Genomic DNA, 56,769 nt, shown 5'->3' on the forward strand with positions numbered 1-56,769 from the left:
GGGCGAGCCCTTCCAGTGCCTCCGCAAGACGCTCGAAGCCGAGCCGATGGAGGTGTTCCATTATCACAAGGCGATCGTGAACACGAACTATAAGCTGTGGCACGACACCAACTGCGAATTCTACCACGACTTCATGCACTATCATAACCGCGTGACAGGCTTTAACGACGCCTACTTCGCGCGGAAGAACGAATCCTTCGAGCACGGCCACATCGTGGTGGGGACCTTCGAGGTCAACTACGACAATTACGAAGGCTTCGAGAGCCGGGCGGGCCTGTCCTTCCCGCATCTGCCGCCGAACCAGTGGTACATGATCGACCTGTTCCCCGGCATGAACTTCAACCTGCGCGGCTCGGCGCTGCGTTGCGACGTCGTCACGCCGCTCGGTCCCGACAAGGTGATGATCGAGTTCCGCGGCCTCGGCCTCAAGCGCGACACGCCGGAGGAGCGCCAGACCCGCATCAACCACCACAATTCGATCTGGGGTCCGTTCGGCCGCAACCTTCACGAGGATCTGATCGGCGTCCAGGGCCAGGGCACCACGATGCGGCCGGGCTCCGAAGCCCGGCGCGTGCTGCATGGCCGCCAGGAGAACCAGACGATCCACGACGAGAACGGGATGCGGCACTACTACGCCGAATGGGGCAAGTGGATGAACCGCCTGCCGAGCAACCCCGAAATGCCTTACGCGGAGCCGGCGCTCGCCGCCGAATGACCGCCTGAGGGACGGCGCGGCGGCATCTCCCTCTTCGCCGCGCCGCTTTTTCATCAAGAAGGACCCGCCCCCGCGCCGGCGCGGGACGCGCAGAAGGTCCTGGCGCCCTGGGAAACGAAAGAGCCTAAGCCATGAACATTCAGACCGAAGTCGCATCGCCTCCGATGAGCGGCGGCGTCGATCCGATGCAGGCGCGGGAAGCCGCCGACGCGGTCCGCGACGCGATCTGCCGCGCGACCATCTTCCTCGACGCCCAGCAGTGGATGGAGTGGCTCGGGCTCTGCGACGAAAGCTTCGTCTACGACATCAAGTCGTGGAGCCCCGAGATCAACTACGACATGACCTATCTGCACGCGTCGCGGAAGGACATGGAAAGCCTGATCCGCCTGCTACCGAAGCACAACACCGACCATTCGCCGCTGACGCGCCACACGACCGTCTACACGGTCGACGTCGCCGACGACGGAGCGACCGCGAAAGCGGTGAGCGCCTTCATCGTGTTCCAGCACATGCTGGATGGCGCCAACAGCCATATCGACGCCGGCGAGAGCCGGCTGTTCCTTGTCGGCAAGTATCACGACACGTTCCGCATCGAGGACGGCCGGGCGCTGTTCACGAGCCGCGAGACGCGGCTCGAGAACCGACGTTTGGACAAGGGGTCGCATTGGCCGATCTGAGCCAGCGGAGCCGCCGTTCCCGGATGACGGCCCCGCGCGCCGGCGTCGGCCGTTCGCCCCGGCCGACGCCGAACAATCAATAAGACCATAAGGCTCCTCCATGGGTTGGACCTATCTCTGCGACGCCTCCGACGTCGCTCCCGACACCCTCAAGCTCGTCGACGCCGACGGCGTGCGCATCGTGGTGGCCAATTACGGCCAGGGTTTTCGCGCGATGCCGCCGATCTGCCCGCATATGGAGGAGCCGCTCGAGGAGTCGGGCGTCATCGCCAACTGCGTGCTGACCTGCACCAAGCATCTCTGGGCCTGGAATCTCGGCACGATGGAAATGGACGGCGGCGAGACCGAAAAGCCGCTCAAGACCTATGACCTGAAGGAAGAGGACGGCCGACTCCTGGCGCTGGTCGAGGAGGAGCTGACCTACGACTTCGACGAAGAAGACGACATGGACGATGACTTCTTTAGCAAGAGCTGACGACCTCGCGGAGCTCATCGCGCCGGCCCCCGACCGCTGCGCCGTCACGGTCGATGCGCGGTCCGGAACCTTCGCGTTCGACTGCGCGCCCGGCGAGACGCTGCTTTACGCCGGCCTCGCCCATGGGCTGACCCTGCCCCACGAATGCGCGACCGGCACCTGCGGCACGTGCCGCGCCCGCGTCATGTCCGGCGAGGTCGACGTCGCCTGGGAGGAGGCGCCGGGCGCAGCCAAGCTCAAGCGCGACAAGGGCGACGTCCTGCTGTGCCAGACCCGCGCGCTCGGCGACTGTGTGCTGCGGGTCCCCTCCGACGTCCTGGAGAAGCCCGTCCGCCACCAGATCCCGGCGGCGCGGCACGGCGTGATCGAGAACCTGCGCCGCCTGACCTCCGACGTGACGCATTTCGAGATAGCGCTCGCCGAGCCGATGGATTTCGACGCCGGCCAGTTCGTGGTGGTCGAGGCGCCGGGCCTTCAGGGCGCGCGCGCCTATTCGATGGTGAACCACGGAAGCGGCCTCGACCGCATCGAGCTCGTGGTGAAGCGCAAGCCCGGAGGCGGCTTCGGCGACTGGATCGCCGGGCCCACGGCCGAGGGCGCCAAGGTGGAGGTCTTCGGGCCGCTCGGCCGGGCGACCTTCCATCCGGACGAGGATCGCGACCTGCTGATGATCGCCGGCGGTTCGGGGATCGCCGGGATGATGTCGATCCTCGCCCGCGCCGGCGAGGAGGACTATTTCCGGACCCATAAGGGCTATGTGTTCTTCGGCGTGAGGACGCTCGCCGACGGCTTCTATCTCGAGCAGTTCGCCCGCAGCGTCGACCGCGGCCACGGCAATCTCGAGGTCACGCTCGCGCTTTCGCACGAGAATCTCGGCGACGTTCGCCATCCGGAACATGGTGGCGTCAAGCTCGCCTACGGCTTCGTCCACGAGGTCGCCGCGGCCGCAATGGCCGGGCGCTATGACGGCGTTATGGCCTATGTGGCCGGCCCGCCGCCGATGGTCGACGGCGCGATCCGCTCGCTCATAATCGGCGGGGTCGGCCGCGCGGCGATCCGCTACGACAAGTTCGGCTGACCAACGTCCCGACGTCCGAAGCGGGCGGTTCCTTTCGATCCCTGAGCCTCAGACGAACTGCCGGAAGCCGAGCCGCGCGAGCACCAGCCAGCCGACGGACAGCAGCACGCCTGCCGCGACCGTCTCGAGCGTCCGGCGCGGCAATGCATGCGCGACCTTCGCGCCGAACCAGGTTCCGAGCGCAAGCCCGATCCCGAGCGCGACGCCCTGGCTGACGTCCGGGTCGCCATAGGCGAAGTTGCCGATCGTCGCGAGCGTCGCGATCGGGATCTGGGCGGCCTGGCTCAGCCCCACCGCGGTCAGCGTCGGAAGCTTCAGGCAGATCAGGATCGGCACCAGCACCAGCGGCCCGCCGGTCCCGGTGATCGCCGACAACACGCCGGTGACGAGCCCGACCAGGACGAGCTCCGCCGCCCGCAGAGACCTCGGCTCGGCGGCCGAGGGCTTGCGCCGGCCGAAAAGGCTGTTGAGCCCGGACGCGAGCGCCAGGGCGCCGACGCCGAACTCGAGGAGGCGCGGCTCGACGCCGCTGATCGCCCAGGCGCCGAAAAGCGCCCCGGGCGCCGCGCCGAGCGAGATCCAGCCGGCGAGCTCCCATCGGATGCTGCGGGCGCGCGCATAGACCGTCGTGCCGATCACGCCCGTCAGGATGTAGCCCATCATGGCGCAGGCGATGGCGTCCTGGACGTCCATGCCGAGGCCGTAGACGAGCGCCGGCACGACGATGACGCCCCCGACCCCGACGCAGCCGATCATGCCGCCGGCCACGACGCCAATCGCGCCGACCACGAAAGCGAGGACGATCAGGCTCACGACGCGGCCCGCCGGACTGCGCGGGCGCCGCCGAATACTTGTAAACCTATCGCGTTATTTTCACACTGAGCTTTTGATTGAAAAAGTCGAACAAAATCATCGACCACGTCGATGATAGTCACGGTCAATCGACTTGCGGTTTTCCAAGGTCCGATTAAAATAATTTCAAGAAGCCGATTACGGCCGGCCGACCATCGCGATGGCGACAGGCGGCGAACGTCGGGATGGACAACGTCATGTTTCTTCGTCAGTTCAAGTACTTGGTCGCCGTGGTCGAGGAACGTCACTTCGGCCGCGCGGCGCAGAAGTGCAACGTCACGCAGCCGAGCCTCTCCTGCGGAATCAAGCAGCTCGAGCTCGAGATCGGCGTGCCGATCTTCCTGCGCGGGCGCGGCCAGCGGTTCTGCGGCCTGACGCCCGAGGGCGACCGGGTCGCCAAATGGGCGCGCAACGTCATCGCGAATTGCGAGGCGATGCGCGACGAGGTCTCCGCCATGCAGAAGAACCTGCACGGCCGTCTCCGGATGGGCGCGATGCCCTCGATGTCGCCGGTCCTGCCGCTGCTGCTTCAGATGGTCCGCGAGCAACACCCGAACGTGGCGATGGACGTGCAGTTCATCGGCAACGACGCGATGAAGACCGGCCTCAACAATTTCTCGCTGGACGTGGCGCTGACCTATTTCGACCGCGCCGAGCTCGGCCGTCGCAACACGCTCAAGATCTACACCGAGGAGCTCAGCCTCCTGGTGCCCGACACGCCGGAGTTCGCCGGCCGCACCGACATTTCCTGGAAGGAGGCGGCGGATCTGCCGCTCGCCATGCTGCGCTCGGGCATCCACGAGCGGCGCTTCGTCGACCAGGTCTTCGAGAGCGTCGATCGGGCCCCGATGCCCAAGGTCGAATCGGAGTCGATCCTGCACCTCATGTTCCAGGTGCAGTTCGCGGGGCTCTGCACCATCATCCCCTCGCACTTCACGGTCATGCCGGGGCTGCACAAGGGCACCCGCGCGCTGCGGCTGGTCGACCCGATCGTGAGCCAGGACGTCTGCCTGTTCTGGGCCGAGGGCGAGATCATGACGCCGATGGCCGCGACGCTGGTCGCGGCGGTCAAGAAGCTGAACAAGCTCGGGGGGCTCGACGCCCGGCTGAACGAACTCGCCCAGGGGGATGGCCGCCCGTCGCTGCAGCCGGTCGCCGGACCGACGCCCTTGACGGCCATCTATCGGCCCCAGCCGGTCGCGGCCTCCGCATGAAGAGGCGCGCGCCGTCCGACGGGAAGGCGCCTGCGCAGGAGACATCGCAAGCTCAGTGCCGGGTCGGCGCGGCGTTGGAGGCATAGAAGGCGTCGATCGCGCCGACGCAGTCCCCGGGCGGGAGCTGCGAGGCGAGCAGGATCGCGGTCGGGCTCTCGCCCGGCTCCCGCGCGGCGCCCTCGCCCCTCGCATAGAAGAACGGCTCGGCGATCGCCGCGTCGCCGAGCGAGAAGCCGATCGTGCGGCCGCCCGCCACCGCCTCGACGCCGAGGTCGCGCGGCGAAATCCGCAAAGCGGGCTCGCCGCCCGCGTCCGACGCCGCGCGCCCGATCGCCGAGACCGCGGCCTGGAACAGCTCCGCGAGCGCGCGCAGCTCCGCCTCGTATTCGCAGGGCGAGAATTCGACCCCGTCGCCGCTGAGCAGCGCCGAGGTGTCGTAAGGCAGATCCTTTGAGAAGCGGTCCCGGTCCAGCCCGCGATGCAGCAGCTCGATCAGGATCCAGGCCTCGACATGGGCGGGCGAGCGCTCCTCGACGTCGATCTCGTGGTCGGACGGCCGCCCGGCCTCGGTGAACTGCATCACCAGGCCGTCGATCCTGAGCTCGAGGCCGACGTCGTCGCCGAGGTCGTGGGTCGCGATCACGTTGCGGTCGCCGCGCCAGCGCAGGCTCAGCTCCCTGCCGGGCGCGCGCGCCGCGAAGCTGCGCTCGACGCGCGCGAGCCATTGCGCGACGCTGACGAGCTGCTGCCTGGCCTCGGCCATGCGCGCAGAATCCCGAACGCCGGTCGGGCTTGGTTCGACTCCCGCCATCTCGTCCTCCCATGCGCCGGTTCTTGAACCGCCGGCGATGATCGAACGTGGCCCCGGGTCCCGGGCGTGTAAATTAGTTTCGCCCTATCCTGAGATTGCGGGCGCATTGCAAAAGCAAGCTGCGGGCGCGGGCTCAGTTTCGCTGCGCGGAATAAGCCTGCTCTATCAAACAATGCAGAAAATCGAATGGCCCTATGCCGGCGAAGACGCGGATAGTCGCGTGAGGTCGGCCTGGCGGCGGACCGGACGGGGGGCCGGAAGCCGGACGCGCGGCGCAAGAACGGTCCGCTTCGACCCGCGCCGCAAAAGAAGCCGACATTCTCTTAGGAGCGAAATCGATGTCCGAGACCTATCCGGCGACGCCGATCGTCGACATGCGCAGCCGTCCGTCCTTCCTGCACGCCTTCTTCGGCGCCGAACCCGGCACGCCGAGCTATGACGTCGTCAAATGGCTGAACAAGCGCGTCGGCTCGCGTGACCTCGAGCATTTCACGCGCGCCAAGGATCCCGAAGGCGTCGTCGCCGAGATGGACGAGGCCGGCATCAGCGTCGCCGTGATGGTCGCGAGGAGCGTGCCCGGCGTGCGGGTCTCGAACGACGACCTCGCCGCCGTCGCGGCGCGCGGCTCCGGCCGGCTCGTGCCGATCGCCTCGGTCGACCCGATCGAGCTCGGCCGCGACGCCGCGGTCGAGGAGGCGACGCGCGCGATCAAGACGCTCGGCATGAAGGCGCTCAATCTCGACGCCGGCTTCTATGCGGAAGGCATGAAGGCGAATGACGACCGGCTGATGCCGCTCTACGAGGTCTGCTCGCAGCTCGGCGTCCCGGCCTTCGTGATGTCCGGCCCGACGACCCCGGACCTGACGCTCAACGACGCCTACGCGGTCGAGACCGTCGCCAAGACCTTTCCCAAGATGCCGATCGTGTGCTGCCACGGCTTCTACCCGAACGTCCGGGAGATCGTGACGGTCGCGTTCCGCAACGAGAACGTCTACGTCTCGCCCGACATGTACACGTTCTGTCCGGGCGGCGGCGGCTATGTGGAGGCTGCGAACCACTTCATGGCCGACCAGTTCCTGTTCGGCTCCTCCTACCCGTTCCGGCCGATGAAACAGGGCGTCGAGGACTTCAAGCGGCTCGGTCTCAGCCAGGAGGCCTATGAGAAGGCGAGCTGGCGAAACGCCGATCGCATCCTCGGCCTCGGCCTCGCGGATCAGGCCCGCAAGGCCGCGTGAAGACCCGCGCTCGCTGACGCCGGGTCAACGCCATTGCAAGAAGGGTGGGCGTGAAGCGCCCGCCCTTCTTCGCGTCCGAGGCAGATCCCATCAGCGATAAGCCGAGCGGACCCGGGAGTTCTCTTCGTCGCCTGGATGTCTGATGAGATGACGTTCACCCTCCTGAACGCACGATAAATCATATTTTCCAATATCGTTCATCTACGACGCGATACCGTCCCGACGACTGAGAGGGGTTGCTTGCTTCACGACGTGAGCGACCCGAACAGAACGAGGGACGATAATCATGACTGATGCTGGCAAGCAGACCGCTCTTTTCTTCGGGTTCCTGACTGCCGCCATGACCTATGCGTCCGCTCAGGCTGCGCCTGCTCAGCTGCAGCCGGCCGACGCCCGCGCGGCGCAGGAGTCCTTCCTCCAGAAGGCCGACAAGGATCGGAGGCTCGCCGTCCGGATCAAGGGCGAACCGGACGCGAGCGGCTCGAAGCGCTGAGGTGGACCGGGCCACAACCTTGGGCCGCCCCGATCAAGTCTCTCCATCGGACGGCCCGGCCCACGGCGTCTTGCGCGAGATCGTCTTCTGTCTGCTCCGACGGGTACGCACGACTACGGATTTGTCCCCGCTCTGCTAATCGGTATGTAGACCTCGTCTTCGGCGGGGAGGTCGGTCTTGGCTGTCTATGACAATGGTGCTGGGCCGGACGTCATACAGGGGCCAGACGAAAGCAACCGCTTCTACAGCAGTCTCGACGATTACGGGGGCCGCGGGGTCGCGGACTCCGACAGCCTGACCGGCGGCTCACTGTTCGACTATTTCGAGATCACGCCCGGGGCGGACACGATCGATGGCGGGGCCGGCCAGGACGAATTCTCGGCGGTCGCCGCCCGGATCAGCTTCCTCGGGCTCGATCCGGACGAGCCCGACGAGACCACGCCGGGCGACGCGCTCAACCTCCGCGTCGATCTCGCCGCGGGGACCTATGAGGTCGACTGGTTCACGGTGGATCTCAGGGGAACCGGGGCGACCGACCTCATCGTCAAGTCGTCGGGCGTGCTGCGCAACATCGAAATCGTGCTCGGCACCGACGGCGACGACACGCTGCTCGGAAGCGGCGCGGAGTTCGAGGTGTTTTCGGGAAGCATCGGCAGCGACGTGCTCGACGGCCGCGGCGGCATCGATCAGCTCGACCTGTTCGCGCCCTATACGGCGGACGGCTCGAAGGATCCTGTCGGCGTCGTCGTGGACGGCAAGACCCACACCTTCAAGGACCATTACGGCTTCACCGACAAATACAGCAATATCGAGCAGTTCCAGCTGTCCTATCTCGACGACGTCTTCAAGGGCGGGAAGGACGACGAACTCGTCTACCAGTCCGGGGGCTCCGACACGCTCGACGGCGGCGACGGACGGGACACCCTGACGCTCGCCTATTCGGAGACGGGCGTCCTGGTCAATTTCGCGACCGGCCGGATCGTGAAGGGCGAGCAAGGGACCGACACCTTCCGAAACTTCGAGAACATCCAGGCCACGGGCGGCGCCGACACCGTGATCGGCGACGGCGAGGACAATTCCTTCCAGGGCTATGACGGCGCGGACTCGCTCGCAGGGGGCGACGGGAAGGACACGCTGACCGGCGGCACCGGCGACGACACGCTCGACGGCGGCTCCGGCGACGACAGCCTGAACGGCAACGCCGGCAAGGACGTGATGTATGGCGGCGCCGGCGTCGATACGGTGACGTTCGCCACGACGACGGGCTCGGTCGAGGTCTCGCTCGAGGACAAGCTGGCGGTGACGGTCGACGGCGCCGAGACGGTCGCCGAGTTCGAGATCGTGATTGGTAGCAACTACAACGACGTCCTCGAAGGCGCGAAAGGGGCCGACACGCTGCGCGGCGGAGACGGCGACGACACGCTCGCGGGCGGCGGCGGCAAGAACCTGCTTGACGGCGGCGACGGGATCGACAGCGTCGACTATGAAGGGCTCGAGGAGAAAGGAGCGAAGATCGGCCTGATCCTGGATCTGGAGACAGGCGATGCGAAGCTCGGCTCGATTCAGGACCGGTTGATCGGCGTCGAGAAGGTCGGCGGCACGAAGCTCGCTGACCGCATGGCCGGCGACGGGTCGGACAACGAGCTCACCGGCCGCGCCGGCGCGGACACGATGTCGGGCGGCGCGGGCGACGACACGCTCGACGGCGGAGACGGCCGCGACCTCGTGACCTTCGAGAAATCCACGACAGGCGTCGTCGCCTCGCTGAAGACAGGATCGTCCGCCGGCGAGGGCCAAGACCGCCTGGTCGGCTTCGAGGATCTGACCGGCTCCGATCTCGGCGACGAACTGACCGGGACCGACAAGGCGAACCTTCTCGACGGACGCGGCGGCCATGACAGCATCGTGGGCCTGGGCGGCGACGACACCGTAAAGGCCGGCGGAGGAAACGACACGCTCGACGGCGGCGACGGCAAGGACACCCTCGAAGGCGGCGAAGGCGACGACGTCCTGACGGACAAGGCCGGCGAGAACCGCCTGGAGGGCGAGGACGGCGACGACAGGCTGACGGGCGGAGCCGAAGACGACACGCTGGACGGCGGCGACGACAATGACAGCCTCGTGGCCGGCGCCGGGGATGACGACCTCTATGGCGGCGACGGCAAGGACACGCTCGAGGGCGGCGCCGGCGACGACGAGATCCTGGGCGGCGACGGCGACGACGTCATGGACGCCGGCGACGGCCGCGACGAGCTCGACGGCGAGGAGGGCGACGACAAGCTCTCGGGCGGCAAGGGCGACAAGGACTTCCAGGGCGACGAAGGCGACGACACGCTGAAGGGCGGCGCCGGACGGGACGAGCTCGACGGTGGCGACGACGACGACCTCATCACCACGGGCGGAGGCGTCGCCAACGGCGTGCTGGGCAATGCGGGCGACGATACGATGACGGGCGGGTCGGGTTCGGACTTCTTCGAATTCTACGGGCTCCAGAGCCTGAGCGGAGAACCGACGGGCTCCATCACGGGCGACTGTTCGGGAAACGACGTCATCGACGGCGGCGGCGGCGACGATCAGGTCGCCTATCTCACCGCGACGGCGGCGGTCTTGGTCGACCTGTCGAAGGGCGTCGCGACCGGCGGCGGCGGCGAGGACAGTTTGAAGTCGATCGAAGCCGTGCTCGCCTCGGACTTCAACGACACGTTGGTCGGCTCCGGCCGGAGCGAAGCTTTCGCTGGCCTCAAGGGGAACGACAGCATCTCGGCCGGCGGCGGCAATGACACGATCAATGGCACCGCGGGCCGCGACACGATCGACGGCGGAGCCGGCGTCGACACGCTGATCTTCGACTCGGCGCTGCGCGTAAAGATCAAGGCGGGCGACGAAGACAACGCGTACAAATTCATCGACGCCGACAACGCCACGCAGGCTGACACGGTCATCTCGATCGAGAAGTTCGAAGGCTCGGCGGACGACGACAGCATCACTGGCGACAAGAAGGACAAGGACGGGCTGAAACTGGACGGCGGCGCCGGCGACGACCTGATCAAGGGGTCGGGCGGCGCCGACACGGTCGGCGGCGGAGACGGCCGTGACACGATCGACGGCGGCGCCGGACGCGACCGGCTGACCGGCGGGGCCGGTTCGGACCAACTGACGGGCGGGGTCGGCGGCGACGTGTTCGTGTTCGACGACGCCAGAGGCGCCGACGTCGTCACGGATTTCGACCAGGGCGACATGATCGAGGTGAAGGCCGCGGCCTTCGATCTCGACCTGCCGGGAGGAGATCTGGACGACAGTGCCTTCGTCGCGGCCAAGAACCCGGCGGCCGCGGGCACGAAGCCCCAGTTCCTCTACGACCTGGACGACGGCTTGCTGCTTCTCGATCTCGATGGGAAAGCAGGCGATGACCCGATCTTAGTCGCAACCATCAACGGCGCGCCCGATCTGTCCGCCGATGACATCAGAATCGTCTGACACGGGCGCTGAAGCCGAGCTGGGATCAGAAGTTGGATCCCCCGCGCCGCTTCCCAAGCGTGCTCAAAAAGACGAAAGCCGTGGAGGGCCGCGGCCTGTCGGCCGCCGCGGCCACACCTGAAGCAGACGTTCAAGAGGGCGGCTAACGGTCAGCTATCTTCGAAAGCGCTGCGGGCGCTTGGTTAGCGTCAGGCTCCATTGAAGCGACGCAACGGCGGGGAGAACTGTCGCCGAACGGCCACGGCTCGCAAATCCGGCCCGTCGCAGATTGCCGAAAGATAACTTTGCGGCAAAGACGGCCAGCGCATGGTGCCTGGACGGGCCTGGGACGGCCCCCGGGCGCGAAAGGCCGAAGCACATGACGGTTTCCCTTCCGGAGGAAGACGCAAGACTCGCGATGGCCGCTTTCCTGATCGACCAGCTCGACTTCATCTTTTTCTTCTATGGCTTAGCGTTCCTGCTGCTGGGCGCGACGTGCTGGGCGATCGCTCGGCGCCGGCGCAATGAGCGCTCCTGGGCGATGCTCGCCGCCTTTGGGCTGATCCATGGCGCGGGCGAGTGGCTCGACCTCAGCGCGCTGATCCTTGGCGACTCCCCTGTCTTTTCGTCCATTCGTCTCAGCGTGATGACCGCGTCGTTCGTGTTCCTGGCGGAGTTCGGCCGGATTCAGATGAGCGACCGCCGCTGGACGCCGGGCCGGTGGATCTATCCCCTGATCCTCGGGCTGGTCGTCCTGATCGCCTATGCGGCGGGTCTGACGGAGGCGGGGATCGCCGCCCGTTACGCGCTCGGCTTGGTCGGCGCGCTGGCCTCCAGCCTTGCTCTCCTCGGCCGCGCCCGGAGCCTTTCGGGACCTGGGCGATCCTACGCCCGCTCCGCCGCGATCGCCTTCGCTCTCTATGGGATCGCGGCCGGCTTCATCGTTCCGGCGGCTCCGTTCTGGCCCGCGAGCATCGTGAACGACGCAGCCTTCGCGGGCCTGACAGGCGTTCCTATCCAACTCATCCGCGGCCTGCTCGCGTGCTGGATCGCGCTCGCGGTCTGGGCGATCTGGGGGGAGCAACTCGCCTCCGAAGTCTCGTCCGGAAGCTTCTCGGCCTATCTGCGCGAGCAGTTCCTGTGGACCGCCGGACTCATGTCGCTGATCCTGATGCTGGGCTGGGCGCTGACCGAGCGGCTGGGCGAAATCTACCGCCACAACGTCGAGACCGAGGCGAGCGGAGACATCGATCTGGTCGCCAGCCGCGTCAGCAAGGAACTCGACACCGCCGACGCGCTGACCGAGACGCTGGCCGGCAGTCCGTCGACCAAGGACGCGCTGGCGCAGGGCGGCGACGCCGCTCTGGCGCGCGCGAAGGCCGTGCTCGACCTCCATGTCGGCGCGGGCCGCGCGGAAGGCGGATACCTCCTCGACGCGGAGGGCGGCGCCGTCGCGGCCTCAGGCGCTCTCGCCCAGCGGCGCGCGGCCGATCTGCTGGGAAGCGTCCGCGAGCGGAGCGGCTCCCCAGAGCGCCGCGCCGGCTTCGTCTTCGACGCCGCCACGCGGGCGACCGTCTACCATACGAGCCGGGACGTGACCGACGCCGAGAACCGGGTCGTCGGCGCCGCGGCGCTCATCGTGTCCGTCGAGGCCTTCGCCAAGGACCTCGAAGGCCTCAACCGCCCCTATTATTTCGTCGATCCGCACGGCGTCGTGGTCTTGTCCAACCTGCCGGACGCCGACCATCGGACGCTGTGGCCGCTCGACACTGCGGCGGTCAGCGAGCTGGCGGGGCGGTTCGACGGCGTCGACGTCCGGCCGATCGCTCGCGCCGAGATCAGGGACGCGGCGTGGATGCAGATCGACGGCGCGCGAGAATATGTCCGCCGACGCTTCATAGCCGGCACGGACTGGTCGCTCATCATCCTCAAGCCGACGCGCCAAATCTTCGCGACGCGCTTTGTCGGCATCGTCATCACGCTGCTCGTGACGATCGTCGCGCTGATGTACCTGCTCGGCAAGGAACGCTGGATGCACGAAGACGCTCAGCGGAAGGCTCAGTCAAAGCTTCAGGATCTCGCGCGAGACCTGAACATCAAGGCCACCACAGACCCTCTCACCGGGCTCTACAACCGGCTGAGGCTCAACGACATCCTGCCTCATGAGATGGCGCGGTCGGATCGCGTTGGAAGCCCGCTTTCGGTCGTGATGTACGACATCGATCAGTTCAAGGGCGTGAACGACAGGTTCGGCCATGCGGTCGGCGATAAGGTGCTGGCCACGCTGTCCGGCACGGTTTCGGCATCTCTGCGGGCGACGGACAATCTTGTTCGGTGGGGCGGTGAGGAGTTCCTCCTCATCCTGCCGGACACCGATCCGGAGAGTGCGCGGCACGTCGCCGAGAAGCTTCGGGCGGCGGTGGCGGCCCAGCCCTTCGATGAGGTCGGGCAGGTCACGAGCAGCTTCGGGGTGGCGGGCTATGCGGCCGGAGAGCCCATGGCGGACCTGATCGCGCGCGCCGACAAGGCGCTCTATCGCGCCAAGGCGAACGGCCGCAACCAGGTCGCGGTCGCGCCGCCGCCCCTCAGCCGCCGCACCGCGCAGGCTTAGAGCCGCGTCGCCGACCTCTCTGGTTCTGGTCCGGCGTGCGGCGTGCCGGAGCGGAGGAACGGGTGCGCCGGCTCCTGCCGCCGGCGTCGCAACCGGCATCAGCATCTGGATCACGCATTTCGCCGACACGGCGGCGGAGGGCATCGAGACCGACGAGCAGGCGCCGCAGTTCGCCGACCAGGGCTGCGACGCCGGCCAGGGCCATCTCCTCGACCGCGCCGTCGAGACCTCCCGAACCGAGCCGCTTCTGCGCCGAACGGAGAGCAACCTGTCCTCAACGCTCCGGTGACGGCCGTGGAGCGCGTCCGTTGACCCGCTCAAGTCGATGTCGCGAAAGGCGGAGCGGGCCTCCATCTCCCTTCGTGGCGAATGGGCTGGCGTCTCGAGGAGCAATTCGAACAGGTTCGATACGAAAGGGCAGCGCTGCTGTCGAAAAGCAGATGCTGCCCGAAACGACGAAAGCCGCGGATGATCCGCGGCTTTTCGGCATTCTCGCGACTGGAGCGGGCGAAGGGATTCGAACCCTCGACCCCAACCTTGGCAATCGAGGATTTGCAGTGTCTCTGCAGTTGTTCGGATTGAACAAAATTAGGTTCAGTACAGCGCCTTATCGTCGATGGACACTATGTGTCGGGCAAGCGACGATCACCCGCACTCGACCGCCGGTGTTAGCGTAGCATGCGCCGCGACCTCCGCGATCAGCGCGTCGCTCTCCCCGAACGGTTACGGGTGTAAGGCTACCTTTGAGGGTCGCCTCCAGGAGGAGGCTGTGCGCCAGCCCGACTTGTTCCGCTTACCTCAAAAGCCATGGAACGCGCCGAAGGCGCGGCGGATCGGAGGGACGATCGCTGCAGACCAAAGGGTTCGGCTGCGTAAAGGTTGGCTGAGCGTCTGTCCGTCAGCGCGGCCTCCGGCGACGAGCCTGAGGTTTGTCAGATTGGATCCACGGATCGCCTCGGCGAATGCTCGCGGTCCGCAATCTGATCCTGGCCGCCGGGGTGTGTTGTGCTAGACTTCGAAGACGGTAGTTTCGTCCTCGATGCGGCGGACATATGCTCTACCAGAGTGGCTTGAGATACAGTTTGTCCCTAGCATCTGTCGAATATTGAGTTGGGCGGAAGCACGCCAATGATTGCTTCTAAAGTTTGGCTCTTTTTCGCCATGTCGGCGATTACGTCGGTGACTGGCCGCCCAGCGGTGGCGGCCGAAGCCGGCTCGGTTATCGCCACTCAGGGAAACGGCCGCGGGGCGGTAGCCTGCAAGGCGTGTCATGGAGAGGCCGGCGCCGGAATCCCCGCTGTGGGTTTCCCGCGGCTCGCCGGCATGTCCAAGGAATATATTGTCCGCCAGCTCGACGCCTTCGCTGACGGAGGCCGAGCCCATACGATGATGTCGCCCGTCGCGAAGGCCCTTTCGCCAGACGAACGTGCCGCCGTGGCGGCTTATTTCGAGGCTGCCCGGGCGCCCGCGACGCCCGGCCTGGCGCCCGTCGACGAAGCGACGCTCGCGCGCGGCGCTGTTCTCGCAAGGGATGGCGCGTGGTCGAAAGGTCTGCCCGCCTGCGGCCAGTGCCACGGACCCGACGGAGGCGGGATCGCGCCGGCGTTTCCTCCGCTCGCCGGCCAGTCCGAGAAATATCTCAAGGCGCAGCTCGACGCCTGGCGACAGGGCAAGCGAACCGGCGACCCGCTGCAATTGATGACGGTGGTGGCGAGTAAGCTGGACGACGCGGAGGTCGCCGCGGTGGCGGCCTATTACGCCCGGCTTCCGCCCGAGGCGAAGGGTGAAGAACGATGACCGCGGCCAAACGGGCGCATTCCATCCTGTTCGCGGCCGTCGCTTCCCTCAGCGTCGCCGGCCTCGCCGTGGCCGGCGCGGCTTGGGCGGACCCGTCGGGCGAACAGTCCGCCTTCACGCCGCCGAGCGGAGCCGAAATTCCCAAGGGCGGCTTCGGCGAGATGGTGGCGCTCGGGCGAGACATCTTCACCGACACGTCCAAACATGCCGGCGCCTTCGTCGGCAACGACCTAAATTGCTCCAACTGTCATCTCGACAAGGGCCGTCTGGCCGGTGCGGCCCCGCTATGGGCGGCCTACGTGGCCTATCCGGCCTTTCGGAAAAAGAACCAGCGCGTCAACACGTTCGAAGAGCGGCTGCAGGGTTGCTTCCGATACAGCATGAACGGGAAGGCGCCGCCGCTCGGCGATACGACTTTGATCGCGCTTCAGGCCTACGCCTATTGGCTCGCCAAAGGGGCGCCGACCGGCGTCGACATGAACGGTAGGGGATATCCGGCTCCCAAGAAGCCGGAGCGCCTCGACCTCGCCCGGGGAGGCGAAATCTACGCGCAGAAATGCGCCCTCTGCCACGGCGCGGATGGCGCGGGCCTAAAGGCCGCCGACGGTTCTGTCGCTTTTCCTCCGCTTTGGGGGCCGCGCTCCTACAATTGGGGCGCCGGAATGAGCGTGATCACCAACGCGGCCGGCTTCATCAAGGCGAACATGCCGCTCGGCCTCGGCGGGACGCTGAGCGACGAGGATGCATGGAACGTGGCCGCCTTCGTCGACAGCCACGAGCGGCCGCAAGATCCAAGGTTCGAAGGTTCGGTGGCCGAGACGCGCAAGGCGCATCACGACAATCCTCTTGACCTTTATGGAACGGAAATCGGCGGCGTGACGCTCGGCGAGAACTCGCCGCCCTCCGGTCCGCAGCCGAAGTAGCGCGTCGTCTGCGCGCTCTACGCCAAGGCTGAGATGCTGCGCCAGATCATGTAGCCGGCGACGGCGAAGATCATGACGGCGAAAGCGACGTTCAGGGCGCCTTTTGCGGTCGCGAGCCGGCTGGCGACCTTCGCGCCGATCCACCCCCCGAGGACCCCTCCGGCGACGAAAATGAGCGCCAGAGGCCAATCGACGAAGCCGGAAGCAGCGTAGTTCAAAGAGGTCGCCAGGCCGAAGGCGGCGACCGCGACCAGCGAGGAGCCGATCGCCATCAGCGTCGGCATCCCGGTCGAGGCGATGAGGCCGGGCACAATGAGAAAGCCGCCCCCGATGCCGAAGAAGCCGGAGAACATTCCGGTGGCCGCGCCGTAACCCAGCACCTTGGGCGCCTTCTCGATCGTGCATTGCGAATTGGCGTCGCCGAGATGGCCGCGCCCCCTCAGCATCAGTACGCCGACCGCCACCATCAGCAACGCAAAGAACAGCAGGAGCTTCTGACCATCGATCGACTTGCCGATCGTCGACCCGAGCAGCGCGCCAAAGATGCCGGCGACGCCGAACATCGCTGCGCAACGCCATTTGACGTTTCCTCTGCGAGCATGGGCGACCAGGCTCGATCCGGCGTTCGCCGCCACTGCGAAGGCGCTGGTGCCGATGGCCATGTGCGGGCTGGGCACGCCCACGAGATAAACCATGAGCGGCACGGCGAGGATCGAGCCCCCGCCGCCGAACAGGCCGAGGGTCAGCCCTACTAAGCCGCCTGAGAGGCCGCCGAGCGCATATTGGAGTGGTTCAAGCGTCATCAGCCGCGCGCTATTCAGCCGCCTCGAGCACCTCGCGCCCTGGCTTCGCCATGGGCTCGCGGCCCTTCAGCATGGCTTTCCAGTAGATCGCCGGGAGCACGCGCTCCTTCAAAAGCCAAGCCGCTTTCGAAGGCTTGAGGTCGTCGATGAACCACTTGGGAAAGCTCGGGATACGCCTTCCGCCATAGCCGAATTCGGCGAGGATCACTTTGCCGCGCTCGACTGTGAGCGGGCACGATCCGTAGCCGTCGTAGACGGCGGCGCGCGGCTCGTCGAGCACGCCAAGGTCACGAAGCAGGTTCTCGGCGACGACCGGCGCCATCTTGCGGGCCGCGGCCGCGGTCTTGGCGTTCGTCGTGCCGCTTGCGTCTCCCAGACCGTAGATGTCCGGGAACTTGACGTGCCGCAGCGTCGCCGGGTCGAGGTCGAGCCATCCGGCCTCGTTGGCGAGCGGCGAGGCCTTCACCACGTCGGGCGGACTCTGCAGCGGCGTCACATGCATCATGTCGAACGCGCGCTCGACGATCGTGCTCTCGCCGTCCTTGCCCGAGACCTTGAACCAGGCGCGTTTCGCCGGGCCGTCGACGCGGATGAGATTGTGGCCGAAGGACAGGTCGATGCCGTACCTCTTCACATATTCCATCAGCGGCGGCACATAGTCCGCGACACCGAAGAGGACCGGCCCGGCGTTCAGGAACTCGACCCTGACATCGTTCAGGACGCCCTGCCTCAGCCAGTGATCGCAGGAGAGGTACATCGCTTTCTGTGGCGCGCCCGCGCATTTGATCGGCATCGGCGGCTGGGTGAACAGCGCCGTCCCGCGCCGGAAGTTCTTCACGAGCTCCCAGGTGTAGGGCGCGAGGTCGTAGCGGTAGTTCGACGTGACGCCGTTCTTGCCGAGCGTCTCCTCGAGACCTTCGACGCCCGCCCAGTTCAGCTTGAGGCCAGGCGCGACGACCAGCTTCTCGTACGTGACGGGACGGCAGCCCTCGAGGATGACGGCCTTGTTCTGCGGGTCGAATCCCGCGACCGCGGCCTTGATCCACCGCACGCCGTGCGGGATGAGCGAACTCATCTGCTTGCGGGTGTCGCCCGCCTGGAAGACGCCGCCGCCGACGAGCGTCCAGCCGGGCTGGTAGTAGTGGACGTCGGCCGGCTCGACGATCGCGATGTCGAGGCCGGACTTGCGGGCGAGCATGCTGGCCGCGACCGCGATTCCGCCGGCGCCGCCGCCCACGATTATGACGTCATGATGCTCGGCGGAGCGGTCCACCGGCACGCCGCCCGTCTCGATGCGCTTCGCGACGCCGGACAGGTCGTAGCCTGCGGCGCTCGCTCGCCGGACGATCTCATCCAGCGGGCGCTTTCCGGCCTGCGACAGCGCCCACAGCGTCGCGGTGCGCGTTCCGGACCGGCAGAAGCCGAGCGCCGGCTTGGGCAACGTCGCCAGCAGAGCGCCGAAGGCGGCGGCGTCCTCGTCGCTGACCTTTCCCGTCTCGACCGGCAGATAACGCGCCTCAAGTCCCGCCTGCCGCGCCGCGGCCTCGATCTCCGTGAACGTCGGCTGGTCGGCGCCTTCGCCATCCGGACGGTTCACGATGACCGAACGGAACCCGGCCGCTTTCGCCTCCGCCATTTCGGGCACAGTGAGTTGTGCGCTCACGGACAGTTCGTCCGTCAGTCTCTTCGCCTGCATCGGATGTCTCCCGTGAACCGCCGGCGTTCCGCCGGTCTCGGCGCAATCAGAGCCCGTCGATCGGGACCTTGAGGTATCGCTTGCCGTTGCTCTCCGGCTCGGGCAGTTCGCCGGCCTTCATGTTCACCTGGAGCGACGGGATGATGAGGTTCGGCATGGCGAGGGTGGCGTCGCGCGCGGTGCGCATCGCGACGAACTCGTCCTCGGTCACGCCGTCGCGCACGTGGATGTTGTGGGCGCGCTCGTCGGCGACCGTGGTCTCGCTGCGGATCTCACGCCCGTTCGGCCCATAGTCGTGGCACATGAAGAGCCGCGTCTCGGGCGGCAGCGCGAGGACCTTTTTGATCGAGCGGAACAGCACTCGGGCGTCCCCGCCCGGAAAGTCCGCGCGCGCGGTGCCGCCGTCCGGCATGAACAGCGTGTCGCCGACGAACGCGGCGTCGCCGATCACATAGGTGAGGCAGGCGGGCGTGTGGCCGGGCGTGTGCATCACGCGCCCCTCGAGTCCGCCGATGCCGAACGTGTCGCCATCCTCGAACAGGCGATCGAACTGCGAGCCGTCCCGCTGGAATTCGCTGCCTTCGTTGAAGACCTTGCCGAAAGTCTCCTGAACGACGCGGATGTTCGCCCCGATGGCGAGCTTTCCGCCGACCGCCTGCTGGATGTAGGGGGCGGCCGACAGATGATCGGCATGGACATGCGTCTCGAGCAGCCACTCGACCTTCAGACCGTGGCTGCGGACGTGCTCGATCACGGCGTCCGCGGATGCGTGGCTGACGCGCCCCGACGGGTAGTCGAAGTCGAGCACGCTGTCGACGATAGCGCAGGCGTTGCTCGAAGGATCCTTCACCACGTACGAGAACGTGTTGGTTGCCGGATCGAAGAACGTCGTGACGTCCGGGTGGCCGGTCATGATCTCCTCCTTCAGCCGCGGATTGGCTGATCACGATGGAAAAAGCGGATGGTGGCGCGGTCGTGGATCGCCATTCCGGCCAGCATCGCAGCCAGGAACAGCAACGTCGCCGGAACCCCGAGCGTGATCGAAGCGACGGCGGGCCCGGGGCAGAGCCCGGCCATTCCCCAGCCGACGCCGAAGATCGCGGCCCCGGCCACCAGCTTCCCGTCGATCGTACGGCTCTTTGGCAAGTGGAAGCTCTGGTCGAAGGCCGGGCGCGGCAACCGACGCGACAGCCAGACGCCGATCGAAGCGGCCGCGACCGCGCCGCCCAGCACGAAGGCGAGGCTCGGGTCCCAGGCGCCGAAAACGTCGAGGAAGCCGCGCACGCGCGCCGGGTCCAGCATCCCTGAGAGCGCGAGCCCGAAGCCGAATATCAGGCCGCTCAGCCCAGCCACGACAATCTGCGCGCCGTTCATGACGCCCCCGCAAAACGCATGATTGCGACGGTCCCGATCGCTGTGGCGAGGAAGACCGCAACGGCCACGATCGAGCGAGGCGACAGGCGGGCGAGGCCGACCACGCCATGTCCGCTGGTGCAGCCGGATCCCAGACGCGTGCCGTAGCCGACGAGCAGGCCGGCGATCACCAGCATTGGCGTCGAGGCCACGACGCTGATCTCGGGCAGCCGGCCGTAGACGAGCGCATAGAGGCTCGGCCCGAGCACGAGGCCGATCACGAAAGCGACGTTCGCCGCCGGACCCGCCTCGGTGCGGCGCCAGAGCCCGCTGAGGATGCCGCTCACGCCGGCGACGCGGCCGTTCAGGACCATCATCAGGCTCGCGGCGAGACCGATGGCTATCCCGCCGAAAAGCGAGGGCAGATAAGGTGCGAGAGTCATGCACGACCTCCAGCGTCCGGGAACGGCAGGATGCGGGCGAAACGCGACGCGCCATGACCCGGCTCAGGCGCTGCTGTCCCTGCGGGGCGCCTGTTGCGTGGTTGCGGGTCGGCGGCCAACCCATAGACGTGCGAGAGCACGCCGACGATCCGCGCGGCCTTCTCGTCGGCGAGCCGGTAGAAGACCTGCTTGGCGTCGCGCCGGGTCGCCACCAGCCCTGCCTCGCGCAGACCGGCGAGCTGCTGGGAGAGCGTCGGCTGGCGGATGCCGAGTTCGGACTCAAGGTCCCCGACCGACGCCTCGCCGCGGCTCAGCCTGGCCGCGATCATCAGCCGGTTGGGGTTGGAGAGCCCCTTGAGGAACTCCGCCGCCGCTTCGGTCTCGGCGCGTGTGGCGTTTACGGGCATCGCAATCTCACTGACGCTTCAGGCGGTAGTACCAGTCGGGTGCGTCCGCGGTCGGCGCATGGCTCGCGACGTCGTCGGCCGAGATCGGCGATGCATCGATCACCGGGTCGCCCGTGCGCCATCCCTCCGGGGTCGAGACGTCGCCCGCATGCGCGGTCTGGAGCGCCTCGACGAGCCTGAGGATTTCAGCGACCGAGCGGCCGACGCTCATCGGGTACCAGGTGATTGCGCGCACGATCCCCTCGGGATCGATCACGAAGGTCCCGCGCACGGTCGAGCTGTCCGCCGCGCCCGGCTGCAGCATGCCGTAGGCGCGGGCGATCGCCATGGAGGGATCTTCGGCAATCGGGAAAGGCACCCGGACGCCGAACCTGTCCTCGATCGATCGCGCCCAGGCGATATGCGAATGCAGGCTATCGACCGACATGCCGAGCAGGTCGCACCCGATCGCCGCGAACGCCTCGAAGTCACGCGAGAAGGCGATGAACTCGCTGGTGCAGACCGGCGTGAAGTCAGCCGGATGCGAAAAGAACACGAGCCAGCGCCCTTGATAGTCCGAGAGCTCGCGCTCACCCATCGTCGTGCGCGCGACGAACAGCGGCGCCCGATCGCCTATGACGAGGGGCGCCAGGGCGTTCGGCTCATTCTGGATGGCAAGGGCTTCGGACATTCACGATCTCGCATTCTTGATCGATATATGATTGCATATAAAACATATTCATTTTTTTGCAACTAAAAATGCGGGCGCTACGGACGTCGTGCGCTATCGGGCTGAGGGAGACAGGCAGCATGCATGAGCACCGCGACGTCGCTGGCGTCATCGCCCCGCCGCCTGTTCTGTTTCTTGGCTTCTTGACCGTCGGCATCGCTATCGACCGACTGATGTGGCGTCTGCCGATCGGCCTGTCCGCCACGTTGGCATGGCCCGCCGCCGCGGCGCTGTTCGTCGCGGGCCTGGCGCTCATCGTCGGCGCCGGGATCCGCTTCCGCAGAGACGGCACGCCGCCCGCGCCGTGGAAGCCGACCAGCGCGATCGTCGCGGCCGGACCTTACCGGTTCACCCGCAATCCGATGTATCTCGGCATGGCGGCGATCTACCTGGCGATCGCTCTGGCGCTCGACAGCCTGCCGGCGCTGCTGCTGTTCGTCCCGCTCATGGTCGTGGTCGACCTCTTCGTCGTCCGCCGCGAAGAGCGCTACCTCGAGGCGAGGTTCGGCGATGGCTACCGCACGTACAAATCCGAGGCGCGGCGCTGGCTGTGAGCCGCGTCACAGCACCACGACCTTCGAGCCACGCGGGACGCGGCCATAAAGGTCGATGACGTCCTGGTTCAGCATGCGGATGCAGCCCGACGAGACCGCCTTGCCGATGCTCTGCGGCTCGTTGGTGCCATGGATGCGGTAGAGCGTGTCCTTCCCGTCTTTGAACAGATAGAGCGCCCGCGCGCCGAGCGGGTTTTCCGCGCCCCCGTCCATTCCGGCCTTCCAGTGGGCGTAGCGGTCCGGCTCGCGGCCGATCATGTCGGGGGTGGGCGTCCAGCGCGGCCATTCCCGCTTCATCTGGATCGAGGCCGAGCCCTGGAATTCGAGACCGGCCTTGCCGACCCCGACACCGTAGCGGAGCGCCTTGCCGTTCTCTTGGACGAGATAGAGAAAGCGGGAATGCGGATCGACCACGATGGTCCCGGGGGGCTGGTCCGTCGGGAAGTCGACCTCCTGCTTGAGGTTCTTCGGGTTCATCTTCCTAAGATCGACCGGTTGAACTTCAAAAGGCTCGCCGGGCTTCGCGCCGTAACGGGCGGCTTCAAACGGATCGACGGGCGGCGGCGGCGCGGCGATCTGGGGTGGCGGAGGCATGCTGGCGCAGGCGCCGAGCAGCATCGGCAGGGCGACGATCACCGCCCTGCGGGAACACGCGGAAACAGACATGGCTTTGGGATTCCGCGGTCAGGACGGCTTGGCGGCGCGCTTGCGCGCCTCGGCCACGGCTTCCTTGAATTGCGCGTAGTCGGGAGCGGCGGCGACCAGCAGCGGCCCGATCAGGTAGACGGGCGTCCCCTGCAGGCCGAGGCCCTTGGCCTGGGCGTCGTTGCGCTTGAGCAGCGCCGTGATCTCCGCTGCATGCGCCTTGGCGTCGGCGTCGAGCCGAGCCATGTCGACTCCCGACGCTTTGATCGCCGCAAGCATCTGGGACTCCGGGATCTTGCGGCCGGAAATCGACATCAGCGCCTTATGGACCTCGTCGTACTTGCCCTGGTACTTCGCGGCGAGCGCGAGTTTTGCGCCATAGACCGAAGCTTCGGTCAGGATCGGCCAGTCCTTGTAGACCACCCGGACGCTGCCGTCCGACTTGACCAGCTTCTCGAGCTCCGGCGCCGACGTCTTGCAGTAGGGGCAGTTGTAGTCGAGATAGGCCACGATCGTGACGTCGCCCTTCGGATTGCCGGCCTTCGGAGCCGCCGGATCGTTGACGATCATCTCACGGGTGACGTCGGCGTCGCCGGCTGAGGCGATCGACGGCAGAACGGCCGGCAGGGCGAGGACGAGCGCGAAGGCGAGACGTCTGACGACGGGCGTGTAGGACATGAAGTTCGATCTCCGGCGGTTGCTCTGGACGCGGGCCAGAATCCTGCGCCGCCTTAAGCCAGGCTTAAGCGTCGGAGCGCACCGGGCTCGGCGATAGGGGCTTCAACGGGAGCAATCACGATGAGAGTGCTGGTCGTCGAGGACGATCCCCTGCTGCTCGACGGCCTCAGGGTCGGCCTCGGCTTGGCCGGTGCGACCTGCGACGTCGTCTCGTCCTGCGGCGACGCTGAGGCCGCGCTTGCGACGAGCACTTTTGACGCCGTGGTGCTCGACAGGATGCTGCCGGACGGCTCGGGCCTCGACGTGCTGAAGCGTCTGAGGGCCGGCGGCGACCTGACGCCGATCCTGCTGCTCACCGCGCTCGACGAGACGTCGGACCGGATCGACGGCCTCGACGCCGGCGCGGACGATTATCTCGGCAAGCCATTCGATCTCGAAGAACTTGCCGCCCGCATCCGGGCGATCGCCCGACGCGGCGCGGGCCGGGCGAGCGCGACGCTCGCCTGGCGCGACGTGACGCTCGATCCAGCGACTATGACGGCGGCGCGCGGCGGCGCGCCGCTCCCTCTCTCCCGGCGGGAGTTTGCGGTCCTGTCGGCGCTGATGGAGCGGCGCGGCGCAATCGCCTCGCGCGCCCAGATCGAGGACCGGCTCTACGGCTGGCAGGAGGAGATCGAAAGCAACGCTGTCGAGGTGCACGTCCACCACCTCAGGGCGAAGCTCGGCCGCGAGGCGATCGAGACGGTGCGGGGCCTGGGCTACAGGATGGGAGACGGGGCGTGAGATCGCTGCGCGTCCGCCTGTTCGCCACCCTCATCGCGGCGACCGGCGCGCTCTGGCTGATCGCCGCCGCGTGGATCTATGTGGGCGCGCGCCAGGAGGTCGAGCATGTGCTCGACACCCGTCTGCAGGAGGCGGCCCGGATGGTCGCGTCGCTCGTCGCGAGCGGCGACATGCCGGCGAAGCCGAAGGCCGGCGCGCCCGCGACGCTTCCCGCTCTCGGCGGCTATGAGCGGCAGCTGTCCTGCCAGATCTGGTCGTTCGACGACCGTCTCGTGGCACGGTCGAGCGGCGCGCCGGACCAGAAGTTGACCGACGGCGGATCCGGCTTCTCCGAACGCGTCGTCAACGGCGAGCCCTGGCGCGTCTTCGCCGTCGAGGACGAGGCCAAGGGGATTCGGGTGCTGGTCGGCGACAGGCTCGGCCTGCGCGAACAGCTCGTGGCCGACCTCATCAAGGGGCTGCTCTGGCCGGCGGCGCTCATTCTTCCGCTGCTCGGGCTGCTGATCTGGATCAGCGTCGGTCGTGGATTGAAGCCGCTCGACCGGATCGCGCGCGAGCTCGGCCGGCGCGACGCGGAAGACATGCGCCCGGTCGATCCGGGGACCGCGCCCTCGGAGATCCGGCCTCTGACGGTCGCTCTGAACGATCTGTTCCACAAGGTCGAACGGGCGCGTCGTCACGAGCGCGACGTCACGGCCTTCGCCGCGCACGAGCTGCGTACGCCGCTCGCGGGCCTGAAGACGCAGGCGCAGATCGCGGCGGCCGCGAAGGAGCCCGCGATCCGCGACAGGGCGCTGAAGCAGATCCTGTCGGCCGTCGACCGGACGAGCCGGCTGGTGAGCCAGCTTCTCGCGCTCGCCCGGCTGGACGCCGAGGCGAGCCGCGCGGCGCCAGAGACGATAACTCTCCGCGCCGCGATTCAGGACGCGCTCGAGCTTTCGAGGCCAGCGGGGTCGGCGCGGGTCGAGCTCACGGCGGACGCGCGCGTGGCGACGCTCCGCGCGCCCCGCGAGCCCCTCCTGCTGATGTTGCGCAACCTGCTCGAAAACGCCCTCGAACACACGCCGCCGCAGGGCGTCGTCACCTGCCGTATCGGCTCCGGCGGCGCCGCGCTGGAGCTTGTGGACGAAGGGCCGGGCGCGCCGGAGGAAGAGCTTCATCGGCTTACGCAGCGCTTCTTTCGCGGATCCGCCAAGGTCGCGACCGGCGAAGGCGCGGGGCTCGGCCTCGCGATCGCGGCGGCGGCGGCGGAACGATGCGGCGCCCGGCTCGTCTTCGAGAACCGGACGGATCGACCCGGCCTCCTCGCGCGCATCGTCTTCGACCCCGGACAGATCGTCATGGAGCCCGCGGCGGCGGCCTGACGCGGTCGCCTGAAGAGGGGCTCAGCCTCCAGATGTCCGCCGAAGGCTCTCATGGAAAATCTCGACGTCGATCGTGCCGATCGAGCGGAGATCGGACAGTTCCGTCCCCTTCCGGTCATAGAATAGAGCCGTCGGCGGGCCGAAAACCTTGTGGTCCGCCATGATGGCCTTGGCGTCCGAATCGTTGTCGGTGACGTCGACCTTGATCACAGCGAAGTCTTGCAGTGTCGCCTGAACCGCATCGCTTGCCTTCATTGCGGCTTCGTTCTCCGCGCATGTCACGCACCAGTCTGCGGTGAACAGGACGAGGCTGGGGCGCCCGGACGAGCGCGCATCGGTCAAGCGGGCCGCCAGTCCATCGGCGTTGTCGACGGTGACGCTGGTCGAGCGCGCCTCGGCTTGCGCCTGCGCCACAGCGAGACGCGACAGCGGGCGCAGCGCGTCGTCGGCGCCGGAGGCCGCTCCGACGACCAGCGTCGCGCCATAGACAACCGCGGCGACGCCGGCCGCCTTCGAAAGGCGCCGCCCGGCGGCGTCTCGTCGGACGGCGTCGAACGCGCCGAGGAACACGCCGAGCCCGATCGCAAGCAGGGCCCAGAGCGCCAGGGTCGCTGCCGGCGGCGCGACGCGTCCAATCAGCGCGATGGCGACGCCAAGGAACACGATGCCGAAGCCGTGTTTGACCCCAGTCAACCACCGGCCAGACTTCGGCAGGATCTTCGCGCCGAAGACTCCGACGGCCACGAGCGGAGCGCCCATCCCGAGCCCTAGGGCGAAAAGCGCGGAAGACCCCCGCACGACGTCCCCTGTCTGCGCGACATAGACGAGCGCCGCAGCGAGCGGCGGCGTCACGCAAGGGCCAACCATCAGCGCCGAAACGAAGCCGAGCGACGCGGCGCCGAGCACGGAGCCCCGCGCCCACGACGTGAGCGGCGCGATCCGCGACGCGATCGCCGCCGGCGCCTGCAGCTGGAATATGTCGAACATCGACAGCGCGAGCCCGACGAAGACGAGGCTCGCCACGGTCAGCGCCGCAGGCGTCTGCAGGGCGGTCTGCAAGTTTTGCCCCGTCAAGGCCGCAGCCACGCCCAGCGCGCCGTACGCCGCCGCCATCGCCGCCACGTAGGAGAGCGAGAGCGCCAGCCCCCTGCGCGGCGACAGCGCTTCGCCCGAACGTGCCAGAACGCCGACGAGAATCGGGATCATTGGATAGACGCAGGGCGTCAGCGCCAGCAGCAAGCCGAGACCGAAGAATGTCGCCAGCACGACCGTGAGATCGCCTGCGAGATTGGGCGCGATGCTCAACGTGGACGAGGGGGTCGCGGTCGGCGGCGAGGGTTTGGCCTCAGCGACCTCTCGGAGGTCGGCGGCGGCCTGCGCCGGGCGCGACGTCACGACAGTCCGCGCGCCAAGCTGCTCAATTCCGGCGAGATCGATCTGCTGCGTGACCGGCGGATAGCAGATCCCTTGCTCCGCGCAGCCCTGATAGGTCACCTCGAGCGGCAGGGACGCATCGACCGAACGGGCCTTGATCAACCCGCTGAAGCTCGCGTCGTAGATCTCCACGACGCCGAAGGTTGGATCGTCTTTTGATTTCCCCAACGGCGTGTCCACCGGGACCGGCCGGCCGCCCGACGCCGCCGCGATCTTGTCGCGGTAGAGATACACGCCGGGCGCAAGCGCCCAGGAAAGTTCGATCGTCCCGTCCGACGTCCGGCTCGCGGTCAGCGAGATCGCCTCCTCGGCGGGCGACGGCGCAGGTGGTGCGCCTTGAACCGACGTTGACGTAAAGATGCTCAGAGCCATGGCGGCCGCCACGACAAACCGATCGAAAGACATAGCGGAGCTCCCCGACCAAAGAGCGCCGCGTGTCGACGTCGAAGCTTATGGCGATCTTAAAGCCGGCGACGAGGCTGGCGTGAGGGAGCCTTGCAGGCGGATACGCGAGTTGGGCGGTTTCGATGTGAGCCGCGACGCCGGCGCAGAGCTTCCTGCGCCTGCAAGCGGTTGGACGAGAAAGTGTGTCCAGCGCCTGAGAGGCGCTGCTGCGCTTCCGATCAGCCGGGGGCGTCCTGTGCTCTCAAGGACCGGATGTGGGAAGTCGCAAGACCGCTTCGAAGCCGGAGCCTCGTCCCGGGCGGGGAGACGTCAGAACAAGCTCGCCGCCGATGCGGTCGGCGATCGCGGCGACGATGGCGAGCCCCAGTCCGCTGCCGTCCGCGCCGCCTCCGGCGCGTTCGAACCTCTCGGCCAGCCGCGCCAGCTTTTCGGGGGGGACCACCGGTCCGTCGTTCGCCACCGTCAACGTGCCGCCACCGGTCAGCGACACCTCCACCCGCCCGGTTTCGGAGCCGTGACGCAGCGCATTCTCGGCGAGGTTGCGGCAAACGATCCCGAACGCGTCAGGATCGAGATCCGACGGTACGGGCCGTTCCGGGAGCGTCAACGCGATGCGGCCGGGCGGCTGCGACCTCGCGATATCTTCTATGACAAGCCGCGCGGGGATTCGCAGGTCCGTAAGTCTCTCGAGCCGAAGCCGGCCGCCTTCGGCCCTGGCCAGCTGCATGAGGCGTTCCGACAGGCGGGTGAGCCGCTTGAGCGTCGCCTCGATGTCGGACGCTCGCGCCGCGGCTGCGGGATCGTTGGTCTCCGACCGAAGACGCTGCGCCTGCGCGATTGCGCCGGCGAGCGGCGTTCGAAGCTCATGCGCGGCGTTGGCGGCGAAGCTGCGCTCGGCCTCGAAAGCTCCCTTGAGCCGCTCCAGAAGCGCGTTGAGCGTTGCCGCCACAGGAGCGAGCTCCGTCGGCAGGTCGGCGGACGGCGTCGGTGTAAGGTCTCGCGCGTTGCGCGACTCGATCGTCTCGCGGAACCGCCGCAGCGGCGCGGCGACAGTCCTGACGGCGAGGACGATCGCCAGCAACGCGGCCGGGATCACGACGAGAATGGGCAGTCCGAGGCCCATCTGGATCTCGCGCGCGATGGCGTCGCGGTGGCTGAGCGGTTCGGCGACCGAGATCCGGATGGTCCCCTGGACGGCTTCGTCGTTGTAGATCCTGTGCGTCGCGGTCTGGCGAAAGCCCGGTCCGGCATACGCCGGAAACGCCGCCGGGTCCGCCGCGTGCGACTGCAGCAGGATGCGTCCCTGCGCGTCCCGGACAAGGTAGGTGAAAAACTCGTCGTGCTGGCGGAGCGTTCCGAGCCGCTGGGTGACGCCGTCGTTCTCGCGCCCGACGATATCCACCACGGCGAGCGGCAGGAGGCGCTGCGCGGTCTCCTCGAGCGCGGAGTCGAAGACTTCGTCCATCTCGTGCCGAAGGATCACGGCGGTCACGGACGCGGCGGCGATCCAAAGCAGCGTCAGCAGAAGGCCGAGCAAAATCGCGAGCCGTCCCTGGAGGCTGCGCGGGAGGGTCATGGGGATCCGAGCCTGTAGCCGAGACCGCGCTCGGTGTGGATCACGCCGGGACCGAGCTTCTTGCGCAGCCTGCTGACATGGACCTCGATCGTGTTGCTCTCGATCTCGCGGTCGAAGGCGTAGAGCTTTTCTTCGAGCTGCGATTTGGACAGAAGCTGGCCGGGGCGCGTCAGAAGCGCTTCGAAGAGCGCCCATTCGCGGGCGGTCAGCTGGACCGGCTCGCCGTCGCGGCAGACGCTGCGGGACGCCAGATCGACGTCCAGCGCCCCGTGAGTGATGATTGGGTTGGGATTGCCGGCGTAGCGTCGCGCCACCGAGCCGATCCGCGCCGACAGCTCGGCGAGGTCGAACGGCTTCACGAGGTAGTCGTCGGCGCCCGAATTGAGGCCCTCGATCCGGTCCGACACCTGGTCGAGCGCGGTCAGGATCATGACCGGCGTCACGTCGCCCCGGGCGCGCATCGTCCTCAGGAAACCGACGCCGCGGCCATCCGGCAACATCAGGTCGAGCAGGATCAGGTCGTAAGCGGCGGCCTTCATCGCAGCTGCGGCCGTATCGAGGCGTGGGACCCAATCCACGGAATGACCGTCCGCGGCGATCTGGTCCCGCACCGCCGCGCCCAGGACCGTGTCGTCCTCGATCAGCAGGATCCGCATGACTGTCCGATCTCCTTCGCGACCGCTCTCCATGACGGTTGAGGCTGACGCAAAGCTGACGCTCACAAGCCGCGAGCTTCAGGATATCGTCAGCTTCGCCGCGCAAGTGGGATCAAGCCGGTGTCGCGGCAGGGAGGCTGGCTCATGCAGAGGGCGCTGACAATTCTGGCCCTTCTTGTGGGCCTTTCCGCCGGAGCGGCGCTCGCCGACGATGATTGCTTCGTTCCCATGGCGGACTGGCGGCCGCGGGAGGCGGTGGCGCGCCTCGCGGCGGAGAACGGCTGGACAGTGCGTCGCATCAAGATCGACGACGGCTGCTACGAGATCGAGGGCGACGACGCCGACGGGCGCCGGATCGAGGCGACGGTTCATCCCGCGACGCTTCGGGTGATAGAGTTCCACTATAAGGACGGCGACGGCCCGCGCCGGCCGGATCGGGAGGAGAAAAGCGAGGATCGAGGCCGTCCGCGAGATCAGGACGAGAGGTGACGCGCCGACAATATCCAGGTGTCGTCAAGCTCGCTGAGCCCCGTTCCGGCCGATCCTCTCTTCGCCCTCAAAGGCCCCGCCCTCCCGGCGGGGCCTTTTTCGTTCCTGACGGCAAGCTGAAGCGGAAAGCGATCCGCCGTCAGGAAACCCTCAGGCAGCGTCTCCAGGCTCAGTCCATCAGACGAAGGAGACCCCTGACATGACAAAGACCCTCGCCCTTCTTTTCGCCTCGACCGCGCTCGCGGCGGGCGTCGGGCTGCCCGCCTGGAGCGCCACGCGGACCCCGGGCGACGGCGCCTCGCAGTCCGCCGTCGAACTCTTTGACGTCGGGCGGGAACGGGCTCCGCTCGTCCTGGTCAGCGACGACGACGACCACGAAGACGACGACGATGAGGACCGCGGCGACCGCCGCTCGTCCCAAACTGACGACGATGACGAGGAAGAGGACGACGCCGACGACGATCAGGGCGGCGCCCGCCATCCGGCGCCGATCGCGCCCACGGCCCCGCCGCAGAACGGGCTCTTCGTCAAGGGCGCGCCGCCGCAGGTCCAGGTGAACTGAACCTGGCCGTCGCTCTCCCGATTCGAAGAAGGCTCAACTCCCATGAAACCCGTTCTCGCAGCCCTGGCGCTGACCGCGTCGCTGGCCTTGCCTGGCGTCGCCACGGCTCGCCCGGTCACCCTGACCGCCGCGCTCAACAATTACGGCGGCGACGGCGCCTACCTGGCGATCTATGTCACCGACCCGAAGGGCGCCTATGCCGGCACGCTCTGGGTCTCCGGCGGCAAGTCGAAATACTATCGGCATCTGACCGACTGGCATCGCGCGACCGGTGGCGCCCCCGCCGAGATCAACGGCATCACGGGCGCGAGCGTCGGCGCGGGTCGCACGCTCAAGATCACGCTCGACCTCGCCGACGCGCTCATCGACGCGGGCTACACGCTGCACGTCGACGCAGCCGTCGAAAACATGCGCGACAGCCCGAACGAGATCGCGGCGCCCCTGACGATCGACGGCGCCGGCAAGCCCGTGCGGGGGCGCCGCTACGTCGCCAGCCTCACCTACGACATGTGAGGCCCAAAGCCATGATCCGCGCTCTCCACCGTTGGCCGGGCCTGCTGGCTCTGGCTCTGGTTGTGATTCTGGCGCTCAGCGGCGCTGCGCTGTCGATCTTTCCGCCCGTGGAGCGCCTCGCCTCTCCTCAGACGGAAGCCGATCTGAGCGTTGCCGAACTCGCCGCACGCATCCAGGCCGCATATCCGGGCCTCGAGCGGATCCGGCGCGCGCCGTCGGGCCGGATCATGGCCGCCTGGCTCGATGGCGGCGGGCCGGGCGCTGCGGTCGTCGACCCCGCCACGGGTCGACGCGTCGCTTCAGCTGATCCCGACCAGGCCCAACGCTGGCTGACCAACCTGCACCGGTCGCTCTTCTTGGGGGACGCCGGCCGGATTGCGGCGGCGGCCGGCGCGGCCGCGATGCTGGCATTGTCGCTTTCCGGCGCGGTGCTGGTGGCGCGGCGCTCCGGCGGATGGCGGCGCTGGTTCGCGCGGTTGCGCGGCCCGTTGTCCGGCCGCCTGCATGTCGAGATCGCCCGCGCCGCGGTCGCCGGCCTGGCCTTGTCGTCGGCCACCGCGCTGTGGATGACAGCCTCCACCTTCGATCTTCTGCCCGACGGGGCCGCGTCGCCTGCGATCACGGCCGTGCCGAGCGGCAAGACGGGCTTTCCGATCGCAGCGATCGACCTGCTCAGACGCACCCCCGTTACCGAGTTGCGCGAACTCAGCTTTCCCTATCCCGGCGACGTCTCGGACGTCTTCACGCTGAAGACGGACCGGGGCGCCGGATCCATCGACCAGGGGACCGGAGCGGTGCTGGGCTGGGCCGGCCTGACGGGATGGGAGCGCGTCTCCGAGACGATCTCCATGCTTCATACCGGTCGGGGCGCCGCGGCGTTCGGCTTGGCGCTCGGCCTGATGGCCATGGGCGTGCCGGCCATGGGTGGAACGGGCGTCCTCGTCTGGCTGGCGCGCAAACGGAGCAGCCCGCGGATTCGCGGCAACCAGCCCGCTGGCAGGGCGGAGACGATCCTCCTCGTCGGGAGCGAGGGCGGCAGCACCTGGGGCTTCGCGGCGACGCTGCACAGGGCGCTGACCGAGGCGGGTCAGACCGTCCACGCGGCTCCGATGGCGGCCTTCGATCCGGACCGCTATGCCCGGGCCAGGCGCATCATCATTCTCGCCGCGACCTATGGGAACGGCGATGCGCCCGCCTCGGCCAAGGGTTTTCTCGACCGGCTGGCGCAGCTTGAAGCGGTCCCCGCCGCGCCGCTCGCGGTGATCGGGTTCGGCGACCGCAGCTTTCCCGCCTTCTGCGCCTTCGCGAAAGCTGTGTCTGCGGCGGCCGCGGCGAAAGGTTGGCGCGAACTCGTTCCCTTCGACGCTGTGGACCGCCAATCGCCGCAGGATTTCGCCCGTTGGGGTCGCGCTCTCGGGCAGGCCCTGGGAATCGACCTGGCCCTCGCGCACCAGCCGATTCCAGCGGCCTTTCAGCGGCTCACGCTGATCGGGCGGCGCGATTATGGAGCCGATGTGCAGGCGCCGACCGCGATCCTGCGCTTCTCCCTGCCGAAGGTTTCGCTGTGGCGGCGACTGACTGGAAAGGGCTTCGGGCGCTTCCGCGCGGGCGACCTTCTCGGCGTCCTGCCTGACGGGTCCGGCCTTCCGCGGTTTTATTCGCTCGCGTCCGGGCGTCGCGACGGCTTCGTGGAGATCGTCGTGAAGAAACATCCGGGCGGGCTCTGTTCCGGCCAGCTCATGGCGCTCGAGCCGGGTGACCCGGTGTCGGCTTTCCTCCGCCGCAATCCCCGCTTCCATCCCGCGCCGGATCGCGCGCCGCTGATCCTGATCGGCGCGGGGACGGGGATCGGCCCGCTCGCGGGCTTCGTCCGGGACAACGCGCGCCGGCGTCCCATCCACCTGTTCTTCGGGATGCGCCATCCCGACAGCGACTTCCTTTACGGCGAGGAGCTCGCGGGCTGGCAGGCCGAGGGCCGCGTCGCGCAGCTCGTCACGGCGGTCTCGCGGGGCGCGAAGCCCCATTACGTCCAGGACGCGCTGCGCTCCGAAGGCGCCCAGGTCGCGCGGCTGATCCGGAGCGGCGCGCGCGTGATGGTCTGCGGCGGACGCGACATGGCCGTAGGCGTCGCCGAGGCGCTTGCGGACATTCTCGCGCCTTGGGGAGTGAGCGCCGCCGCGCTGAAGGCGGAGGGACGGTATGTCGAAGACGTCTACTGACCTGGTGCGGCGCGCGCTGAACGGTCCCACGATGGGAACCCTCTGGTCCGCTCTGTTCCATGCGGCGCCGGAACTCGACCCCGGGACCGTGCAGGCGGCGCTGCAGGCTGCGGTCGACGAGGTGGACGCGCAGATGTCCACCTGGAAACCTGACAGCGAGCTCATGCGTCTGAACGCGGCCCCGGTCGGGGAATGGCTCGCGGCGCCGGCTCGCCTGCTGGAGGTCCTGCGCATCGGGCTGGAGATCGGGCGCGCCTCGGGCGCAGCCTTCGACATCGGCATGGGGGATGCGGTCGCCGCCTGGGGGTTCGGCTGCGAGGCTGCTTCGCCCGAGCGGATCCGCGCCGCGATGGCCGCCCCGCGAGGTCCCGCGCAGGAGGCGATCGAACTCGACGGGACGACGGGCCGCGTGCGGAAACGCCGGCCGATCGCCCTCGACCTCAACGGGATCGCCAAGGGCTATGGCGTCGACCGACTCGCGGAAACGCTGGGCGGCTTCGGCGTCGGCTCCGCGCTTGTTGGAATCGACGGAGAAATGCGGGCGCTTGGCCTGAGGTCCGATCGCGAACCGTGGGCCATTGCGGTGGAGGCGCCCGACCCGATGCGCCGCGCGCCGAACTCCATCCTCACGCTTCAGGACGCCGCCGTCGCGACCTCCGGCGACTACCGTCACTGGATCGAAATGCAGGGACGCCGCCTGTCGCACACCATGGATCCGAAGCGCGGCGCGCCGCTCGTGACCTCGCCCGCCTCGGTCACCGTCGTCGCCCGCACCTGCGCCGAGGCGGACGCATGGGCGACCGCTCTCATGGTGCTTGGCCTGGAGGCCGGCGCGGAGATGGCGCGTCACCGCGGTCTCGACGCCCTCTTTCTCATGCGCGATGATGACGGAGCCATCCAGGGGGCAGGCGTCGGACATCTGTTTTCCGAGGGGCCAGCGGCGATCGCCTCGGGCCGAGGAATTGAGGCGCATGGAAGACGCTAGGGTCGACCGGTGGAAGACGGCCCTCCTGGCGCTCGCGGTCGCGGGCCTTGCGGCCGGACTGGCCTTCGTTGTCTCCGGCAATGCCGAGGCGGCTGAGATCGCCTGGTTCGTCGGGGTCGCGCCGGTTCTGGCCGCGCTGTTGATCGAGATCCTGCGCAGCCTGCGCCGGGGAGACGTCGGGCTCGACATCGTCGCGGCGTTGTCCATGTCCGCCGCTCTCGCGTTCGGCGAGGCGTTGGCTGCGGCGGTCGTCGCGGTCATGTATTCCGGCGGCGCCTTCCTTGAGAGCTTCGCCGAAGGCCGCGCGCGGCGCGAGATGAAGGATCTCCTGTCCCGCGCGCCGCGAACCGCCACCCGGCATCGGGATGGCGGCCTGGAGGAGATCCCCCTCGACGCGATCGAGGCCGGCGACCGGCTGCTGATCCGGCAGGGGGACGTGGCGCCGGTGGACGGCGTGATCGCCTCCGACGTAGCCTTTCTCGACACATCAGCCTTGACCGGGGAGTCGCTGCCAGCGCGTCTGCCGCGCGGAGCCGAGGCCATGAGCGGCTCCGCCAATGCGGGCGAGGCGTTCGACCTCGTGGCCACGCGCCGCGCGGCCGAGAGCACCTATGCGGGGATCGTGCGGCTGGTCGAGGAGGCGCAACGGTCCAAGGCGCCGATGGCGCGGCTGGCCGACCGCTGGTCGGTAGGCTTCCTCGTCGTCACCGTCGCGCTCGCGTTCGCCGCCTGGTGGTTCACGGGCGATCCGATCCGGGCCGTCGCCGTGCTGGTGGTGGCGACGCCATGTCCCTTGATCCTGGCGGTGCCGGTCGCGCTGGTGGCGGGCCTGTCGCGAGCGGCGCATTTCGGCGTGCTGGTGAAGGGGGCCGCGCCGCTCGAGACGATGGCGCGGACCCACACGCTGATCCTCGACAAAACCGGCACGCTGACCGACGGGCGCCCGCGGATCGTCGCGTTCGACAGCCATGGCGGCATGGCCGAACAGGATGTGCTCCGCCTCGCCGCCGGACTGGAGCAGGCGTCTCAGCATCCGGTCGCGCGGGCCATCGTGGCGGCGGCCCGGACGCGCGGCATGGCGCTTCCCGTGCCCTCGGACGTCGCCGAGACGCCGGGCGAGGGCGTCGTGGGACTGGTCGACGGCCGCAAGGTCGTCGTGGGCGGTCACGGTTTCGTGGCGAAGCGCGTGCGTCGAATAGTCGACGATCATCCGGCCCTTGAGGCCGGCTCGGTCCTCGTCGCCGTCGCAGTGGACGGCGAAATGGCGGGGCATCTCCTGATGGCCGACCCTCTTCGCGAAGACGCGGGCGCCATGCTCGGCAGGCTCCGTAAGGAAGGCGCTGGACGTATTCTGCTGGCGACGGGCGACCGCGTCCAGGTCGCGGAACGGGTGACGAAAGGGCTTGGTTTTGACGGCGTTCGGGCCGGGCTGACCCCTGACCAGAAGGTTCTTCTCGTCCTGACGGAGCGTAAGAATGGGCCCGTCATGATGGTGGGCGACGGCGTGAACGACGCGCCTGCGCTCGCAGCGGCGGACGTGGGCGTTGCGATGGGAGCCCGTGGCGCCGCCGCTTCGGCCGAGGCAGCCGACGTCGTGCTTCTGGTCGACAGGATCGACCGTCTGGGGATGGGAATCGAGATCGCCCGGCGCTCGCGGCGCATCGCCGTCGAAAGCGTCGTGGCGGGCGTCGGCATGTCCGTTCTAGGCATGGTCGCCGCCGCCTTCGGCTACCTGACCCCGGTGCAGGGCGCGCTCCTTCAGGAAGCGATCGACGTGGCGGTCATCCTGAACGCTCTGCGCGCGTTGCGCATCGAGCCGCACGAGCCCGGGTCGCACCGCGCCCCGGAGGCGCTGGCCGCCGCTCGTATTGAAGGAACCGCGTCATAAGCCGCCTCGCTCACTCCGAAGTCCACATGGTTCAGCGCATCGGCTGGTTGCGCGCCGCGGTTCTGGGGGCGAACGACGGGCTCGTCTCGACCGCGAGTCTCGTCGTCGGCGTCGCCGCCGCCGGATCCGGACGCACGGAGGTCCTGATCGCCGGCCTCGCCGGACTGGTCGCCGGAGCGATGTCGATGGCCGCGGGCGAATACGTCTCGGTCAGTTCGCAGGCTGACGCCGAACAGGCCGACATCGCGCGCGAGACCCGGGAGTTGAGGGAGACGCCTGAGGAGGAGCTCGACGAGCTGACGCGCATCTATGTCGAGCGCGGCCTCGACGAGCCTCTGGCCCGGCAGGTCGCCGTTCAGCTCACGGAGAAAGACGCCCTCGGCGCCCACTCACGCGACGAGCTTGGCATCTCCGAAACCGTGACCGCTCATCCGCTTCAGGCCGCGCTCGTCTCGGCTGTCACCTTCGCCTCCGGGGCCGTCGTCCCATTGGTCGTGGCCCTGGTGGCGCCTGCGCCCGGGATCACGCTCTTGGTCGCGGTCACGACGTTGTTCGGGCTCGCGGCGCTCGGCGGCCTCGGCGCTTCGGCCGGCGGCGCAGGGATCGTCAAGGGAGCGGTTCGCGTCACCTTCTGGGGCGCGCTCGCCATGGCCGCGACCGCCGCGGTCGGGGTGATCTTCGGCGTGACCGCAGGTTGAGGATGGCGTTGAGCCAATCCTCCGCCCGCGGCAGCCAATTTTCCTTGCCCGACCGGACAGGCCGGCGGACCGCACAGAAAGTGGACCGCGAGCTTCATACCTGAATCGTCCGCTTTTGGGCGAGGCGTCAACTTCCACTCTTGACCCCACGAACGGTCTTCCGCCGCACCCTCGCACACTGAAGCGACGGCGCGACTTCATATCGGCTGTGTCGCCGGCCCATGTAACCCGCATGTAACCGCGGCCACTCGGCCTCCCGCGCCGTCTCGGGACCATACCCCGAAAACGACGAAAGCCGCGGAATGTCCGCGGCTTTTCGGCAGTCTTGAGACTGGAGCGGGCGAAGGGATTCGAACCCTCGACCCCAACCTTGGCAAGGTTGTGCTCTACCCCTGAGCTACACCCGCATAGAACCAGTCGGTCAAACGGGGTGGGTGACCCCGCGAGACGCGCTCTATGCCGCAACGGCCGGGCGATTGCAAGGCGGTTCGCGCGATCCTGCGGCGCGGAATCGACCGCCCGGCTGTCATGGTGCTAAAGGCGCGCGGTCGAGCGGCGTCGAGCCGCTCGGTCCTCTGGCTGAGCCGGGCGAGACATGAAGATCCTGCTGATCAACGACACCGGCGTGAAATCCCATATCGGCTGCCAGGCCGTGTCCAACGCCCACGCCCGCATGATCGGGCGGCTCGGCCACGCGGTCTCGGCGCGAATCTTCGTGAACGAGCTGCCGCGTGAGGAGTTCGACCGCTTCGACGACGCGCTCGCCGCCGTCGGGCGCGACGAAAAGTTCCTCGAGGCGCTCGAGGGCGCTGAGGCGGTCGCGGTCAACGGCGAAGGCACCATCCATCACGGCGGCGGCCTCGTGCTGGTGGCGGCGCTCGAGCTCGCGCGCCGGGACAAGCGCCCGACGCTGCTGATCAACAGCCTGCTGCAGGACGTCGCCGTCGACGCCGAAATCTTCAACGGCTTCGACTACGTCTCGGTGCGCGACCCGCGTTCGCGCGCCTATTGCGAATGGCGCGGAATCCGCTGCGTCGAGACCTTCGATTCGGTGGTGGCGGCGGATTTCTCGGCTGAAGGAGACGATCTCGGCGGCAGGATCGCGGTCACGGACTGGGGCAAGGCCAACGACGCGACCGCCGGCGCCGCGGCGAGCCGCCTGATGCAGTCGGACGATTTCGGGCCCGAGACCGTCCGCTACCCGATGCACGCCGAGGGCGCGGTCGGCCTGTGGCGCGGCGCGGTCGCGACGCTTTCGACCAGCCGGATGGTCGTCACCAGCCGGCATCACGGCGTCTATCTCGCGGCGCTCTCGGGCCGACCCTTCGTGGCGCTGCGCGGCTCGACCTGGAAGGTGCAGGGGTTCCTGGACGCGCTCGGCGGAAATCTGCCGATCGTCGAGAGCATCTTCGACCTCCGCGCCGCGATCGAGCGCATCGACCAGTGGCGGCCGACCTTCGAGGCGGCGCAGGCGCGGCTGCGCGAGGCTTCCGAGCTCCAGCATTTCGCACCGCTCGGGCGCGGCGAAGACTCGGACGAGGCCCGCGAGATCATGAAGCTCGGCCGCGACATCGCCTCGCGAGAGGAGCTTCTCAGGATCGATTCGAAGCGCATGGGCCGCCACCGCGAGCGCGAGGCGCGCTGGGCCGAGCAGCTGTCGGGAAAGAAGCCGAAAAAGCGCTCGGCGCTGTCCCGGTGGTTCGGGCGCCGCTGATGGCCGCGAGCCGCGCGGAGCTGATGGCCTATCTCGACGGGCTCGGGATCCGGACGGAGACGATCGAGCACCCGGCGGTGTTCACGGTCGCGGAGTCGGCGCATCTGAGAAGCCGGATCGTCGGCGGCAAGTCCAAAAACCTGTTCCTGAAGGACCGCAAGGGGCGGCTCTTCCTGCTGACCGCGGAGGACGAGGCGGAAGTGGACCTCAAGCGCCTCCACGAAAAGCTCGGCGCGCAGGGGCGGTTCTCCTTCGCCTCCGCCGAGCTGCTGCGCGAGGTCTGGGGCGTCGAGCCGGGCTCGGTGACGCCCTTCGGCGCGATCAACGACCGCGAGGGCCGCGTGACGGTGGCGCTCGACGCAGGGCTGCTGGCGCATGGAAGGGTCAATTTCCACCCGCTCGAGAACACGGCCACCACCGCGGTCTCGGCCGAAGATCTGATCCGCTTCCTGCGCGCGACCGGCCATGAGCCGCTGATCGTCGATCTGACGGGCGTAGGCGAAGCCGCCGAGGCGTCATGACGGCTCGCCCGCTCGCAAGCCCCCTCGAGTCCGCCTCGGCGCTTCTGCCGGTCGCAGCCGTCGTCGGCAGCGTGATCGCGCTTTGCGTCGGCACCTCCTTCGCCAAGCATCTCTTCGGCGCCGTCGGAGCGGAGGGCGTCACGGCGCTCAGGGTCACGATCGCCGCGATCATGCTGTCCGCGATCTGGCGCCCCTGGCAGGGCCGGCTGTCGCTGAAAGACGCGAGCCGGGTCGCGCTGTTCGGCGTCACGCTCGGCGTCATGAACCTCTGTTTCTACATGGCGATCCGCTCCATCCCGCTCGGCCTCGCCATCGCGATCGAGTTCACCGGTCCGCTCGCGGTGGCGCTGGCCTCCTCGCGGCGCGGGCTCGACCTCCTCTGGATCGCGCTCGCGGCGCCCGGCCTTGGCCTGCTGCTGCCGCTCGGCCACGGCGTCTCGGCGCTCGACCCCGCGGGCGTCGGCTTCGCGCTCGCGGCCGCCGTCTGCTGGGCGCTCTACATCGTCCAGGGGAGCCGGCTCGGCCATCTGCATGGCGGCCGCGCCATCGCGCTCGCCATGACGGCGGCGGCCGCGGTCACGCTGCCGATCGGCGTCGCGGCGGCGGGCGCGGCCCTCGTCGACCCGAACGTCCTGCTGATCGCGCTCGGCGTCGCGGCGCTCTCCAGCGCCCTGCCCTATTCGCTCGAGATCTATGCGCTGCCGCGGCTGCCGCGGCAGACCTTCGGGGTGCTGCTCAGCCTCGAGCCGGCGGTCGGCTCGCTCGCCGGCCTTGCGATCCTCGGCGAGCGCCTCGCGGCGACCGAATGGGCCGCGATCGGCGCGATCGTCCTGGCTTCGGCGGGCGCCGCGGCCACTGCGCGACGTTCGCGCACGACCCATCCGGAAAGCGAGCCGGAAGCCGCCTCGTCCTGAGCCCCGAAGCGCACGGCCCGGATTGACCCCGCCACCCCTTATCCTGTAGAAGCCCCCTTCGGCGCGGCGGGTCCCACCTCCCGCGCCTTTCCGTTTGGGCTGGCGCCCAAACCAACAAGAAGACGCGCCACGAGCATCGGGCTCCGGAGCGCGATCGCACAAACGGGAACTGAAACTCATGTTCGCAGTCATCAAGACCGGCGGAAAGCAGCATCGCGTCGCGGCCGACGACGTGCTGACCGTCGGCAAGCTCGAGGGCGAGGCCGGCTCCACGGTCACCTTCGGCGAAATCCTCGCGATCGGCGAGGGCGACCAGATTTCGATCGGCGCTCCGTTCGTGTCCGGGGCCTCGGTCGCGGCCGAGATCGTCGAGCACGCGCGCGGCCCCAAGGTCATCGCGTTCAAGAAGCGCCGGCGCCAGAACTCCAAGCGCAAGCGCGGCCATCGTCAGGACTACACGATCGTCAAGATCGTGGGCCTGTCGGGCGCCAAGAACTGAACGGCTGAGGCAGGAGAGAGAACATGGCTCACAAGAAAGCGGGCGGCTCCTCGCGCAACGGCCGCGATTCGGCAGGCCGCCGTCTCGGCGTGAAGAAGTTCGGCGGCGAAAGCGTCGTGTCGGGCAATATCCTCGTGCGTCAGCGCGGCACCAAGTGGCATCCCGGCGTGAATGTCGGCATGGGCAAGGACCACACGCTGTTTGCGACCGCCGAAGGCAAGGTCGTCTTCGTATCCAAAGCCGGCGGCCGCACCTATGTGAACGTGGCTGTGGCCGCCCCGGCCGAAGCCGCGGAATGACGGCGGGCTGATCCAAGCAACCCGCCGGGCGCCTGACGACCCCGGCGGTTTTCGACCGCAAGTTCCGGAACGACGGGGGAGACGGGCCAAGCCGTACTCCCCTTTTTCGTGCTCGGCAGCGAGACGGTCCGATGCCCGCGAGTTTCGACTTCGACGACAGGCTTCTCGAACGGCATTGCGAGACGGCCGACCCCCAGGTCAGGTTGCGCCGCCTCTCGATGGCCGACGCCGCCGCGATGGCCGAATGGCTGAGCGACCTCGCCGTCTCGCGCAATCTGGTGGCGGTCCCGCATCCCTACGGGATCGAGGACGCGCGCGAGTTCATCGCCGGGCCGGGAGCCTCTCCGCACATGCTCTGCGCCGCGATCGAGGTGGCGGGCGCCTTTGCGGGCTGCGTCGCGGTCGACGCCCAGACCGGCGCGCCGGAACTCGGCTACTGGCTGGCGCGGCCCTATTGGGGGCGCGGGATCGGAACCCGCGCGACGCGGGCGCTGACCGACCTCGCCTTCGCGGCGACCGGGCTGCCGGCGCTGGTCTCCGGGCATTTCATCGACAACGAGGCGTCGGCGGCGGTGCTCGCGAAGCTCGGCTTCCGGCGCACCGGGCTGGTCGAAACGCGCTCTCGCGCCCGCGAAGATACGGTGCGGCTCGTGACCATGGCGCTCGACCGGGCGGACTGGGCGGCCGCCCAGCCCGCGATCGAGACGCAGCGCCTCGTCATGCGGCCGCCGACGCTCGGGGACGCGGACGAGATCGCGCTGCTCGCCGCCGACCGGTCGCTCGGCCTGATGACGGCGGCGGCGCCAAAGCCCTTCACGCTGGAGGACGCGCGCGCCTTCGTGCTGTCGTCGATGCGCAAGGCGCGGCCCTATTCGATGACGTTCTCGATCCGCTCGGCCGAGACCGGCCAGTTGCTTGGAGGCGTCGGATGGGCCGACGGCGAACCCGGGGCGGTCGAGCTCGGCTACTGGCTGGGCGCGGAGCATCGCGGACGCGGACTCGCCACCGAGGCGGCCCGCGCGGCGCTCGAAGCCGCCTTCGACATGACGGGCGCGATGGCGGCGACGGCGCGGTGCCGGGTCACCAACCCGGCCTCGCGCGGCGTGCTGGAGCGCTGCGGCTTCCAATGGGAGGGCACGGGGCTGGTGCGCTCGCCGGGCGCGCCGGGCTCGGTCGCGGTCGACGTGTTCCGGCTCGACCGGGACGTGTTCGTCTCGCTGAAGGAATGGGGCCAGGCCGCGATGCGGGCGGGCGTGGCGTAGGCGCTGCGCTCATGTCCCGGCCTTGAGCCGGGACCCATCCTGCGCCGCCGTCGAAGGAAAGAACTTCGAGTCGCGCGCGCTGTCCGGCGAGGTTGAGCCGAATGGGTCCCGGCTCCCGGCCGGGACATGAGGGCGGCGTTGTCTGAGTCTACATGATAAAGAGCGCCGCCACTGCGCGGGCCGAACTGAAAGACGACCGATGAAATTCCTCGACCAGGCCAAGATCTACATCCGCTCCGGCGACGGGGGCGCCGGGTGCGTCTCGTTCCGGCGCGAAAAATTCATCGAGTTCGGCGGCCCTGACGGCGGCGACGGCGGGCGCGGCGGCGACGTGATCGTGGAGTGCGTCGCGGGCCTCAACACACTGATCGACTTCCGCTACCAGCAGCATTTCAAGGCGAAGACCGGCGTCCACGGCATGGGCAAGAACCGCACCGGCGCGAACGGCGCCGACGCGGTGCTGAAGGTGCCCGTCGGCACCCAGGTGATCGACGAGGACGAGGAGACGCTGCTCGCCGACCTCGTCGAGGTCGGGCAGAAGATCACGCTGGCCAAGGGCGGCAATGGCGGCTTTGGCAACGCCTGTTTCAAGACCTCGACCAATCAGGCCCCGCGCCGCGCCAATCCGGGCCAGGAGGGCGAGGAGCGCTGGGTGTGGCTGCGCCTCAAGCTGATCGCCGACGCAGGCCTCGTCGGCCTGCCGAACGCCGGCAAGTCGACCTTCCTCGCCGCGGTCTCGGCCGCGAAGCCCAAGATCGCCGACTATCCGTTCACGACGCTCGAGCCCAATCTCGGCGTCGTGGGCGTCGACGGGCGGGAGTTCGTGATGGCCGACATCCCCGGCCTGATCGAGGGCGCGCATGAGGGCGTCGGGCTCGGCGACCGCTTCCTCGGCCATGTCGAGCGCTGCCGCGTGCTGCTGCACCTCGTCGACGGCACGCAGGGGCATGCGGGCGAGGCCTACAAGACCATCCGGCGGGAACTCGAGGCCTACGGGGCCGGACTCGCCGACAAGCCCGAGATCGTCGCGCTCTCGAAGGCCGACGCGCTGTCGCCGGAACTCCGCAAGGAGCAGGCCGCCCGGCTCAAGCGGGCTGCGAAGAAGGCGCCCATCCTGCTGTCAGCCGCCTCGGGCGAGCAGGTGCAGGAGACGCTGCGCAAGCTTCTCGCGGTGATCGACGAAGCCAAGGCGCTCGACGAGGCGGAGGCGATGCCGAAACTGGTCGAGGAAAGCTGGCGGCCCTGAGCCGCTCGGCGCATTAGCGCTACTTCTTCCGCACGGCGAAGCTCGTCGCGCCGATCGCCTGGTCGCCGGTCAGATCGCCGCCCTGCGGCTGCTCGAAGACCAGGACCATCCGCCGCCTGTCGGCGTCGAAGCCGGGATCGACGTCCGGCGCCGTCACGAACAGCTTGAAATAGACCGGCTCCTGCGGGACCGCCTGGAACTCGACGCTCGGCGTCGGGCCCTTCTTGCAGACGCCCTTGGCGTCGGTCTGGCAGATCGTCGCCGTGAAGCGGGAATTGGCGGGATCGTCGAACGGCGCCGCGAAGTTCGCGCGCGCGGTGACCTTGGCCTTGGCGCCGAGATTGCGCGCGACGAAGCGGACGGTTTCGGCCCGCCCCTCCGGGACCACGACCGTGCCGCTGCGCGGCGAGAGCCGCCCGGCGACGATGTCGGCCGGCTCGAACTGGCCGCGCGCCGTCACGTCGATCTTGGCGCTGACGTCGTCGGTCGCGACGTCGGCGTTGGCGCAGCCGATCCTGACCTCGTTGATCGAGAACGGCTCGGCGAAATAGGAGCCGTGCGAGCGGACGGCGACCAGCACCTTGCGCGACTTGCCGGGCGGGATGGAGAACGGCTCGTCGGGCTTGCCGAGCTTTGCCTCGTCCTGCGGATCGACCGCCCGCCAGAAGGCCGACAGGCTCTGGGACGTCTCGGCGCTCACATGGCACCCGAAGGCCTGCGTCTTGGCCGTGTTCTTGACGGTCGCAAGGAACATGCTGGCCTCGCCGTCGCGGGCGCCGCGGGCGTGGGCGTCGACCGTGACCGAGAGCGTGTTCCCGCCCGAGAAATCCTTGACCACGACGAGCGCCGGATGTTTCGCGACGGTCGCGACCTTGCCGGCGATCCGGCCGGTGAACGTGAAGGCTCCGGAGATCGCCCGCGGCGTCTGGGCGTCGAAACCGTCGGTCACGGTGAAGCGCGCGATCTTGGCCTCGCCGGGCGCCAGCGTGATGTCGGCCGGCGCCCGGAAGCCGCGGCCGAGATCGCTCGACGCCTCGACGCGCAGTGGCTCGTCCATGCTGTTGTGCAGCAGGAAGACCGGCGCGAAGAAGCGCGGGAAGTTGGTGACGTATTTGCGGCCCTGCATCTGCGAGCCGCCGGCCTCGGCCAGATAGGCCGTGAGGCCGCCGCGCGGCGGGAACGCCGTCACGGCGAGCGCGATGTCATCCTCGGCCCCGCTGGGGCTGCCGATCTGCACGAAATATGTCTGGTCCGCCCTGGCGTCGAACTGGATGAGGCCGTTCTTCGACCCGAGCCCCGCCACAGGCGTGTCGTCATTGAACGCGACGCGCCGGAAGTCCGAATATTTCTTGCCGCTATAGGCCGCGAGCGCGGTGTCGATCGTGGAGCCGAAGCTGTGCACGACGACCCGGCCGGCCTTGGGGAGGCTGATCGTCGTCCAGAGCGACTTCTTCATCGCGCCGCCCGGCGAGGGCTCGCCGGGATCCGTCGTCGCGCCGAGATTGAACAGGGGCAGGCTGTTGAACAACCCGACCGACGGTTCGTCGTTCGAGGGCGCAAAATCCCTGTGGCACTGCACGGGCGCCTCGCCATAGGCCGCCTGGGTCGCCGTGCAGCCGAGGCCGGGGACGATGTCGGGCTTCGGAAAGAACAGCGGCCAGGGAAACGACGGGATGCCGATGGAAAAGCCCCGCATGTTGGGGAACTCGATGAGCTTGCCCGCCCAAGCGGCCGAGCCGAAGGTCGCGGCGATCGTCGTCGCCGCCGCGAAGACAAATATCCTGCGCCTGCGAGACATGTATTCACCTCCGCCAAGCACGCGTCGGCTAGATTATAACGGCCAAAACGACAAGGCTATTACGCTTTGCTTCCGACATTGAAGATTGTCGACTGATAATACGCGTCTCGCTCGGCGACCGGTTTGGAGGTCCATGCTGTCGCACGACGCCTCGGTCCGGCTGTCGGCTCTTGCGACGGCCTTCGGCTCCTGTTCAAAGGCGAGACGTCCGATCCACCGTCCGCCTTTGACCCGTCCCGTGACCCCCTCCCTCGCCTCCTTCCGCCGCATCGTCGTCAAGGTCGGCTCGGCGCTGCTCGTCGACCAGCACGCCGGCCGGCTGAAGGCCGAATGGCTCGCCGGCCTCGTGGCCGATCTCGCCCGGCACGCCGCGCGCGGCGCGGAGATCATGGTGGTGTCATCCGGCTCGATCGCGCTCGGCCGCACGGTGCTGAAGCTGCCGCGCGGACCCTTGCGGCTCGAGGACAGCCAGGCGGCCGCGGCGGTCGGGCAGATCGCCCTGGCGCGCGCCTGGAGCGAGGCGCTCGGCGCGCACGGCCTGAGCGCAGGCCAGATCCTGCTGACCCTCGGCGACACCGAGGAGCGGCGGCGCTATCTCAACGCCCGCGCGACCCTCGCGCGGCTGCTGGCGCTCAAGGCCGTGCCGATCGTCAACGAGAACGACACGGTCGCGACCCAGGAGATCCGCTACGGCGACAATGACCGGCTCGCCGCGCGCGTCGCCTCGATGGCGAGCGCGGACTGCCTGGTGCTGCTGTCGGACGTCGACGGTCTGTACACGGCCCCGCCGGCGAGCGACCCGTCCGCCACGCTGATCCCGGTGGTCGAGCGCGTGACGCCGGCCATCGAGGCGATCGCCGGCGGCGCGGCCTCGGAGTTCTCGCGCGGCGGCATGAAGACCAAGATCGAGGCGGCGCGCATCGCGACCGGCGCGGGAGTGACCATGCTGATCGCCTCCGGCCATGTCGAGAACCCGCTCTCGGTGGTCGAGGCCGGCGGGCGCTGCACCTGGTTCCTGCCGCATGAGAGCCCGGCGCAGGCGCGCAAGCGCTGGATCGCCGGGGTGCTGGCGCCGCGCGGGGCGATCCATGTCGACGCCGGCGCCGCCTCCGCGCTCAACCGCGGCCGCTCGCTGCTGCCGGCCGGGATCGTGCGGATCGAGGGCCATTTCTCGCGCGGCGACGCCGTGATCGTGCGCGCGCCGGACGGCGAGGAGGTGGCGCGCGGCCTCGTCTCTTACGATTCCGGCGACGCCGAACGTCTGCGCGGAAAACCTTCGGCCGCGATCGAGGGCATTCTGGGCTTCAAGGGCCGCCCGGCGATCATCCACCGTGACGACCTGGTGCTGACCGGCGCCTGAGGCCGTGAGGTCGCACGGAGGTGCTGCGTGCTTCGAGACGCCGTCCTGAAGGACGGCTCCTCAGCATGAGGGAGGTTTGCGCTTTGGCGTCCTCCAACGCTCCTCATGCTGAGGAGCGCCGAAGGCGCGTCTCGAAGCACGCAGCAGGTCGCCCCAGGCGCACTCAAAACCACAGGGGGGCGCTTGAGAGCCCGCCTACCCCTGCCCGATCAGCCGGCCCACCACCCGCGCGGTGTAGTCCACCATCGGCACGATGCGGGCATAGTTCAGCCGCGTCGGGCCGATGACGCCCAGCACCCCGACGATCTTCTTCTCGCCGTCGCGGAAGGGGGCCGCGATCATCGAGGAGCCGGACAGCGAGAACAGCTTGTTCTCCGACCCGATGAAGATGCGCACGCCGTCGGCGCTCTCGGCGCGGCCGAGCAGTTCGATCACGTCCTTCTTGCTCTCGAGGTCATCGAGCAGCAGGCGGACGCGCTCCAGGTCCTCGAGCGCCTTGAGGTCCTCGAGCAGGTTGGCCTGGCCGCGCACGATGAGCTGGCGCGGCTGCTCGCCTCCCCCTCCGGCCCAGCTTGCGAGCCCGGCTTCGACGACGCGGGCCGACAGCACGTCGATCTCGCTTTCGGCTGCGGCGAGCGCCTCCTCGACCGCCGAGCGCGCCTCGGCGAGCGTGCGGCCGCGCATCCGCGCGTTGAGGAAGTTCGAGGCTTCGATGAGCGCCGAGGACGGCAGCCCCGCCGGCAGCGCCACGAGCCGGTTCTCGACCGAGCCGTCGCCGCCGACCAGCACCGCGAGCGCGCGGCCGGGCTCGAGCGGCACGAACTCGATGTGCTTGATCGACGGGTCCTGCTTGCTCGCCACGACGACGCCCGCGCCGCGCGACAGGCCCGAGAGCAGCCCGGAGGCATCTGTCAGGATCTCCTCCATCGAGCGCGGATGGTTCGCGCCCGAGATCTGCCGCTCGATCGCCGAGCGGTCGTCGGGCGACAGGTCCCCGATCTCCAGCATCGCGTCGACGAAGAAGCGCAGGCCGAGCTCGGTCGGCAGCCGGCCGGCGCTCACATGCGGCGCGTAGATCAGGCCGAGCGCCTCGAGGTCCGCCATCACGTTGCGCACCGAGGCGGGCGACAGCGAGACGGAGAGCAGGCGCGAGAGGTTGCGCGAGCCGAGCGGCTCGCCGGTCGCGAGATAGCCGTCGACGATCCGCCGGAAGATGTCGCGCGAGCGCCGGTCGAGCGCCGCGAGGCCGACGGGCGGGACGTCCGGGATGGGTCGTTCGATCGTCATGGCCCTCAGGATCGCGGTATAGCGGGCGCGGATCAAGCGCTGCTGCTTGCGGCCGGCGCCGCGCGGGGGCAGAAGGGGCGCCGTTCCCCGACTGACCTTTCGTGCGAGCCATCATATGACCATTCGTCCGTCGAACCGCAGCCCGGAGGCCATGCGGCCCGTGTCGCTGGAGCGCGGCGTCGCGCGCTATGCGGAGGGCTCGTGCCTGGTGAAGTTCGGCGAGACCCATGTGCTGTGCGCCGCGAGCCTCGAGGACAAGGCGCCGGGATGGCTGCGCGGCCAGGGCCGCGGCTGGGTCACGGCCGAATACGCCATGCTGCCGCGCGCCACCCACGAGCGCACCCGCCGCGAGGTGACGAGCGGCAAGCCCTCCGGCCGCACGCAGGAGATCCAGCGGCTGATCGGCCGCTCCTTGCGCGCCGTCGTCGACCTCCGGATGCTGGGCGAGCGGCAGATCACCGTGGACTGCGACGTGCTGCAGGCCGACGGCGGCACCCGCACCGCCTCGATCACCGGCGCCTGGATCGCGCTGCATGACTGCCTCGCCTGGATGAAGGCGCGCGACATGCTGAAGGGCGAGGCCCTGAAGGACCATGTCGCGGCGGTCTCGTGCGGGGTGGTGAAGGGCGTGCCGGTGGTCGACCTCGACTACGCCGAGGATTCGACCGCCGAGACCGACGCCAATTTCGTCCTCACGGGATCGGGCGGCATCGTCGAGGTGCAGGGCACGGCCGAGGGCGCGCCGTTCTCCGAGGACGAGCTCATGGCGCTGCTGAGGCTCGCCAAAGCGGGCTGCGGCCAGCTGGTGGAGTTGCAGAAGATGGCGGTCGCGTGAGAGCGGGCTGCTCCTCATGTCCCGGCCTTGAGCCGGGATCCATTCGGCGCGAGGCAAGCCGAAATCGTCCGCTCTCTCTTGCGGCGGTCGAAGCCAATGGGTCCCGGCTCAAGGCCGGAACATCGGGGGTGAGGTTCTCATGACCCTGCCGCCCCTCGGTCCGCGCCTGGTCATCGCGACCCACAATTCCGGCAAACTCCGCGAATTCCGCGAACTGCTGGCGCCCTTCCCGCTCGAGCTGACCTCGGCGGGCGAACTCGGCCTGATGGAGCCGGAAGAGACCGGGACCACCTATTCGGAGAACGCCCGCATCAAGGCGGAGGCCGCCGCCGTCGCCTCCGGGCTGCCGGCGCTCGCGGACGATTCTGGGCTCTGCGTCCATGCGCTGTGGGGCGCGCCCGGCCTGTTCTCGGCGCGCTGGGCGGGGCCGGACAAGGACTTCTCGGCTGCGATGGCGCGCGTCGAGGAGGATCTGCAGGACCGCGGCGCGACAGCGCCGGGGGACCGTCGCGCCGCCTTCGTGGCCGCGCTGTCGCTCGCCTTTCCGTCGGGCGAGGCGCTCGACGTCGAGGGTTCGGTCCCCGGACTCGTGGTCTGGCCGCCGCGCGGCGAGCTCGGCTTCGGCTACGACCCGATCTTCCTGCCCGATGGCCACGACCGCACCTTCGGCGAGATGTCGGCCGAGGAGAAGCACGGCGTGGCGTGGGACGCGGCGGGCCGGGCCTCCGGCCTCTCGCACCGGGCGCGCGCCTTCGGCGAGCTGATGGCGGCGCTCTATCCGGAAGGCCCGCCGAGATGAGCGAGCCCGGCTTCGGCGTCTATGTCCACTGGCCGTTCTGCGCCGCGAAGTGCCCCTATTGCGACTTCAACAGTCATGTCCGCCACATGGGCTGGGACGAGCCGCGCTTCCTCGCCGCCTTCCGGCGCGAGATCGCCCATATGGCGGGGCTTGCGCCGGGACGGACCGTTAGCTCGATCTTCATCGGCGGCGGCACGCCCTCGCTGATGCTGCCCGAGACGGTCGCCGGCATCCTCGACGCGATCGGCGGGTGCTGGAGCGTCGACCAGGGCGTCGAGGTCACGCTCGAGGCCAATCCGACCAGCGTCGAGGCCGACCGCTTCCGCGGCTACCGCGCCGCCGGCGTCAACCGCGTCTCGCTCGGCGTGCAGTCGCTCCAGCCGGACGATCTCGCGCGTCTCGGACGCCTGCACACCGTCGACGAGGCGCTCTCCGCGGTCGCGCTCGCGCAGTCGATCTTTCCCAGAATCTCGTTCGACCTCATCTACGCCCGGCCCGGCCAGACGCCAGAGGCGTGGCGCGAGGAGCTCGGGCGGGCGATCGCCTACGGCACGGAGCACCTGTCGCTCTACCAGCTCACCATCGAGGAGGGCACGCCCTATTATGAGATGCACAGGGCCGGAAAGATCCGGACGCCCGACCAGGCGACGGCCCGCGCGCTGTGGGACGCGACCCAGGAGACCTGCGAGGCCGCAGGACTGCCGGCCTACGAGATCTCGAACCACGCAAGGGCTGGCGCGGAGAGCCGGCACAACCTCGTCTACTGGCGCTATGGCGAATATGCCGGCGTCGGCCCCGGCGCCCATGGCCGGCTGGTGGTCGACGGCGTCCGTCGGGAGCTCGCCACCGAGCGCAATCCCGAGCTCTGGGCGTCTGCTGTGGAAGCGGACGGCTCGGGCCTGGTGATGGACGCGGGCCTCAGCCAGGAGGCGCAGGGCGACGAGTTCCTGGTGATGGGCCTGAGGCTCAAGGAAGGCATCGACCTCGCGCGTTTCCACCGCCTCTCGGGCCGTCGCATCGACGAGCGCCGCATCGACGACTTGGTGATGGACGGCATGGTGGAGCGCCTCGGCCGCGACCGCCTGCGCGTCACCCCGGAAGGCTTCCCCGTGCTCGACGCCGTGGTCGCCGACCTGGCGAGCTGAACGCAGGACGCCCTACTCCGCCGCAGCCTCGTGCTCGACCGGGTCGAGCGCGGCCTCGATCGCGTCATCCACCCGCTCCAGCCAGATGAACTCCAGCCGATCCCGCGCGTCCGGAGGGATCTCGTCCCAGTCGCGCCGGTTCCGCGCGGGCAGCATGACCCGCTTGAGCCCGGCGGCGGCGGCGGCCACCACCTTCTCCTTGATGCCGCCGACGGGAAGGACGAGACCGCGAAGCGATATCTCGCCGGTCATCGCGGTGTCGCTACGCACCGTTCGGTCGGTGAGCAGCGAGGCGAGCGCCGTGTACATCGCGACGCCCGCGCTCGGCCCGTCCTTGGGCGTCGCCCCCGCCGGCACGTGAACGTGGATGTCGCTCTTCTCGAACAGGCTCGCATCGACGCCGAGCGAGCCCGCGCGACTCTTCACCAGGCTGAGCGCCGCCTGCGCGCTTTCGCGCATCACGTCCCCGAGCTGACCCGTGAGGATGAAGCTGCCTTTTCCGGGCGTGCGGGTCGCCTCGATGAACAGGATGTCGCCGCCGACCGGCGTCCATGCGAGTCCGGTCGCGACGCCGGGCACGCTGGTGCGCATCGCGACCTCGTTCTCGAAGCGGGGCGGTCCCAGCACTTCGACGAGGCGGTCGACGCCGATCCGCACCCCGGTCGCGCTGCCGTCCGCGATCGTCACCGCCGCGTGGCGCAGCGCGCGACCGATCTCGCGCTCGAGGCCGCGCACGCCCGCCTCGCGGGTGTAGTCGCGGATGATCAGGCGCAGCGCCTCGGTATCGATCGCCGCCTGCTCCGCCGTCAGGCCGTTCGCCTCGAGCTGCCGGCGCACCAGATAGCGCGAGGCGATCTCGAGCTTCTCGCCTTCCGTGTAGCCCGCGAGGCTGATGATCTCCATGCGGTCGCGCAAGGGTCCCGGGATCGTGTCGAGCATGTTGGCGGTGGCGATGAAAGCCACGCGGGAGAGATCGAACGGGACCCCCAGATAGTTGTCCCGGAACGTCGCGTTCTGCTCGGGGTCCAGCACCTCCAGCATCGCGGCGGAGGGGTCGCCCTGCACGCCGCGGCCCATCTTGTCGATCTCGTCAAGCATCATCACGCAACCACGCGACCCGGCCTTGCGGATACCCTGGATGATGTTGCCGGGCAGCGCGCCGACATACGTCCGGCGGTGGCCGCGGATCTCCGCCTCGTCGTGGACGCCGCCGAGGCTGACGCGGACGAAGGGACGATCCATCGCGCGGGCGATCGACTGGCCGAGCGAGGTCTTGCCGACCCCGGGCGGTCCCGTGAAGCACAGGATCGGCGCCTTGCCGTTGGGCGCAAGCTTGCGGACCGCGAGATACTCGACGATCCGGGTCTTGATCTTCTCAAGCCCGAAATGATCCTCGTCGAGAATGCGCCGCGCTTCGGCGATGTCGATCGGCCTGTCGTCCGGGGCCTTCCACGGCAGCTCGATCAGCCAGTCGAGATAGGTGCGGATCATGCCGGACTCGCCGGCCGCCTCCGGCAGGCGCTCATAACGGCGAAGCTCCTTGCGCGCCTGTTCCTCGACCTCCTTCGGCATCTCGGCCTTGGCGATCGCCTCGCTCAGCTCGGCGATCTCCCGTCCCTTGCCTTCGCCCTCGCCGAGCTCGCGCTGGATCGCCGCCATCTGCTCGCGCAGCACCGCCTCGCGCTGCCGCTCATCGAACGACGCCTTGGTCTGCCGCCCGATCTCCTGGGTGATGCGCAGCACCTCGATTCGCTCGGCAAGCAGCCGCGAGACCTTCTCCATCCGCGCCGCGAGATCGATCGTCTCGAGGATCTCCTGCCTACGCTCTGCTGAGACGTCCATGTAGCCGGCTGCGAGGTCGGCGAGCGCCGAAGGCGACGCCGCGGACTGGATCGCGGCCACCAGCTCCGGCGGCCTTTGGGGCAGCAGATTGACGGCCTCGAGCGCCTGTCCCTGAAGATGCAGGAACCGCGCCTCGATCTCGGACGAGCGGGTTTCGGACTCAGGGAGACGGAGAACGCGCGCCACGGGAAAGGGCGTGCCCGGGAAGTAGTCAAGCACGCGCATGCGCTCGACGCCCTGCGCCACGATGTGGTGCGAGCCGTCGGGTGCGGTGATGTAACGGACGATATTGGCGACCGTGCCCACCCCATAAAGGTCGTCGGGCCCCGGCTCCTCCGCCTCTGGATCGCGCTGCATCACGATGCCGATCTGCCGCTCCTCACGGATAGCCTGCTGGATCGCCGCGACGCTCCTCGGGCGGCCGATGGCGAAGGGCGCGATCAGGTTCGGGAACAGCACGGCGCCCCGGACCGGGAGAATGATCAGGCCGTCGGAGGGAAGCGGCGGCTGTCGTTCCTCGGACGCTTGCTGGGAGGCGGAATTTCCGACGCCGCGGCTGGTCTCGTCTTCTGTGCTCATCACGTTTCGCTTCGACCTGATTTCGCCAATCTGAAGACCAGGCACCCTTGCGCCGCCCCGCGGCGCACGCCTGAATAGCGTCCCCCGGGCAGCGGGATGCGGCGCTCGAACCGGCCCTGCGGCAGCTCGAGGCGATGAATGACCGCGTCGCGCAGCTCGGAAGGCAATGTTCGGCGTCCGGAGACCAGCATCGCGCCGTCCTCAATCGTCGCCTCGACCTGTTCGGGGTCGACCCCGGGCAGCGCGACCAGGACCAACACCTCGTGCTCGGTCTCGATCATGTCGATGGGCGGCTCCCATGCCGGCGCCTGACGCGTCGCCGAGCGGAGCGAGAACACTTGGCGGTGCATGCGCTCCGCGCGAGCCAGGCTCTCCACAGCCTCGGCCAGCATCCAGTTCAGCGAGTCTCTGTTCGCCAAGGCGGGGTCCTCGTTGACGAAAGGCGGGACCAGTCTCCGCCGCCGATGAAGGGTGACATTGGCGCGCGCCGCGCCTGCCGCAAGCCTTTTGTTTCCGACCCGGGTCGTTTGAGTCTACTGCCCGCGGCGGGGCCTTGGATCGGCGGGACGTACTCGCCTATGGTCCGGCTCTCCGCCCCGGCGCCGGCGGCCCTTCGCGCGCCTCGGGATTTCGGTCTTCACCGACCGCTGCTCAACATCGGGATCGTTCGCGCTTGGCGTCCTCCTATCGTTTCGAAGCTGAGAGGCCGAAGGAGATCGCGGCCCTCGCTTCATCGGCGCGGCCGACGCCGATGATGGAGCAGTATATCGAGATCAAGACCGCCAATCCGGACAGCCTGCTGTTCTACCGGATGGGCGACTTCTACGAGATGTTCTTCCAGGACGCCGAGGTGGCGAGCCGCACGCTCGGCATCGCGCTGACCAAGCGCGGCAAGCATCTCGGCGAGGACATCCCGATGTGCGGCGTGCCGGTCGAGCGCGCCGACGACTATCTGCAGCGGCTGATCGCGGCCGGCCATCGCGTCGCGGTCTGCGAGCAGACCGAGGACCCGAAGGAGGCCAGGAAGCGCGGCGCGAAGTCGGTCGTCAGGCGCGACGTCGTGCGGCTCGTCACCCCCGGCACGCTGACCGAGGATGCGCTGCTCGAGCCGCGCCGGGCCAATCTGCTGGCGGCGCTCGTCCGCGGCCGCGCGGAGGATGGCGGTTTCGCGTTCGGGCTCGCTTCGGTGGACGTGTCGACCGGCGCCTTTTCGGTCGGCGAGGTCGCGCCCGCGGGCCTCGGGGCCGCGCTCGCCCGGCTCGACGCGGCGGAGGTGCTGGTCCCCGAGCAGCTGGTCGAGGAGCTCGCCGGCGCGCTCGGCGAGACCCGGGCGGCCGTCACCCCTGTCGGTCGCGATCTGAGCGACCCGGCCAGAGCGGAGGCGCGGCTCGCCGGCCATTTCGGCGTCGCGACCACCGAGGCCTTCGGCTCGCTGTCGCGGCCGGAGCTCGCGGCGGCCGCCGCGATTGTCGGCTATCTCGAGCGCACCCAGCTCGCCTCGCGGCCGCCGCTCCAGGCGCCGGTCCGCGAAAGCCGCGGGAGCGTGATGGAGATCGACGCCGCGACGCGCGCCAATCTGGAGCTCGTCCGCACGCTCTCCGGCGAGCGCGAGGGGAGCCTGCTCGACGCGGTCGACCGCTGCGTCACCGCCGGCGGCTCGCGGCTGCTCGCGACCCGCATCGCCGGTCCCCTGCTCGAGCCGGCCGCGATCGCGCAGCGCCACGACGCCGTCGCGGCGCTGATCGAGGCGCCGGAGCTCAGGCGGGCGATCCGCAGGACCCTCGGCGAGACGCCGGACCTCGCGCGCGCGGCCCAGAGGATCGCGCTCGGCCGCGGAGGCCCGCGCGACCTCGCGGCCATCCGCGACGCGCTCGACGCCGCGCATGCGCTGGGCTTGAGGCTCGCGGCGCTCGACGAGGCGCCGGCGGAGCTTGAAGGGATCGCCCGCGCGCTCGCCGACGCCGACCACGCGCTTGCGCTCGACCTCCGGCGCACGCTCGCCGACGAGCTTCCGCTGCTGAAGCGCGATGGCGGCTTCGTGCGCGCCGGCTGCGACGCCGAGCTCGACGCCACGCGCGCGCTCCGCGACGAGAGCCGCAAGGTGATCGCCCAGCTCCAGGCGGCCTATTCCGAGGCGACCGACGTCCGGACGCTGCGCATCAAGCACAACAATGTGCTGGGCTATTTCATCGAGGTCCCGCAGAGCCATGGCGAGCGGCTGCTCAAACCCCCGCACGCCGAGGCCTTCGTGCACCGCCAGACCATGGCGGGGGCGATGCGCTTCACCACGACCGAGCTCGGCGACCTCGAACGCCGCATCGGCGAGGCGGCCGACACGGCGCTGGGCATGGAGCTCGCGCTTTTCGAGCGCCTCTCCGCGCGGGTCTCCGAGAGCTGGGAGAGCTCGCGCGCCTGCGCCGAGGCGCTCGCGGCGCTCGACGTCGCCGCGGGGCTCGCGGAGGTCGCGGTGGATTGCGCGCATGTCCGCCCGCATGTCGACGACGGGCTCGACTTCCGGCTCGAAGGCGCCCGCCACCCGGTGGTCGAGGCCGCGCTGAAGCGGGACGGCAAGCCCTTCGTGCCGAACGACGTCGGGCTCTCGGCCCCGGACGGCGCCGCCGGCCTGATCCAGCTCGTCACCGGCCCGAACATGGGCGGCAAGTCGACCTATCTCCGGCAGGCGGCGCTGTGCGCGGTGCTCGCCCAGGCCGGCGCCTTTGTGCCCGCGACCTCGGCCAGAATCGGGGTCGTGGACCGGCTCTACAGTCGCGTCGGCGCCGCCGACGACCTCGCGCGCGGGCGCTCGACCTTCATGGTCGAGATGGTCGAGACCGCCGCCATCCTGAACACCGCCGGCCCGCGCTCGCTGGTCGTGCTCGACGAGATCGGCCGCGGCACGGCGACCTTCGACGGGCTGTCGATCGCCTGGGCCGCGATCGAGCACCTGCACGAGGTGAACCGCTGCCGCGCCTTGTTCGCGACCCATTTCCACGAGCTGACGGCGCTCGCCAAGCGCCTGCCGAGGCTCAGGAACGCGACCGTGCGGGTCGCCGAGTGGAAGGGCGAGGTGGTGTTCCTGCACGAGGTCGCGCCCGGCGTCGCGGACCGCTCCTATGGCGTGCAGGTGGCGAAGCTCGCCGGCCTGCCGGCCTCGGTGGTGCGGCGCGCGCGCGCCGTGCTCGACGAGCTCGAGGCCGCCGACCGCGCCTCGCCGGTCGAGCGCATGATCGACGACCTGCCGCTGTTCGCCGCCACACGCGCGAAGCCGCAGGGCGTCGCGGAGCCCGACCCGGCGCTCGAGGCGCTCGAGGCGCTCGAGGCGCTCGATCCGGACGCGTTGACGCCGCGGGAGGCGCTCGAGGCGCTCTACCGGCTGAAGGCGCTCAAGTCGGGCGGCTGATCAGGCGACTCTTTTCAACCCGCCTCCGGCGGGCCCCCCACGTCAATTGGCGCTTTCGGCTTTGGGCGCCCC

49 protein-coding genes, 1 tRNA gene and 2 pseudogenes are annotated in these 56,769 nt (G+C 68.9%); 33 read left to right on the forward strand and 19 right to left on the reverse strand.

The genetic code is table 11. From position 1 onward, the window contains the following. From EK403_RS22865 to EK403_RS01530, 4 genes are all read left to right on the forward strand, one after another. On the forward strand, positions 1-715 hold a 715-nt coding region (locus EK403_RS22865), incomplete at its 5' end, for an RHO alpha subunit C-terminal catalytic domain-containing protein (RefSeq protein ID WP_280986316.1). A 131-nt stretch (positions 716-846) separates the two neighbouring features. Continuing rightward, a complete protein-coding gene (locus EK403_RS01520; RefSeq protein WP_245479447.1) occupies positions 847-1,392 on the forward strand; it encodes a nuclear transport factor 2 family protein in 546 nt (181 codons plus the stop codon). 100 nt (positions 1,393-1,492) lie between these two features. Next, on the forward strand, positions 1,493-1,867 hold the full coding sequence (locus tag EK403_RS01525) for a Rieske 2Fe-2S domain-containing protein (protein WP_128775734.1): 375 nt from the start codon (positions 1,493-1,495) through the stop codon (positions 1,865-1,867). Next, the gene (locus EK403_RS01530) at positions 1,845-2,945 is read left to right on the forward strand and encodes a 2Fe-2S iron-sulfur cluster binding domain-containing protein (RefSeq protein WP_128775735.1); all 1,101 of its coding nucleotides are present in this window, start codon (positions 1,845-1,847) and stop codon (positions 2,943-2,945) included. The genes EK403_RS01525 and EK403_RS01530 overlap by 23 nt, the downstream gene beginning before the upstream one ends. 48 nt (positions 2,946-2,993) lie before the next feature. Here the strand turns inward: EK403_RS01530 and EK403_RS01535 are convergent, their stop codons facing one another. Further along, positions 2,994-3,758, reverse strand: coding sequence for a sulfite exporter TauE/SafE family protein (locus EK403_RS01535; RefSeq protein ID WP_128775736.1), 765 nt, complete (start codon positions 3,756-3,758; stop codon positions 2,994-2,996). Positions 3,759-3,982: 224 nt separating this feature from the next. Between EK403_RS01535 and EK403_RS01540 the strand changes: the two genes are divergently transcribed. Beyond that, positions 3,983-5,011 (forward strand): LysR family transcriptional regulator, encoded by a 1,029-nt coding sequence (locus tag EK403_RS01540; RefSeq protein ID WP_245479448.1) that lies wholly within the window; start codon positions 3,983-3,985, stop codon positions 5,009-5,011. A 52-nt stretch (positions 5,012-5,063) separates the two neighbouring features. Here EK403_RS01540 and EK403_RS01545 read toward each other — a convergent pair whose 3' ends face one another. Then, on the reverse strand, positions 5,064-5,774 hold the full coding sequence (locus tag EK403_RS01545) for a hypothetical protein (RefSeq protein WP_206659461.1): 711 nt from the start codon (positions 5,772-5,774) through the stop codon (positions 5,064-5,066). A 386-nt stretch (positions 5,775-6,160) separates the two neighbouring features. Here EK403_RS01545 and EK403_RS01550 point away from each other — a divergent pair, with 386 nt between their 5' ends. From EK403_RS01550 to EK403_RS01575, 6 genes are all read left to right on the forward strand, one after another. Continuing rightward, the gene (locus EK403_RS01550) at positions 6,161-7,057 is read left to right on the forward strand and encodes an amidohydrolase family protein (protein WP_128775738.1); all 897 of its coding nucleotides are present in this window, start codon (positions 6,161-6,163) and stop codon (positions 7,055-7,057) included. 286 nt (positions 7,058-7,343) lie between these two features. Then, on the forward strand, positions 7,344-7,550 hold the full coding sequence (locus EK403_RS01555; RefSeq protein WP_128775739.1) for a hypothetical protein: 207 nt from the start codon (positions 7,344-7,346) through the stop codon (positions 7,548-7,550). 177 nt (positions 7,551-7,727) lie between these two features. Continuing rightward, positions 7,728-11,027 (forward strand): calcium-binding protein, encoded by a 3,300-nt coding sequence (locus EK403_RS01560; RefSeq protein WP_128775740.1) that lies wholly within the window; start codon positions 7,728-7,730, stop codon positions 11,025-11,027. A 358-nt stretch (positions 11,028-11,385) separates the two neighbouring features. Continuing rightward, positions 11,386-13,617 carry a diguanylate cyclase gene (locus EK403_RS01565; RefSeq protein ID WP_128775741.1) on the forward strand — a complete coding sequence of 744 codons (2,232 nt, stop codon included), beginning with the start codon at positions 11,386-11,388 and terminating at the stop codon, positions 13,615-13,617. Between the two features lie 1,110 nt (positions 13,618-14,727). Continuing rightward, positions 14,728-15,414 carry a c-type cytochrome gene (locus EK403_RS01570; RefSeq protein WP_245479449.1) on the forward strand — a complete coding sequence of 229 codons (687 nt, stop codon included), beginning with the start codon at positions 14,728-14,730 and terminating at the stop codon, positions 15,412-15,414. Continuing rightward, positions 15,411-16,337, forward strand: coding sequence for a c-type cytochrome (locus tag EK403_RS01575; protein WP_128775743.1), 927 nt, complete (start codon positions 15,411-15,413; stop codon positions 16,335-16,337). The genes EK403_RS01570 and EK403_RS01575 overlap by 4 nt, the downstream gene beginning before the upstream one ends. Before the next feature lie 17 nt (positions 16,338-16,354). Here the strand turns inward: EK403_RS01575 and EK403_RS01580 are convergent, their stop codons facing one another. From EK403_RS01580 to EK403_RS01610, 7 genes and pseudogenes are all read right to left on the reverse strand, one after another. Next, positions 16,355-17,140 carry a sulfite exporter TauE/SafE family protein gene (locus EK403_RS01580; RefSeq protein ID WP_128775744.1) on the reverse strand — a complete coding sequence of 262 codons (786 nt, stop codon included), beginning with the start codon at positions 17,138-17,140 and terminating at the stop codon, positions 16,355-16,357. A 10-nt stretch (positions 17,141-17,150) separates the two neighbouring features. Further along, positions 17,151-18,836, reverse strand: coding sequence for a bifunctional protein tyrosine phosphatase family protein/NAD(P)/FAD-dependent oxidoreductase (locus EK403_RS01585; RefSeq protein WP_128775745.1), 1,686 nt, complete (start codon positions 18,834-18,836; stop codon positions 17,151-17,153). Between the two features lie 46 nt (positions 18,837-18,882). Then, on the reverse strand, positions 18,883-19,749 hold the full coding sequence (locus EK403_RS01590) for an MBL fold metallo-hydrolase (protein WP_128775746.1): 867 nt from the start codon (positions 19,747-19,749) through the stop codon (positions 18,883-18,885). An 11-nt stretch (positions 19,750-19,760) separates the two neighbouring features. Then, positions 19,761-20,210, reverse strand: coding sequence for a YeeE/YedE family protein (locus EK403_RS01595; RefSeq protein ID WP_128775747.1), 450 nt, complete (start codon positions 20,208-20,210; stop codon positions 19,761-19,763). Then, complete coding sequence (locus EK403_RS01600) at positions 20,207-20,632, reverse strand: YeeE/YedE family protein (RefSeq protein ID WP_128775748.1); 426 nt, start codon at positions 20,630-20,632, stop codon at positions 20,207-20,209. Before EK403_RS01600 ends, EK403_RS01595 begins: the two co-directional genes overlap by 4 nt. 122 nt (positions 20,633-20,754) lie before the next feature. Next, a pseudogene (locus EK403_RS01605) lies at positions 20,755-21,039 on the reverse strand (metalloregulator ArsR/SmtB family transcription factor); the annotation flags it as partial. A 7-nt stretch (positions 21,040-21,046) separates the two neighbouring features. Next, the gene (locus EK403_RS01610; RefSeq protein ID WP_128775750.1) at positions 21,047-21,709 is read right to left on the reverse strand and encodes a peroxiredoxin; all 663 of its coding nucleotides are present in this window, start codon (positions 21,707-21,709) and stop codon (positions 21,047-21,049) included. Between the two features lie 119 nt (positions 21,710-21,828). Between EK403_RS01610 and EK403_RS22095 the strand changes: the two genes are divergently transcribed. Continuing rightward, the gene (locus tag EK403_RS22095; protein WP_164919456.1) at positions 21,829-22,302 is read left to right on the forward strand and encodes a methyltransferase family protein; all 474 of its coding nucleotides are present in this window, start codon (positions 21,829-21,831) and stop codon (positions 22,300-22,302) included. Between the two features lie 9 nt (positions 22,303-22,311). Here EK403_RS22095 and EK403_RS22100 read toward each other — a convergent pair. Together EK403_RS22100 and EK403_RS01620 are read right to left on the reverse strand one after the other, a co-directional pair. Beyond that, positions 22,312-22,968, reverse strand: a pseudogene (locus tag EK403_RS22100) (L,D-transpeptidase); the annotation flags it as partial. A gap of 18 nt (positions 22,969-22,986) precedes the next feature. Then, positions 22,987-23,625, reverse strand: a complete 639-nt coding sequence (locus EK403_RS01620) for a DsbA family protein (protein WP_128775751.1) — start codon at positions 23,623-23,625, stop codon at positions 22,987-22,989. A gap of 120 nt (positions 23,626-23,745) precedes the next feature. Between EK403_RS01620 and EK403_RS01625 the strand changes: the two genes are divergently transcribed. Together EK403_RS01625 and EK403_RS01630 are read left to right on the forward strand one after the other, a co-directional pair. After that, complete coding sequence (locus EK403_RS01625) at positions 23,746-24,408, forward strand: response regulator (protein ID WP_128775752.1); 663 nt, start codon at positions 23,746-23,748, stop codon at positions 24,406-24,408. Next, on the forward strand, positions 24,405-25,772 hold the full coding sequence (locus EK403_RS01630; protein WP_128775753.1) for an ATP-binding protein: 1,368 nt from the start codon (positions 24,405-24,407) through the stop codon (positions 25,770-25,772). The genes EK403_RS01625 and EK403_RS01630 overlap by 4 nt, the downstream gene beginning before the upstream one ends. 21 nt (positions 25,773-25,793) lie before the next feature. Here the strand turns inward: EK403_RS01630 and dsbD are convergent, their stop codons facing one another. The 3 genes from dsbD to EK403_RS01645 form a co-directional block, all read right to left on the reverse strand. Further along, entirely contained in the window at positions 25,794-27,578 is a 1,785-nt protein-coding gene (gene dsbD / locus EK403_RS01635) for a protein-disulfide reductase DsbD (RefSeq protein ID WP_164919458.1), read from the reverse strand. 274 nt (positions 27,579-27,852) lie between these two features. Then, positions 27,853-29,187, reverse strand: coding sequence for a sensor histidine kinase (locus EK403_RS01640; RefSeq protein ID WP_128775755.1), 1,335 nt, complete (start codon positions 29,185-29,187; stop codon positions 27,853-27,855). Continuing rightward, on the reverse strand, positions 29,184-29,843 hold the full coding sequence (locus EK403_RS01645) for a response regulator transcription factor (RefSeq protein WP_128775756.1): 660 nt from the start codon (positions 29,841-29,843) through the stop codon (positions 29,184-29,186). Before EK403_RS01645 ends, EK403_RS01640 begins: the two co-directional genes overlap by 4 nt. A 144-nt stretch (positions 29,844-29,987) precedes the next feature. On the opposite strand from EK403_RS01645, the gene EK403_RS01650 reads away from it, so the two are divergent. The 7 genes from EK403_RS01650 to EK403_RS01680 all read left to right on the forward strand — a co-directional run bounded on the left by EK403_RS01650 (position 29,988) and on the right by EK403_RS01680 (position 37,197). Continuing rightward, positions 29,988-30,332 (forward strand): PepSY domain-containing protein, encoded by a 345-nt coding sequence (locus EK403_RS01650; RefSeq protein ID WP_128775757.1) that lies wholly within the window; start codon positions 29,988-29,990, stop codon positions 30,330-30,332. Positions 30,333-30,531: 199 nt separating this feature from the next. Further along, positions 30,532-30,894 (forward strand): hypothetical protein, encoded by a 363-nt coding sequence (locus tag EK403_RS01655; RefSeq protein ID WP_128775758.1) that lies wholly within the window; start codon positions 30,532-30,534, stop codon positions 30,892-30,894. 42 nt (positions 30,895-30,936) lie between these two features. Then, complete coding sequence (locus EK403_RS01660) at positions 30,937-31,407, forward strand: DUF2271 domain-containing protein (RefSeq protein ID WP_128775759.1); 471 nt, start codon at positions 30,937-30,939, stop codon at positions 31,405-31,407. An 11-nt stretch (positions 31,408-31,418) separates the two neighbouring features. Then, positions 31,419-33,626, forward strand: coding sequence for a PepSY domain-containing protein (locus tag EK403_RS01665; protein ID WP_128775760.1), 2,208 nt, complete (start codon positions 31,419-31,421; stop codon positions 33,624-33,626). Beyond that, the gene (locus tag EK403_RS01670; protein ID WP_128775761.1) at positions 33,607-34,611 is read left to right on the forward strand and encodes an FAD:protein FMN transferase; all 1,005 of its coding nucleotides are present in this window, start codon (positions 33,607-33,609) and stop codon (positions 34,609-34,611) included. Before EK403_RS01665 ends, EK403_RS01670 begins: the two co-directional genes overlap by 20 nt. Then, a complete protein-coding gene (locus EK403_RS01675; RefSeq protein ID WP_128775762.1) occupies positions 34,598-36,499 on the forward strand; it encodes a heavy metal translocating P-type ATPase in 1,902 nt (633 codons plus the stop codon). Before EK403_RS01670 ends, EK403_RS01675 begins: the two co-directional genes overlap by 14 nt. Beyond that, positions 36,496-37,197 (forward strand): VIT1/CCC1 transporter family protein, encoded by a 702-nt coding sequence (locus EK403_RS01680; protein ID WP_128775763.1) that lies wholly within the window; start codon positions 36,496-36,498, stop codon positions 37,195-37,197. The genes EK403_RS01675 and EK403_RS01680 overlap by 4 nt, the downstream gene beginning before the upstream one ends. A gap of 332 nt (positions 37,198-37,529) precedes the next feature. On the opposite strand, the gene EK403_RS01685 is transcribed toward EK403_RS01680, so the two are convergent. After that, positions 37,530-37,604, reverse strand: a tRNA-Gly gene (locus tag EK403_RS01685). 188 nt (positions 37,605-37,792) lie between these two features. Here EK403_RS01685 and EK403_RS01690 point away from each other — a divergent pair. The 7 genes from EK403_RS01690 to obgE all read left to right on the forward strand — a co-directional run bounded on the left by EK403_RS01690 (position 37,793) and on the right by obgE (position 43,652). Beyond that, a complete protein-coding gene (locus tag EK403_RS01690; RefSeq protein ID WP_128775764.1) occupies positions 37,793-38,911 on the forward strand; it encodes a polysaccharide pyruvyl transferase family protein in 1,119 nt (372 codons plus the stop codon). Next, on the forward strand, positions 38,911-39,432 hold the full coding sequence (locus tag EK403_RS01695; protein ID WP_128775765.1) for a prolyl-tRNA synthetase associated domain-containing protein: 522 nt from the start codon (positions 38,911-38,913) through the stop codon (positions 39,430-39,432). The genes EK403_RS01690 and EK403_RS01695 overlap by 1 nt, the downstream gene beginning before the upstream one ends. Continuing rightward, positions 39,429-40,346, forward strand: coding sequence for an EamA family transporter (locus EK403_RS01700; RefSeq protein ID WP_128775766.1), 918 nt, complete (start codon positions 39,429-39,431; stop codon positions 40,344-40,346). The genes EK403_RS01695 and EK403_RS01700 overlap by 4 nt, the downstream gene beginning before the upstream one ends. Positions 40,347-40,524: 178 nt before the next feature. Further along, positions 40,525-40,845, forward strand: a complete 321-nt coding sequence (gene rplU / locus EK403_RS01705) for a 50S ribosomal protein L21 (RefSeq protein WP_128775767.1) — start codon at positions 40,525-40,527, stop codon at positions 40,843-40,845. 23 nt (positions 40,846-40,868) lie between these two features. Beyond that, on the forward strand, positions 40,869-41,144 hold the full coding sequence (gene rpmA, locus EK403_RS01710) for a 50S ribosomal protein L27 (RefSeq protein ID WP_128775768.1): 276 nt from the start codon (positions 40,869-40,871) through the stop codon (positions 41,142-41,144). A 131-nt stretch (positions 41,145-41,275) separates the two neighbouring features. Further along, positions 41,276-42,406, forward strand: coding sequence for a GNAT family N-acetyltransferase (locus tag EK403_RS01715; protein WP_128775769.1), 1,131 nt, complete (start codon positions 41,276-41,278; stop codon positions 42,404-42,406). Between the two features lie 199 nt (positions 42,407-42,605). Further along, a complete protein-coding gene (gene obgE, locus EK403_RS01720) occupies positions 42,606-43,652 on the forward strand; it encodes a GTPase ObgE (protein ID WP_128775770.1) in 1,047 nt (348 codons plus the stop codon). Positions 43,653-43,671: 19 nt separating this feature from the next. On the opposite strand, the gene EK403_RS01725 is transcribed toward obgE, so the two are convergent. Beyond that, a complete protein-coding gene (locus tag EK403_RS01725) occupies positions 43,672-45,450 on the reverse strand; it encodes a hypothetical protein (protein ID WP_128775771.1) in 1,779 nt (592 codons plus the stop codon). 238 nt (positions 45,451-45,688) lie between these two features. Here EK403_RS01725 and proB point away from each other — a divergent pair, with 238 nt between their 5' ends. Beyond that, positions 45,689-46,810: a glutamate 5-kinase gene (proB, locus tag EK403_RS01730; protein ID WP_245479450.1), complete on the forward strand. Its 1,122-nt coding sequence runs from the start codon at positions 45,689-45,691 to the stop codon at positions 46,808-46,810. 195 nt (positions 46,811-47,005) lie between these two features. Here the strand turns inward: proB and hrcA are convergent, their stop codons facing one another. Continuing rightward, the gene (hrcA, locus tag EK403_RS01735) at positions 47,006-48,097 is read right to left on the reverse strand and encodes a heat-inducible transcriptional repressor HrcA (protein ID WP_128775885.1); all 1,092 of its coding nucleotides are present in this window, start codon (positions 48,095-48,097) and stop codon (positions 47,006-47,008) included. Positions 48,098-48,218: 121 nt separating this feature from the next. On the opposite strand from hrcA, the gene rph reads away from it, so the two are divergent. The 3 genes from rph to hemW all read left to right on the forward strand — a co-directional run bounded on the left by rph (position 48,219) and on the right by hemW (position 50,876). Then, complete coding sequence (gene rph, locus EK403_RS01740) at positions 48,219-48,932, forward strand: ribonuclease PH (protein ID WP_128775886.1); 714 nt, start codon at positions 48,219-48,221, stop codon at positions 48,930-48,932. Between the two features lie 139 nt (positions 48,933-49,071). Continuing rightward, the gene (gene rdgB / locus EK403_RS01745; RefSeq protein WP_128775773.1) at positions 49,072-49,731 is read left to right on the forward strand and encodes an RdgB/HAM1 family non-canonical purine NTP pyrophosphatase; all 660 of its coding nucleotides are present in this window, start codon (positions 49,072-49,074) and stop codon (positions 49,729-49,731) included. Continuing rightward, positions 49,728-50,876: a radical SAM family heme chaperone HemW gene (gene hemW / locus EK403_RS01750; protein ID WP_128775774.1), complete on the forward strand. Its 1,149-nt coding sequence runs from the start codon at positions 49,728-49,730 to the stop codon at positions 50,874-50,876. Before rdgB ends, hemW begins: the two co-directional genes overlap by 4 nt. A 12-nt stretch (positions 50,877-50,888) precedes the next feature. Here the strand turns inward: hemW and lon are convergent, their stop codons facing one another. Together lon and EK403_RS01760 are read right to left on the reverse strand one after the other, a co-directional pair. Continuing rightward, on the reverse strand, positions 50,889-53,297 hold the full coding sequence (gene lon / locus EK403_RS01755) for an endopeptidase La (RefSeq protein ID WP_128775775.1): 2,409 nt from the start codon (positions 53,295-53,297) through the stop codon (positions 50,889-50,891). Beyond that, on the reverse strand, positions 53,297-53,716 hold the full coding sequence (locus tag EK403_RS01760; RefSeq protein WP_128775776.1) for an Hsp20/alpha crystallin family protein: 420 nt from the start codon (positions 53,714-53,716) through the stop codon (positions 53,297-53,299). The genes lon and EK403_RS01760 overlap by 1 nt, the downstream gene beginning before the upstream one ends. Before the next feature lie 332 nt (positions 53,717-54,048). Between EK403_RS01760 and mutS the strand changes: the two genes are divergently transcribed. Then, positions 54,049-56,697, forward strand: a complete 2,649-nt coding sequence (gene mutS, locus EK403_RS01765) for a DNA mismatch repair protein MutS (protein WP_128775887.1) — start codon at positions 54,049-54,051, stop codon at positions 56,695-56,697. Positions 56,698-56,769: the final 72 nt, after the last annotated feature.

It is taken from the genome of Hansschlegelia zhihuaiae, assembly GCF_004103825.1.
Classification (GTDB): Bacteria; Pseudomonadota; Alphaproteobacteria; order Rhizobiales; family Methylopilaceae; genus Methylopila; species Methylopila zhihuaiae.

What these genes read in the sequence shown, in the direction of transcription:
- obgE (WP_128775770.1), top strand. Translation starts at nt 42,606, where the DNA reads ATGAAATTCCTCGACCAGGCCAAGATCTACATCCGCTCCGGCGACGGG.
- EK403_RS01660 (WP_128775759.1), top strand. Translation starts at nt 30,937, where the DNA reads ATGAAACCCGTTCTCGCAGCCCTGGCGCTGACCGCGTCGCTGGCCTTG.
- EK403_RS01525 (WP_128775734.1), top strand. Translation starts at nt 1,493, where the DNA reads ATGGGTTGGACCTATCTCTGCGACGCCTCCGACGTCGCTCCCGACACC.
- EK403_RS01715 (WP_128775769.1), top strand. Translation starts at nt 41,276, where the DNA reads ATGCCCGCGAGTTTCGACTTCGACGACAGGCTTCTCGAACGGCATTGC.
- EK403_RS01690 (WP_128775764.1), top strand. Translation starts at nt 37,793, where the DNA reads ATGAAGATCCTGCTGATCAACGACACCGGCGTGAAATCCCATATCGGC.
- rplU (WP_128775767.1), top strand. Translation starts at nt 40,525, where the DNA reads ATGTTCGCAGTCATCAAGACCGGCGGAAAGCAGCATCGCGTCGCGGCC.
- dsbD (WP_164919458.1), bottom strand. Translation starts at nt 27,578, where the DNA reads ATGGCTCTGAGCATCTTTACGTCAACGTCGGTTCAAGGCGCACCACCT.
- EK403_RS01655 (WP_128775758.1), top strand. Translation starts at nt 30,532, where the DNA reads ATGACAAAGACCCTCGCCCTTCTTTTCGCCTCGACCGCGCTCGCGGCG.
- EK403_RS01725 (WP_128775771.1), bottom strand. Translation starts at nt 45,450, where the DNA reads ATGTCTCGCAGGCGCAGGATATTTGTCTTCGCGGCGGCGACGACGATC.
- EK403_RS01670 (WP_128775761.1), top strand. Translation starts at nt 33,607, where the DNA reads ATGTCGAAGACGTCTACTGACCTGGTGCGGCGCGCGCTGAACGGTCCC.
- rpmA (WP_128775768.1), top strand. Translation starts at nt 40,869, where the DNA reads ATGGCTCACAAGAAAGCGGGCGGCTCCTCGCGCAACGGCCGCGATTCG.
- EK403_RS01580 (WP_128775744.1), bottom strand. Translation starts at nt 17,140, where the DNA reads ATGACGCTTGAACCACTCCAATATGCGCTCGGCGGCCTCTCAGGCGGC.
- EK403_RS01530 (WP_128775735.1), top strand. Translation starts at nt 1,845, where the DNA reads ATGACTTCTTTAGCAAGAGCTGACGACCTCGCGGAGCTCATCGCGCCG.
- EK403_RS22095 (WP_164919456.1), top strand. Translation starts at nt 21,829, where the DNA reads ATGCATGAGCACCGCGACGTCGCTGGCGTCATCGCCCCGCCGCCTGTT.
- mutS (WP_128775887.1), top strand. Translation starts at nt 54,049, where the DNA reads ATGATGGAGCAGTATATCGAGATCAAGACCGCCAATCCGGACAGCCTG.
- EK403_RS01565 (WP_128775741.1), top strand. Translation starts at nt 11,386, where the DNA reads ATGACGGTTTCCCTTCCGGAGGAAGACGCAAGACTCGCGATGGCCGCT.
- lon (WP_128775775.1), bottom strand. Translation starts at nt 53,297, where the DNA reads ATGAGCACAGAAGACGAGACCAGCCGCGGCGTCGGAAATTCCGCCTCC.
- EK403_RS01595 (WP_128775747.1), bottom strand. Translation starts at nt 20,210, where the DNA reads ATGAACGGCGCGCAGATTGTCGTGGCTGGGCTGAGCGGCCTGATATTC.
- hrcA (WP_128775885.1), bottom strand. Translation starts at nt 48,097, where the DNA reads ATGACGATCGAACGACCCATCCCGGACGTCCCGCCCGTCGGCCTCGCG.
- EK403_RS01575 (WP_128775743.1), top strand. Translation starts at nt 15,411, where the DNA reads ATGACCGCGGCCAAACGGGCGCATTCCATCCTGTTCGCGGCCGTCGCT.
- EK403_RS01625 (WP_128775752.1), top strand. Translation starts at nt 23,746, where the DNA reads ATGAGAGTGCTGGTCGTCGAGGACGATCCCCTGCTGCTCGACGGCCTC.
- EK403_RS01610 (WP_128775750.1), bottom strand. Translation starts at nt 21,709, where the DNA reads ATGTCCGAAGCCCTTGCCATCCAGAATGAGCCGAACGCCCTGGCGCCC.
- EK403_RS01540 (WP_245479448.1), top strand. Translation starts at nt 3,983, where the DNA reads ATGGACAACGTCATGTTTCTTCGTCAGTTCAAGTACTTGGTCGCCGTG.
- EK403_RS01600 (WP_128775748.1), bottom strand. Translation starts at nt 20,632, where the DNA reads ATGACTCTCGCACCTTATCTGCCCTCGCTTTTCGGCGGGATAGCCATC.
- EK403_RS01665 (WP_128775760.1), top strand. Translation starts at nt 31,419, where the DNA reads ATGATCCGCGCTCTCCACCGTTGGCCGGGCCTGCTGGCTCTGGCTCTG.
- EK403_RS01645 (WP_128775756.1), bottom strand. Translation starts at nt 29,843, where the DNA reads ATGCGGATCCTGCTGATCGAGGACGACACGGTCCTGGGCGCGGCGGTG.
- EK403_RS01620 (WP_128775751.1), bottom strand. Translation starts at nt 23,625, where the DNA reads ATGTCCTACACGCCCGTCGTCAGACGTCTCGCCTTCGCGCTCGTCCTC.
- rdgB (WP_128775773.1), top strand. Translation starts at nt 49,072, where the DNA reads ATGACCCTGCCGCCCCTCGGTCCGCGCCTGGTCATCGCGACCCACAAT.
- EK403_RS01550 (WP_128775738.1), top strand. Translation starts at nt 6,161, where the DNA reads ATGTCCGAGACCTATCCGGCGACGCCGATCGTCGACATGCGCAGCCGT.
- EK403_RS01520 (WP_245479447.1), top strand. Translation starts at nt 847, where the DNA reads ATGAACATTCAGACCGAAGTCGCATCGCCTCCGATGAGCGGCGGCGTC.
- EK403_RS01555 (WP_128775739.1), top strand. Translation starts at nt 7,344, where the DNA reads ATGACTGATGCTGGCAAGCAGACCGCTCTTTTCTTCGGGTTCCTGACT.
- EK403_RS01640 (WP_128775755.1), bottom strand. Translation starts at nt 29,187, where the DNA reads ATGACCCTCCCGCGCAGCCTCCAGGGACGGCTCGCGATTTTGCTCGGC.
- hemW (WP_128775774.1), top strand. Translation starts at nt 49,728, where the DNA reads ATGAGCGAGCCCGGCTTCGGCGTCTATGTCCACTGGCCGTTCTGCGCC.
- EK403_RS01590 (WP_128775746.1), bottom strand. Translation starts at nt 19,749, where the DNA reads ATGACCGGCCACCCGGACGTCACGACGTTCTTCGATCCGGCAACCAAC.
- EK403_RS01585 (WP_128775745.1), bottom strand. Translation starts at nt 18,836, where the DNA reads ATGCAGGCGAAGAGACTGACGGACGAACTGTCCGTGAGCGCACAACTC.
- EK403_RS01545 (WP_206659461.1), bottom strand. Translation starts at nt 5,774, where the DNA reads ATGGCCGAGGCCAGGCAGCAGCTCGTCAGCGTCGCGCAATGGCTCGCG.
- EK403_RS01695 (WP_128775765.1), top strand. Translation starts at nt 38,911, where the DNA reads ATGGCCGCGAGCCGCGCGGAGCTGATGGCCTATCTCGACGGGCTCGGG.
- EK403_RS01700 (WP_128775766.1), top strand. Translation starts at nt 39,429, where the DNA reads ATGACGGCTCGCCCGCTCGCAAGCCCCCTCGAGTCCGCCTCGGCGCTT.
- EK403_RS01650 (WP_128775757.1), top strand. Translation starts at nt 29,988, where the DNA reads ATGCAGAGGGCGCTGACAATTCTGGCCCTTCTTGTGGGCCTTTCCGCC.
- EK403_RS01675 (WP_128775762.1), top strand. Translation starts at nt 34,598, where the DNA reads ATGGAAGACGCTAGGGTCGACCGGTGGAAGACGGCCCTCCTGGCGCTC.